Origin of the sequence: Acinetobacter sp. WC-323, from assembly GCF_000314615.1 — a bacterium.
Lineage (GTDB): Bacteria > Pseudomonadota > Gammaproteobacteria > Pseudomonadales > Moraxellaceae > Acinetobacter > Acinetobacter courvalinii.
This window is the reverse complement of sequence record NZ_AMZS01000047.1, coordinates 57,214-104,871: the sequence shown is the minus strand read 5'-3', so window position 1 is coordinate 104,871 and position 47,658 is coordinate 57,214. Positions and strand designations below refer to the sequence as shown.

The 47,658-nt window shown below is 39.2% G+C and carries 53 protein-coding genes (1 of these 53 only partly in view); 39 read left to right on the top strand and 14 right to left on the bottom strand.

Annotated features, from left to right (window positions below):
- Both ACINWC323_RS06905 and ACINWC323_RS0119205 read left to right on the top strand, forming a co-directional pair.
- On the top strand, positions 1-929 hold a 929-nt coding region (locus ACINWC323_RS06905), incomplete at its 5' end, for an IS5 family transposase (protein WP_009509646.1).
- A gap of 39 nt (positions 930-968) precedes the next feature.
- Positions 969-1,442, top strand: a complete 474-nt coding sequence (locus ACINWC323_RS0119205; protein WP_249364867.1) for a glycosyltransferase family 61 protein — start codon at positions 969-971, stop codon at positions 1,440-1,442.
- A gap of 186 nt (positions 1,443-1,628) precedes the next feature.
- Here ACINWC323_RS0119205 and ACINWC323_RS06910 read toward each other — a convergent pair whose 3' ends face one another.
- Positions 1,629-2,426 (bottom strand): glycosyltransferase family 25 protein, encoded by a 798-nt coding sequence (locus ACINWC323_RS06910; protein ID WP_009513110.1) that lies wholly within the window; start codon positions 2,424-2,426, stop codon positions 1,629-1,631.
- A gap of 1,159 nt (positions 2,427-3,585) precedes the next feature.
- Between ACINWC323_RS06910 and ACINWC323_RS06915 the strand changes: the two genes are divergently transcribed.
- Both ACINWC323_RS06915 and ACINWC323_RS06920 read left to right on the top strand, forming a co-directional pair.
- Positions 3,586-4,488 carry a hypothetical protein gene (locus ACINWC323_RS06915; RefSeq protein WP_009513068.1) on the top strand — a complete coding sequence of 301 codons (903 nt, stop codon included), beginning with the start codon at positions 3,586-3,588 and terminating at the stop codon, positions 4,486-4,488.
- A gap of 78 nt (positions 4,489-4,566) precedes the next feature.
- A complete protein-coding gene (locus tag ACINWC323_RS06920; RefSeq protein ID WP_009513182.1) occupies positions 4,567-5,463 on the top strand; it encodes a WaaZ-like lipopolysaccharide core biosynthesis protein in 897 nt (298 codons plus the stop codon).
- Between the two features lie 18 nt (positions 5,464-5,481).
- Here ACINWC323_RS06920 and ACINWC323_RS06925 read toward each other — a convergent pair whose 3' ends face one another.
- The 3 genes from ACINWC323_RS06925 to ACINWC323_RS06935 form a co-directional block, all read right to left on the bottom strand.
- A complete protein-coding gene (locus ACINWC323_RS06925; RefSeq protein ID WP_032881584.1) occupies positions 5,482-6,393 on the bottom strand; it encodes a glycosyltransferase family 32 protein in 912 nt (303 codons plus the stop codon).
- Positions 6,394-6,463: 70 nt separating this feature from the next.
- Complete coding sequence (locus ACINWC323_RS06930; RefSeq protein ID WP_005289053.1) at positions 6,464-7,222, bottom strand: glycosyltransferase family 25 protein; 759 nt, start codon at positions 7,220-7,222, stop codon at positions 6,464-6,466.
- 3 nt (positions 7,223-7,225) lie between these two features.
- On the bottom strand, positions 7,226-8,224 hold the full coding sequence (locus ACINWC323_RS06935) for a stealth family protein (RefSeq protein WP_032881583.1): 999 nt from the start codon (positions 8,222-8,224) through the stop codon (positions 7,226-7,228).
- A 376-nt stretch (positions 8,225-8,600) separates the two neighbouring features.
- Between ACINWC323_RS06935 and ACINWC323_RS06940 the strand changes: the two genes are divergently transcribed.
- From ACINWC323_RS06940 to ACINWC323_RS06950, 3 genes are read left to right on the top strand one after another with little or no spacing between them, the layout of a single operon-like run.
- On the top strand, positions 8,601-9,485 hold the full coding sequence (locus ACINWC323_RS06940) for an ATP-grasp fold amidoligase family protein (RefSeq protein WP_009513174.1): 885 nt from the start codon (positions 8,601-8,603) through the stop codon (positions 9,483-9,485).
- 35 nt (positions 9,486-9,520) lie between these two features.
- On the top strand, positions 9,521-10,690 hold the full coding sequence (locus ACINWC323_RS06945; RefSeq protein ID WP_009513145.1) for a nucleotide sugar dehydrogenase: 1,170 nt from the start codon (positions 9,521-9,523) through the stop codon (positions 10,688-10,690).
- Positions 10,687-11,712 (top strand): NAD-dependent epimerase, encoded by a 1,026-nt coding sequence (locus ACINWC323_RS06950; protein ID WP_009513089.1) that lies wholly within the window; start codon positions 10,687-10,689, stop codon positions 11,710-11,712. The genes ACINWC323_RS06945 and ACINWC323_RS06950 overlap by 4 nt, the downstream gene beginning before the upstream one ends.
- 84 nt (positions 11,713-11,796) lie before the next feature.
- On the opposite strand, the gene ACINWC323_RS06955 is transcribed toward ACINWC323_RS06950, so the two are convergent.
- From ACINWC323_RS06955 to ACINWC323_RS06970, 4 genes are all read right to left on the bottom strand, one after another.
- The gene (locus ACINWC323_RS06955; RefSeq protein WP_005226841.1) at positions 11,797-12,552 is read right to left on the bottom strand and encodes a hypothetical protein; all 756 of its coding nucleotides are present in this window, start codon (positions 12,550-12,552) and stop codon (positions 11,797-11,799) included.
- Between the two features lie 174 nt (positions 12,553-12,726).
- Positions 12,727-13,653: a branched-chain amino acid transaminase gene (locus ACINWC323_RS06960; protein ID WP_005226840.1), complete on the bottom strand. Its 927-nt coding sequence runs from the start codon at positions 13,651-13,653 to the stop codon at positions 12,727-12,729.
- A 30-nt stretch (positions 13,654-13,683) separates the two neighbouring features.
- Positions 13,684-16,455, bottom strand: coding sequence for a bifunctional [glutamate--ammonia ligase]-adenylyl-L-tyrosine phosphorylase/[glutamate--ammonia-ligase] adenylyltransferase (gene glnE / locus ACINWC323_RS06965; protein ID WP_009513094.1), 2,772 nt, complete (start codon positions 16,453-16,455; stop codon positions 13,684-13,686).
- 48 nt (positions 16,456-16,503) lie between these two features.
- Positions 16,504-17,775, bottom strand: coding sequence for a sensor histidine kinase (locus ACINWC323_RS06970; RefSeq protein ID WP_009513028.1), 1,272 nt, complete (start codon positions 17,773-17,775; stop codon positions 16,504-16,506).
- Positions 17,776-18,175: 400 nt separating this feature from the next.
- Between ACINWC323_RS06970 and ACINWC323_RS06975 the strand changes: the two genes are divergently transcribed.
- Genes ACINWC323_RS06975 through ACINWC323_RS0119195 form a run of 4 tightly spaced genes read left to right on the top strand, consistent with a single transcriptional unit; the run spans position 18,176 to position 20,328 of the window.
- Positions 18,176-18,604, top strand: a complete 429-nt coding sequence (locus ACINWC323_RS06975; RefSeq protein ID WP_009513186.1) for a PAAR domain-containing protein — start codon at positions 18,176-18,178, stop codon at positions 18,602-18,604.
- A gap of 19 nt (positions 18,605-18,623) precedes the next feature.
- Positions 18,624-19,139: a PAAR domain-containing protein gene (locus ACINWC323_RS06980; RefSeq protein WP_009513024.1), complete on the top strand. Its 516-nt coding sequence runs from the start codon at positions 18,624-18,626 to the stop codon at positions 19,137-19,139.
- Positions 19,132-19,836 carry a hypothetical protein gene (locus ACINWC323_RS06985; protein WP_009513171.1) on the top strand — a complete coding sequence of 235 codons (705 nt, stop codon included), beginning with the start codon at positions 19,132-19,134 and terminating at the stop codon, positions 19,834-19,836. The genes ACINWC323_RS06980 and ACINWC323_RS06985 overlap by 8 nt, the downstream gene beginning before the upstream one ends.
- 6 nt (positions 19,837-19,842) lie before the next feature.
- The gene (locus ACINWC323_RS0119195) at positions 19,843-20,328 is read left to right on the top strand and encodes an NF045616 family extracytoplasmic (lipo)protein (protein ID WP_032881582.1); all 486 of its coding nucleotides are present in this window, start codon (positions 19,843-19,845) and stop codon (positions 20,326-20,328) included.
- Positions 20,329-21,498: 1,170 nt separating this feature from the next.
- Here ACINWC323_RS0119195 and ACINWC323_RS06990 read toward each other — a convergent pair.
- Positions 21,499-22,500 (bottom strand): phage portal protein, encoded by a 1,002-nt coding sequence (locus ACINWC323_RS06990; protein WP_009513017.1) that lies wholly within the window; start codon positions 22,498-22,500, stop codon positions 21,499-21,501.
- On the bottom strand, positions 22,500-24,284 hold the full coding sequence (locus ACINWC323_RS06995; protein ID WP_032881580.1) for a terminase large subunit domain-containing protein: 1,785 nt from the start codon (positions 24,282-24,284) through the stop codon (positions 22,500-22,502). Before ACINWC323_RS06995 ends, ACINWC323_RS06990 begins: the two co-directional genes overlap by 1 nt.
- Before the next feature lie 155 nt (positions 24,285-24,439).
- Between ACINWC323_RS06995 and ACINWC323_RS07000 the strand changes: the two genes are divergently transcribed.
- The 24 genes from ACINWC323_RS07000 to ACINWC323_RS07095 all read left to right on the top strand — a co-directional run bounded on the left by ACINWC323_RS07000 (position 24,440) and on the right by ACINWC323_RS07095 (position 42,497).
- Entirely contained in the window at positions 24,440-25,243 is an 804-nt protein-coding gene (locus tag ACINWC323_RS07000) for a GPO family capsid scaffolding protein (protein WP_009513188.1), read from the top strand.
- Between the two features lie 5 nt (positions 25,244-25,248).
- The gene (locus ACINWC323_RS07005) at positions 25,249-26,262 is read left to right on the top strand and encodes a phage major capsid protein, P2 family (RefSeq protein ID WP_009513059.1); all 1,014 of its coding nucleotides are present in this window, start codon (positions 25,249-25,251) and stop codon (positions 26,260-26,262) included.
- 8 nt (positions 26,263-26,270) lie between these two features.
- Positions 26,271-27,035 (top strand): phage terminase small subunit, encoded by a 765-nt coding sequence (gpM, locus tag ACINWC323_RS07010; protein WP_009513053.1) that lies wholly within the window; start codon positions 26,271-26,273, stop codon positions 27,033-27,035.
- A 100-nt stretch (positions 27,036-27,135) separates the two neighbouring features.
- Positions 27,136-27,588 carry a head completion/stabilization protein gene (locus ACINWC323_RS07015; RefSeq protein ID WP_009513190.1) on the top strand — a complete coding sequence of 151 codons (453 nt, stop codon included), beginning with the start codon at positions 27,136-27,138 and terminating at the stop codon, positions 27,586-27,588.
- The gene (locus tag ACINWC323_RS07020) at positions 27,589-27,798 is read left to right on the top strand and encodes a tail protein X (RefSeq protein ID WP_009513177.1); all 210 of its coding nucleotides are present in this window, start codon (positions 27,589-27,591) and stop codon (positions 27,796-27,798) included.
- A gap of 8 nt (positions 27,799-27,806) precedes the next feature.
- The gene (locus ACINWC323_RS07025; RefSeq protein ID WP_009513172.1) at positions 27,807-28,163 is read left to right on the top strand and encodes a putative holin; all 357 of its coding nucleotides are present in this window, start codon (positions 27,807-27,809) and stop codon (positions 28,161-28,163) included.
- Positions 28,160-28,426 (top strand): phage holin family protein, encoded by a 267-nt coding sequence (locus ACINWC323_RS0119185; protein ID WP_032881579.1) that lies wholly within the window; start codon positions 28,160-28,162, stop codon positions 28,424-28,426. Before ACINWC323_RS07025 ends, ACINWC323_RS0119185 begins: the two co-directional genes overlap by 4 nt.
- On the top strand, positions 28,423-29,253 hold the full coding sequence (locus ACINWC323_RS07030) for an N-acetylmuramidase domain-containing protein (RefSeq protein ID WP_009513198.1): 831 nt from the start codon (positions 28,423-28,425) through the stop codon (positions 29,251-29,253). Before ACINWC323_RS0119185 ends, ACINWC323_RS07030 begins: the two co-directional genes overlap by 4 nt.
- Positions 29,250-29,774: a phage tail protein gene (locus ACINWC323_RS07035; protein ID WP_009513162.1), complete on the top strand. Its 525-nt coding sequence runs from the start codon at positions 29,250-29,252 to the stop codon at positions 29,772-29,774. The genes ACINWC323_RS07030 and ACINWC323_RS07035 overlap by 4 nt, the downstream gene beginning before the upstream one ends.
- Positions 29,771-30,217, top strand: a complete 447-nt coding sequence (locus ACINWC323_RS07040) for a phage virion morphogenesis protein (RefSeq protein WP_009513149.1) — start codon at positions 29,771-29,773, stop codon at positions 30,215-30,217. Before ACINWC323_RS07035 ends, ACINWC323_RS07040 begins: the two co-directional genes overlap by 4 nt.
- Before the next feature lie 76 nt (positions 30,218-30,293).
- On the top strand, positions 30,294-30,926 hold the full coding sequence (locus tag ACINWC323_RS07045; protein WP_009513099.1) for a phage baseplate assembly protein V: 633 nt from the start codon (positions 30,294-30,296) through the stop codon (positions 30,924-30,926).
- Positions 30,923-31,267, top strand: coding sequence for a GPW/gp25 family protein (locus tag ACINWC323_RS0119180; protein WP_032881578.1), 345 nt, complete (start codon positions 30,923-30,925; stop codon positions 31,265-31,267). The genes ACINWC323_RS07045 and ACINWC323_RS0119180 overlap by 4 nt, the downstream gene beginning before the upstream one ends.
- Entirely contained in the window at positions 31,267-32,172 is a 906-nt protein-coding gene (locus ACINWC323_RS07050; RefSeq protein WP_009513102.1) for a baseplate assembly protein, read from the top strand. The genes ACINWC323_RS0119180 and ACINWC323_RS07050 overlap by 1 nt, the downstream gene beginning before the upstream one ends.
- On the top strand, positions 32,169-32,780 hold the full coding sequence (locus tag ACINWC323_RS07055) for a phage tail protein I (RefSeq protein ID WP_009513043.1): 612 nt from the start codon (positions 32,169-32,171) through the stop codon (positions 32,778-32,780). The genes ACINWC323_RS07050 and ACINWC323_RS07055 overlap by 4 nt, the downstream gene beginning before the upstream one ends.
- Before the next feature lie 9 nt (positions 32,781-32,789).
- The gene (locus tag ACINWC323_RS20400) at positions 32,790-35,177 is read left to right on the top strand and encodes a phage tail protein (RefSeq protein WP_009513020.1); all 2,388 of its coding nucleotides are present in this window, start codon (positions 32,790-32,792) and stop codon (positions 35,175-35,177) included.
- A 128-nt stretch (positions 35,178-35,305) separates the two neighbouring features.
- On the top strand, positions 35,306-36,478 hold the full coding sequence (locus tag ACINWC323_RS07060) for a phage tail sheath protein (RefSeq protein ID WP_009513165.1): 1,173 nt from the start codon (positions 35,306-35,308) through the stop codon (positions 36,476-36,478).
- A 3-nt stretch (positions 36,479-36,481) separates the two neighbouring features.
- Entirely contained in the window at positions 36,482-36,997 is a 516-nt protein-coding gene (locus ACINWC323_RS07065) for a phage major tail tube protein (RefSeq protein WP_009513118.1), read from the top strand.
- A gap of 67 nt (positions 36,998-37,064) precedes the next feature.
- The gene (locus ACINWC323_RS07070; RefSeq protein ID WP_009513114.1) at positions 37,065-37,406 is read left to right on the top strand and encodes a phage tail assembly protein; all 342 of its coding nucleotides are present in this window, start codon (positions 37,065-37,067) and stop codon (positions 37,404-37,406) included.
- Between the two features lie 5 nt (positions 37,407-37,411).
- On the top strand, positions 37,412-37,549 hold the full coding sequence (locus tag ACINWC323_RS07075) for a GpE family phage tail protein (protein ID WP_009513093.1): 138 nt from the start codon (positions 37,412-37,414) through the stop codon (positions 37,547-37,549).
- Positions 37,550-37,565: 16 nt separating this feature from the next.
- Positions 37,566-40,175 carry a phage tail length tape measure protein gene (locus ACINWC323_RS07080; protein ID WP_032881577.1) on the top strand — a complete coding sequence of 870 codons (2,610 nt, stop codon included), beginning with the start codon at positions 37,566-37,568 and terminating at the stop codon, positions 40,173-40,175.
- 6 nt (positions 40,176-40,181) lie between these two features.
- Entirely contained in the window at positions 40,182-40,622 is a 441-nt protein-coding gene (locus ACINWC323_RS07085; RefSeq protein WP_009513176.1) for a phage tail protein, read from the top strand.
- Entirely contained in the window at positions 40,623-41,930 is a 1,308-nt protein-coding gene (locus ACINWC323_RS07090; RefSeq protein ID WP_009513196.1) for a contractile injection system protein, VgrG/Pvc8 family, read from the top strand. It abuts the gene before it with no gap.
- Between the two features lie 133 nt (positions 41,931-42,063).
- Positions 42,064-42,312: an ogr/Delta-like zinc finger family protein gene (locus ACINWC323_RS19800; protein ID WP_009513078.1), complete on the top strand. Its 249-nt coding sequence runs from the start codon at positions 42,064-42,066 to the stop codon at positions 42,310-42,312.
- Positions 42,297-42,497 carry a TraR/DksA C4-type zinc finger protein gene (locus ACINWC323_RS07095; RefSeq protein ID WP_009513083.1) on the top strand — a complete coding sequence of 67 codons (201 nt, stop codon included), beginning with the start codon at positions 42,297-42,299 and terminating at the stop codon, positions 42,495-42,497. Before ACINWC323_RS19800 ends, ACINWC323_RS07095 begins: the two co-directional genes overlap by 16 nt.
- Positions 42,498-42,812: 315 nt before the next feature.
- Here ACINWC323_RS07095 and ACINWC323_RS07100 read toward each other — a convergent pair whose 3' ends face one another.
- The 3 genes from ACINWC323_RS07100 to ACINWC323_RS0119165 all read right to left on the bottom strand — a co-directional run bounded on the left by ACINWC323_RS07100 (position 42,813) and on the right by ACINWC323_RS0119165 (position 45,285).
- Positions 42,813-43,538 carry a hypothetical protein gene (locus tag ACINWC323_RS07100; RefSeq protein WP_032881575.1) on the bottom strand — a complete coding sequence of 242 codons (726 nt, stop codon included), beginning with the start codon at positions 43,536-43,538 and terminating at the stop codon, positions 42,813-42,815.
- Positions 43,539-43,579: 41 nt separating this feature from the next.
- Positions 43,580-44,947 (bottom strand): hypothetical protein, encoded by a 1,368-nt coding sequence (locus tag ACINWC323_RS07105; RefSeq protein WP_009513101.1) that lies wholly within the window; start codon positions 44,945-44,947, stop codon positions 43,580-43,582.
- 167 nt (positions 44,948-45,114) lie between these two features.
- On the bottom strand, positions 45,115-45,285 hold the full coding sequence (locus ACINWC323_RS0119165; protein WP_155758136.1) for a hypothetical protein: 171 nt from the start codon (positions 45,283-45,285) through the stop codon (positions 45,115-45,117).
- Positions 45,286-45,370: 85 nt separating this feature from the next.
- Between ACINWC323_RS0119165 and ACINWC323_RS0119160 the strand changes: the two genes are divergently transcribed.
- Positions 45,371-45,565: a hypothetical protein gene (locus ACINWC323_RS0119160; protein ID WP_032881573.1), complete on the top strand. Its 195-nt coding sequence runs from the start codon at positions 45,371-45,373 to the stop codon at positions 45,563-45,565.
- A gap of 153 nt (positions 45,566-45,718) precedes the next feature.
- Positions 45,719-45,934 (top strand): hypothetical protein, encoded by a 216-nt coding sequence (locus ACINWC323_RS07110; RefSeq protein ID WP_032881572.1) that lies wholly within the window; start codon positions 45,719-45,721, stop codon positions 45,932-45,934.
- A 41-nt stretch (positions 45,935-45,975) separates the two neighbouring features.
- On the opposite strand, the gene ACINWC323_RS07115 is transcribed toward ACINWC323_RS07110, so the two are convergent.
- Positions 45,976-46,320: a helix-turn-helix domain-containing protein gene (locus ACINWC323_RS07115; protein WP_032881571.1), complete on the bottom strand. Its 345-nt coding sequence runs from the start codon at positions 46,318-46,320 to the stop codon at positions 45,976-45,978.
- A 92-nt stretch (positions 46,321-46,412) separates the two neighbouring features.
- Between ACINWC323_RS07115 and ACINWC323_RS07120 the strand changes: the two genes are divergently transcribed.
- Both ACINWC323_RS07120 and ACINWC323_RS07125 read left to right on the top strand, forming a co-directional pair.
- Positions 46,413-46,601 (top strand): hypothetical protein, encoded by a 189-nt coding sequence (locus ACINWC323_RS07120; protein ID WP_009513045.1) that lies wholly within the window; start codon positions 46,413-46,415, stop codon positions 46,599-46,601.
- A 92-nt stretch (positions 46,602-46,693) separates the two neighbouring features.
- Positions 46,694-47,658, top strand: the start of a protein-coding gene (locus ACINWC323_RS07125; protein ID WP_009513135.1) for a toprim domain-containing protein. The gene runs 1,765 nt beyond the window's last position; 965 of the gene's 2,730 nt are visible here — the first part of the coding sequence; it begins with the start codon at positions 46,694-46,696; the stop codon falls past the right edge of the window.

The window sequence follows — 47,658 nt, the reverse complement described above, 5'->3', positions numbered from 1 at the left end:
AGAAGCCTACACACAAAATCTACCGCACAACCAATTGGCCCGCATATAACCGAGCACTCATTAATCGCGGAAATATTGCCCTTTGGTTTGATCCTGCTACGCAATGGTATGCTCCATCAAAAGGCAAACAAGGGCGAAATCAAACCTACTCCGACGCAGCCATCCAATGCTGCTTAATGATTAAATCCTTATTCCGTCTATCTTTACGTATGGTCACTGGCTTTGTGCAAAGTCTGATTAAACTTTGCGGATTAAATTGGACCGCACCAGATTACAGTACGCTTTGTAGAAGACAAAAGCATATTGATATTGCAATCAGCTACCAAAAAAGTAGCGATGGGCTGCATCTACTCGTAGACTCTACAGGGATGAAGTTTCTAGGTGAGGGCGAATGGAAACGCAAGAAACATGGAGCTGAATATCGTCGCCAATGGCGTAAACTACATATTGGTATAGATGCCAAAACCCTACAAATACGCGCTATTCAGCTCACAACCAATAATGTCTGTGATTCACAGGTGCTTGGTGATTTACTTAATCAGATTCCACAAGATGAGCAGATTGACTCTGTTTATACCGATGGAGCTTATGACACCAAGCAATGCCGTCAGGTCATTGCAGATCGGCAAGCACATGCGGTGATTCCACCTAGAAAAAATGCGAAACCATGGAAAGATACAAAGAGTAGCTCGCTAGAGCGAAATGAATTACTTCGAACAATTAAACGTTTAGGTAGGACACTATGGAAAAAATGGTCAGGCTATCATCGCCGAAGTTTGGTTGAGACTAAAATGCACTGCATCAAATTATTAAGAGATAAACTCAGTGCAAGGAGCTTTGATAGCCAAGTCAATGAGGTTCATGCACGTGTAGCAGTCCTCAACAGATTTACGGAATTAGGTCGACCACTTACCCAAGTTACGCCTTAAATTTGGCTCAATTAGGGGCGCTTTGCCTTTCAAATCTTTGTGCAACAAAGCCGTACACTGATTAAAGAAATACGAGAAATAATCTTAGAATCCAATACATGCCAAACAAAGGATTTTCCTAAAAAAATCTTTTTGGCTAGAAAAGAGACTGCTGCTAGAGGCTATAACCAAGAAGAAATTTTAATATATTTCAAAAATTTAAACTTCACACCTCTTTATTTGGAGGATTATGATTTTAATGAACAGGTTGCTATCTTTAATAATGCAGAGTTTATCGTTGGTCCGAGTGGGGCGGCATGGTCGAATATCATTTTCTGTTCTTCTGGCTGTAAAGCAATTAGCTGGTTACCCAACCATCTAGCAAAATTTTCTATTTTCTCTACCTTAGCCACATTGAATGATTGTGATCTTAAATTCATTACCACTTCATCAGACAATCCGAATGATATTCATAGTTCCTATTATTTGGATCTTGAAGAAATCAAAAAACTTTATAAAAATTTTGACTGCTGAGCCTAGATCATTATCTAGGCATGCCTGACCATCCTTGAAAGGATCTTGAGAGACATATAGGCTTAGCCTATTGCTTGTTAAATATTAAAAATTTAACTTAACCAGCTGATCAGCTAAGTCGATAAGCTGGTTGTCTCATGAGTATCACATACTTAAGAACTGTTATGGCTAAGCAGTGTATTAAAGTTATTTATATGTTACCCGACGCGCCAAAAAGAACATTTTTAACTGTGCGACAATTCGCGTCAACTCAACCAATACTTTTTGTAAGCCACTGGCTTTATTTGCGTGCATTCTTTTCTTTCTTTCTGAGGTCAACTGGCTTTTGAACTGAATACTGGTCGAACGATAATGCAAGATCGTGTCTTGAATACATAACGCTGGTTGCATTTGATACATCATAAAATTATGATTTTTAACAGCATATTCAAACATAAAATTATCTAATGGTATAATATAATCCATTTTCTTAATTTCATTTAATAGAAATTCTGCCCCTTTCCGTGAAAGGATATAACCTGCTGTACCCAAGTTCTTGCCGGTTAATTTATAGATCTCGCGACCTTCCTGAGGGAAATCCTTATATTTAGGTCCAAGTATCACTTTAGGGGTAAAAGCTTCTAATTTGACTAAATGCCAATCTTTTTCAATCCAATCTGATTGATTTAAAAAGACATTTGCATTTTCACCGAGATGAATATCGTCTTCGAAGATCGCCATATAAGCAATATTATCTTCAACAATTTTTTTCCATAAGTGGACATGACTCATGAAACAGGCCAGCTCTCCCCGAGCAATATGATTTTCATGCACGTTGAGTTTCATTAATTGCGCATCTGAAGCTGCAATATCAGGTGTCACAGCATCGAAAAAGCTAAATTCGATGCCCTGTTTCTCAAATTGAGCTGAAATATGTTTACGACGCTCGATTGCGCTTGAGAGACTTACAACAAACTTTTTCATATCGGAATAGTAATAATTCATACAAATTAGGCCACATGCCTGTAGGCGCTAAGAATACTTGTTTTTGATTATGTTGTACATTATTTCAGATAAGTATAAATCGAGATCAGATAAAATCTTTTAAATATAGGATAAAAAATAATATTTAATTTAGAAATCTGATTTTTCTGCAAAGGCATACTCAACAATGCAATTAAATTCAAACACTTAAAAACATTAATTTTCACTCTCTCATACTAAGATTACTCAACCTATGTTTTTTTAAACAAAATACTGATCAAAATTAAACGCTCTATTTTAAACACTCATCCCCTGCTAAAGGGATTAGTAAAAACTCCAATGCCAAGAACTATGTTTCTTATCGTCACCTAAACTCAGTTGGCAAGAAAGCCGCTTAAACAATGAAAATGTCCACACAAAATATTGCACTTTAAGGTAGGGGAAAAAACTGATTTTAAGTTGTTTCGCTGGTTTTCTTTTTACTTTGATAGGTCGAAGTATATGTAAAATCAAGGTCTGTAAAGGTGTTCTCCAAGCGATGTTCTTTAACGCATTCAAGGTCACCTTGGGTTGTTTAAAAAAGTCCAGGCATGAAGTTTGCATCGAGAATAAAGGCATACTACGATCATGTGATGCATCGATCGACAGCCAATTTGATCTTGGTCATTTGTTTGATGTCATGACTGTTAGGATGATCACAAAAGATATTTATCCAACGGATAAGTTCCTGTCTTTCTATATAAACAGGTGTTTGACCAAAAATAGCTTTAAGATCGGCATAGAAAATTTCAGCCCCATTTGCAATTTGGGTATAATTTTCTTTAATTACATACTCATCTGTACCTGAGTCAGCTTTTCTCCTGTTTATCAGGATTTTTCTTTCAGACGCTCAACCCTGCTTCTCTTCATGCAAAAGAAACCCCTTCAGACATTGGTCAATTTCAATGTGTAAGAAATCACGAGGAGAGATATGGACGTAATAACAAAGTATCAAATATATCAAAAGAAACAATTTCAGCACTGGCAATCTTTTTTTGTTTTTTCAATAAATGTATTTGTTATCACTGCATTGCCTGAAATAAACACGTTATAAATCCATCACGACCTGAGAAATTTTTCAAAAATCGTCACTCTTTTTAGACTATAATTATGAATACAGCCTTAAAGATGGAAGCTAGGAATGTCTAACTCCACAATTAAAATTTTTGTCGGTTGCGATCCCAATAACTGTGATCTAGAACAAATGATGGTACTGGACTATAGTGTCCGCAAGCATACCAAACATCCCGTTGAAATCATATGGATGCAGCTCAGCCACGACCCAAACAGTCCATGGTATACCAATCAACAGACGGGTGAAGGCTGGCACACTGAGCATTGGGCGACCCCTTTTTCAGGGTTTAGATGGGCAATTCCAGAGTCATGTAATTTTCAGGGCCGTGCCATTTATATGGATGCGGATGTGGTGGTGTTATGTGATATTGCAGAGTTATGGGCACATCCCAAGCAAGATGATGCCCTGGTGATTGCCAAAGGTGGCAAAAACTCGGCCCGACTGTGCACCTGTGTATGGGATTGCGAAAAGGCGAAAGCCTACTTACCGCCATTAAAAGACATACAGGCAGATCCGGAAAGCCACAAAAAACTGATGCGCTTATTAAAAGATAAGCCAAAACTGGTTCAGCCTTATCAAGATTCATACAATAATATTGATGGCGAAGAATTAGCGATTGATCAGATCAAAATTCTACATTATTCAGATATGGGCACTCAGTTCAGCCATAAATATTCTTTACCGCGCTTAGAAGCTGCAGGTCAAAAACACTGGTTTGACGGTAAAATCATGCCTCATCCAAGAAGTGACCTGACGCAACTCTTTGACCAGTATTATGAAGAAGCATTAGCAGCAGGCTATCGTCCGGAAAATTACCAGATTGAACCTTTTGGTGACTTTTCTAAAGCCACTCAAATTCATTATCGTGGAAACAAAGTGACCCGCCCTGAAGATAAAAACTGGTTCGCCCGTTCTCTGCATAATTTAAAAGCCAAGTTTAAAAAGAAAAGTTTTTCTTTAGATGACTAATATACATGGAACTGGACTGTCTCCTGCGAGCATCTGGTTCCATTGTTATTGACGATATTTTATAAATGGTCCGTTTAAATGGTTCACTTCTTCTCAGGTTCAATTTCCAGAAGTATTTATAAATTAATTTATAAAATTTTCTTTCCTAAAGCAGCAAAACATAACCGTCGTTACTGGCCGCTTTATACTGTAACAAGAGACCAGCACTATCGCATTGAACGGATTTATTATAAAAAACAACTGGTTTCTAATAATCTTGCCCCACAACAGATAAACCACAAGAAATGTATGCTGGTGGCGGCTGGTCCTTCTATTCAGCAACTCGATCCCGAAATTCTGCATCGCCCAGACATAGACTATATTGGGGTCAACGGCGCTATCGCATTTGAGTCGATCACATTTTCCAGCTACATCATTATTGACCATAACTTTGTTGACTGTCGCTTTGATTTGGTTCGCAAAGTCCTGAATACAGACTGCACCTTTTTCACCACACCCCGTTGTCTAGATATGATTCTCAGACAAGTTCGGATAGAAGAGATCCGCTGTCAGATCAAGATCATTGAAACCATTACAGATAATGTCATTGAATTTTTTTTAGATCGTGCCAAACATTTTGATCAAAATGAACAGGACTTTTTTATCCAGAAGGGTTTTGGCTTTTCACAAGATATCTTCAAGGGAACTTTCGACTATTTTACGGTCGCGTATGTGGCTCTTCAGGTGATCTATACCCTAAGTTATAAAGAAATTTATATTGCGGGTCTGGATATGAACAATTTCACACAACCCCGTTTCTATGAAAATCATGAGCATCAACAACCGACGACTTTAAATCGTCATGTCAATGAAGTATTCCAAGCCTTTGATGTCGCTGCAGCACTATTTCATCAAAAAGGAATTCATGTGTTTAATCTATCTCAAAGCAGTGCAGTTCAAGCCTTTGAGAAGATTGATCCGAAAACATTGCTTTAGCCCTTAACCGCCTCTGATTTAGATATCGAGTAATGAATCTTCCAGATACATCCCTTTTTCATAATAATGGCTCAGGGTTTTTCTCTCCTTGCCTGCGAGCTTGATCAGCTTTGGCATTTCAGCAGGCGGGTGATGAATTGCCATATCAATCAGTACTTTCTCTTTGACCCATTGGTGTTTCACCTGAAAATACAGTGCATTTTTATCGCAGTTAATGAGGCACATACTAGGCAAATGCTGACGCATTACCTTCTGACAGGCCACATACGCCACCAGATACTCTAGACGACCAATATGCTGAAACAAGTCCTGATAATTGGGTTCAGTTTCTTTCAATTTTTGCAGATAAGCTTTTGGGCTTAATTCAATCGCAGTCACCAGCTCATCAAACCAGTACTTGAAAAATGGATTTTTTGCTGCACTTGCCAATAACCAGTTTTCTAAAACAGGAAAGGTTTTGATGGTGGTATTCTTGGCCCGATAATAAGCAAAGCTATGGGTCTGAGTCTTTTTGACCAATGCCTGAATCCAGTCCAGATTCTCGTACACAATAGTACTGGCATCTAACCAGATTCCGCCATATTGATAAATCAGTTCAAAACGGAGCAGATCGGCCTTTTGTTGCGGTGTTGCCTTAGGGAAGCGACCAAAATCAATATCACAGAAGTTTTCGACGGTATCTGGCGTAAGAAAATGGACTTCATAATCCGGATTGGTCTTTTTGACCTGTTCCACACATTTTTCCACAAATCCGGCCAGTGCACCTTCCCAATACATCCAGATTTTCTTGGGGATGACCGCATCAGGAGTGGTCGGATTAAGGACGATCAAGTCTGCTTCATTGTCGATGGCTGGATTCACCCCTCTCTTCTGGTTCGAATACAAGGTATAGAACTTCAAGAGATAGAATATTTTTTTAAATATTTTCATACAGGTTACTCAGCCATATCTTCAAATCACCTCAGCTTTTTACTCAGGTGATTTGACCGGACAATATTAATTAAAAATAAAGATGCTTGAATGCGTAAAAGCGATCACGCCACATACGTTTCTGTTTTTTTAAGCCATGCGAGGCATCACGCTTTTCCAGATCCTTACGCTGAATGCCCTGTGTTGCAACCGTGCCCAGAATATCACTATCCAGACCCGCAGGTTTCACGAACGGCTGCCAGACCCCAAGTCCTTTGCCATTTTTACTGAGCCAACCCTGAAAGAAGATATCGACAGGCACATGAATCTCTTTGCCAAGTTTGACAAACTCCTCAGCACCTTTTCTCGACCAGACCAGCCCCACACCCCGGATCGGGAAATAGTAGGCATGCCATAAGTTATATTGCTCGATCTGTACGATATCTTTGGCAAGCTTCTTCTTTTTCGCCGCCAGATTCACCACATACCAGTCCAACTCTTTATGTTGATCCAGATAGTTCAGCAGTGATTGCAGATTATTTTTAAAGTTCGGTAGAACCTGAATATCATCTTCCAGCACCACCAGATAATCGGCATCTGTCTGAAGGAATTTTTCCACACAACCATAATGGCTCAGATAACACCCAAGCTCGGAGTTGATCAGGCTACGTCCTAAAATGCGTTGTGCCTCGGCATCATCATATTGTTTAAACTCAGACAGCGCTTTGCCACGGCCATCGTAGGCAGAAAAACGAATAAATGGCCAATCTTGTTGCTGCAACTGTGCGGTTGCACTCGCCAGACGTTGATCACTACCATCCAGGTTAATCAGATAAGTTACAACTTTCATTCTTTATCCTTCGGCTGTTTGCGCCAATAAAACGTGGGGTAAGTAGCCCGCCAATTTCTGATTTAAAGCCGTATAAATCTGCTGTGCTGCAGCATCGCTCAACTGATCCAGACTTTGCATGCAGCCATATTTGATCTGCGCATTGTTCAGGCTGTGCAAGAAGCTATTTAAACTACTTTCATTCTTTAAATAAGCAATCTCAAGATCAGGTTTTAATACCGCTTCATTATGCTTAATCTTTAAATGATTCATCAATGAAATCGGGTTAATCTGCTCGACACTGCGAAATTTATACTGAATCTGTTTTTCCAGAAACTCCGGATGCGCAAGCAAATAGTCTTGCAGAATGTTACGATCCACTGCATGCGGATAATGGTGAATCTCAAAAAACTTTTTAAATCCAAGCATATCCGCCCCCAACATTTGCGCAATCATATGTTTGGGTTGAATCGGCTTGGCAAAATACTGATTTAACAATTGGCGGTACCAGAGCTTGGCCTTAAGCGCAAAACTACTTTGCCAATGACCATAAATCACCATTTTCTGTTCGACAATAATATCCTCTAACTGCGCCGGCGCATTAAAGAAAAAATCGTCATTCAAATAGAAAAAGTAATCTGATAACCCCTGGATATTCCACAGCATGGTTTCAATCGAACGGGTGTTGAAGGTGGGTAAATATTGTTCATAACCGGCAAAAATTTCACGGTGATCCACAATCCGGATCTTGCCGGCTTCACAAATGCCATCCTTGACAAAGTCATCAATCCATTGCGGTTGCTGCGCATCGGTCACAATGTAAATATGACGGCAAAATGGAACGTACTTTAAAATAGATGCAACGTTATAGTAAATTTCATGGTTACTGGCAAAGCGGGTGTCACTTACTGCATCAGAGGCCTGTGTTTTGCCCTGATACTGTAGGCGTTTTTGCTTTAATTTTGGATCATTACCATCTACCCAGGCAATCACCACATCAACCGGTTGCATCATTTCACTCATCAATTCACTCTGAAACAATTAGAAAGCACGAAAATACGGCTAAAGATGTTTAATTTAATGGCCTATGATAACACCACTGATCTGTTTAACGTCAGCCTCTTTTGGTAATAGCCTTTGATGCTAAAAGATGAATCATTTCATATAAATCAATATATTATATTTATTGAGTATTTTATTGTTTTACATCGTATCGTTCCATCATGTGTTTATCGTATTTTCCCTATCTATGAATCCAAGCTTAAATCTCACAATCCTTAACAAAATCAAACCTTTTGGAATAAGATAGTAAAGAAAATCTGTATATTTTTATTAGACGAATTTAAGCATATTTACTATAATTATCGATTACTTTTTCGGGATTACACCTTTTTTTAAAATGATTAACTATGACTATTTTGAATATCAAGCCAAAGTAATTAGAACTAAATTTGTTTCAGATAAAAAGTATCTCACTAAACGTTTTATGTGTAAGTTGGGCTATGCGCCTGACTTTGGCGCACCCAAAAGCTTTAATGAAAAAGTTACGGCGCGCATGATCTATGAAAGAAGTCCGTTACTGACCAAGCTGGCAGATAAATGTGCCGTCAGAGATTTAATTTCAGCAAAAGTAGGAAATGACTATTTGGTTCCTCTGCTTGGCATCTATGCCTGTGCTGATGAAATCGATTTTGAGCAACTACCGAATCAGTTTGTGTTGAAATGTACGCATGACAGTGGCAGTGCCAAGATTTGCCGTGATAAAAGCAAACTTGATGTCACCACGGCCAAGGCTAAAATCAAAGATCACATGAAAAAGAACATGTATTTCAGAAAACGTGAGTGGCACTACAAAGATATTTGCCCCAAAATTCTGATTGAACAATATGTAGAACTCTATGTTGATCCTGTCAGCAAATCCACCATTACCACATGCCGGGTACACTGCTTTGAAGGCCGTCCAGAGTATCTGGAAATTGATGTACAAGATACCCAAGGTAATGACTATTCAAACATGTATGATACTGAATGGAACTTACAGCCATTTCGTGTCGATCTGAAAGATAACTCACCCGATGCTTTAGCCAAACCTCAACAGTTGGAAAAAATTATTGAATTGTCAGAAAAACTCTGTTTTGCGTATGGTTATAGTCGAGTAGATTTCTTATTATCTCAGGATCACGTTTACTTCAGTGAAATTACCCTCACCCCAAATGCAGGACGAATGGTCATTACACCGGTAGAATGGGATTTAAAACTCGGTTCACTGTGGTTATCCTATTAACCGTCCATCATGTATGTCGAATCTGTTAGGTACTTATGAAAATAGCGATTGCTGGAACTGGGTATGTCGGGTTGTCAAATGCAATGCTATTTGCACAACACCATGAAACCGTTGCCCTTGATATCCTACAAAGTAAAGTAGATTTACTGAACAACAAGGTATCACCGATTCAAGATCATGATATTTCCCTGTTCTTAAAAGAAAAACAACTTAATTTTACAGCGACCACAGATCAGCAGCAGGCTTTTCAAGCTGCTGATTTTATTATTATTGCCACGCCCACCGATTACGACCCACAGACCAATTACTTTAATACCCAAAGTGTTGAGAGTGTGATTCAGGATGTACTGGCCATTAACCCAAACGCGACCATGATCGTCAAGTCAACGGTTCCTGTGGGTTTCACCGAGCAAGTCAAACAGAAATTCCAGACCGAAAACATTATTTTTTCGCCTGAATTTTTACGTGAAGGCAAAGCCTTGCACGACAACCTCTACCCATCCCGTATCATTGTGGGAGAGCAGTCTGAACGTGCCCAGCAATTTGCAGATTTACTTGTAGAAGGTGCACTCAAGCAGGATATCCCGGTATTGCTGACCCATTCAACTGAAGCTGAAGCGATTAAGCTGTTTGCCAATACCTATCTGGCGATGCGGGTAGCCTTCTTCAATGAACTGGACACTTATGCACAAAGCTTCGGACTGGACAGCAAGCAAGTGATTGAAGGCGTGTGTCTTGATCCGCGTATTGGCAGTCATTATAACAATCCCTCGTTTGGCTACGGCGGTTATTGCCTGCCAAAAGATACCAAACAGTTATTGGCCAACTATAACAATGTGCCAAGCAACCTGATCAAGGCGATTGTCGATGCCAACCGTACCCGTAAAGATTTTATTGCCGATTCGATTATCGCCAGAAACCCGAGTACGGTCGGTATTTATCGTCTGGTGATGAAAAGCGGATCGGACAATTACCGTGCCTCGGCGATTCAAGGGGTGATGAAACGCCTGAAAGCCAAAGGCATTGAAATCATCATTTATGAACCGACCTTTCATGAAGATAGCTTCTTTAAATCGAAAGTTACCCAGGATCTAAACGAATTCAAGCAATCATGTGATGTGATTATTGCCAATCGCCTATCGAATGACTTACTAGATGTACAAGATAAAGTTTATACCCGAGATATTTTTGGAGGCGATGAATGAAAGTTCTAGTCACAGGCGCTGCTGGATTCATCGGCTTTAGTGTTGCACAAAAACTGCTTGAACGCGGTGATGATGTAGTCGGTTTTGATAATTTTAATAATTATTATAATCCATCCCTGAAAGAGGCACGTGCCCAGCAATTACAGCAAGTGGCTGAAAAGAGTGATACAGGTAGTTTTACCCTGATCAGGGAAAACCTTGCCAATAAAGCAGCGGTGGATCAGTGTTTTAAAGAACATGCTTTTGACCGTGTGATTCATTTGGCGGCACAGGCCGGCGTGCGTTATTCGCTGGAAAATCCGCATAGTTATGTGGAAAGCAACCTGATTGCCTTTACCAATATCTTGGAAGCATGCCGCTACGCAGCAACGCCTCACCTGACCTATGCCAGTACCAGCAGTGTCTATGGCGCCAACACCACCATGCCCTTTAGCGAACAGCACGGCGTTGACCATCCGCTACAATTCTATGCAGCAACCAAGCGTGCCAATGAGCTGATGGCGCATAGCTACAGCCATTTATTTAAACTCCCGACCACAGGTCTACGTTTCTTTACCGTCTATGGACCGTGGACACGCCCGGATATGGCCTTGTTCAAGTTCACCAAGCATATTTTTGAAGGCAAACCGATTCCAGTGTTTAATCATGGCAACCATACCCGTGATTTCACCTATATCGATGATATTGTAGAAGGTATTATCCGCACCAGTGACAAGATCGCGACACCGGATGAAAACTGGGACAGCAACCATCCGAACCCTGCGACCAGCAATGCCCCGTTTAGAATCTTTAATATTGGCAACAATCGTACCGTGAAGCTGATTGAATATATTCAGGCCATTGAACAAGCTGCGGGTAAAGAAGCGATTTTAGAACTGCTTCCGCTACAGCCTGGTGATGTGCCAGATACCTTTGCCGATAGTTCAGCACTGGAAAACTATGTTAACTACAAGCCAGCAACTTCAGTTGTGGATGGCGTGAAAAACTTTGTGGACTGGTATCGCCAGTATCACAATATCTAAATCCCTAAATACAAAAAAAATCAGGCAAATCGCCTGATTTTTTTATGCTTGTCATCCCTGCTTTAGAAATGACCCGTACTAGACTTACTGCCAAGACTCTTTGATCCAGTCGGATGGCAACACATAGCGATACCATTTACCACCACCACCGCTGATCGCGTCAGGTGGATTGATCTCACCATGGAAAATAATAATTTTTGCGCCTTTCGGCTTTACTGGTGGCTGGAAGTAAGCAAAAGGAACTTTTCTTAAGCAATGGTATTTATAACTCTTGCACCAGTCTTTATCCCAATAGCTGAGCTTGCCTTCTTTATGCATAAACCAAGACAGATATTCCTGCTCGTTACGGAACTTCTCGCGGATTTCATCAAAGTGCTCGCGGAAATATGGCAGGACGTCAGGGAAAGCACCCAGTTTAAAACGATAAACCGAGCTATTGCCGGTAATCCGCCACGGACGTTTCCAGTCATGAATCACCAGAAACTCACCTTCGGCTTGAAAGAAGCAATCAATATTATCGACAATGACCACGTCCAGATCGATAAACAACGCATTGCCTTTTAAACCATACAAATCAGGTTCAAAGGTTGAAAGTTTATTCCAGCCGCGTTCAGGGCTGCCTGCCGGCAGATCCAGCGATGGAATCGGGAAACATTGGATAGCAGGGTCAATACCTTCGGTACGGTCCGTCAGGCAGACCATTTTAAATGGCAACGTCAGATGACGTTTGACCATGTTATAGAGACGGTTAACGTACTCGGCACCATATTTGGTTCCCCATTTCATACACAAAATGACATTGTCTTCAGGAGTTGCCGAATCTTGTTGAATATCTACCATCTGATAACCTTAATTGCTTGAGATATGCTGTCCCGCTTTATGATAAAACTTAAAAACGTTCAGACATATGCACTGAATATAGTGCCATCTTAGCATACAGCCTAGGCATTTTTTTACTATTAATTCGTCAATAAAAAAGCGAAGCCGAAGCTCCGCCTTTGCACTGCTTTGAACTTATTTGATATAAGTTAACCAGTGGGCATATTTGTCATTACGGCCTTGAACCGCATCAAAGAACGTCTTCTGGATTTCAGTGGTGATCGGACCACGTGAACCACAACCGATTTCACGGTCATCATACTCACGGATTGGTGTTACTTCTGCCGCCGTACCGGTAAAGAATGCTTCATCTGCAATGTAGAATTCATCACGGGTGATACGGCGCTCAACCACTTCATAGCCCAAGTCTTTAGCAATGGTAATCACGGTTTGACGGGTAATCCCTTCCAGTGCACCACCCGCCAGGTCAGGGGTATGTAACACACCATCCTTGATCAGGAAGACGTTCTCGCCTGCACCTTGGCAAACAAAGCCTTGCGGGTCAAGCAACATGGCTTCGTCATAACCCGAGCGTGCCACTTCCTGATGCGCCAGAATCGATACCGTATAGTTACCACATGCTTTTGCTTTACACATGGTCACGTTCGGATGATGGTGCGTGAATGAAGAGGTTTTTACACGAATACCACGTGCCATGGCTTCTTCACCGAGGTAGGCACCCCAGCCCCATGCTGCGACTGCGGCATGAATGGTATTTTCTGTCGCTGCAATGCCAAGCTTTTCAGAACCAATCCAGATCAATGGACGCAAGTAGCAAGACGCCAGTTTATTTTCACGCACAACATCGATTTGTGCCTGTTCTAATGTCGCTTGATCAAATGGAACATTCATTTGATAAATTTTTGCTGAATTTAATAAGCGCTTAGTGTGATCTTGCAAACGGAAGATTGCGGTACCATTCGGTGTTTCATAAGCTCTGACGCCTTCGAAGACACCCATGCTGTAGTGTAGTGTATGAGTCAGGACGTGAATTTTTGCATCACGCCAATCAACCAATTTTCCATCTTGCCAAATAAAACCATCACGATCAGCCAAACTCATCGCACATACTCCATTTTCTTTTTTACACAATTATTCACTTTCCAATGCTTGCGCAGTTGGATCAATTAATCTTTGCCATAACTTGCAAACGATCTCCCGGGTATCGCGCCAATCCGCAGCATTGACTTGCATAGATTGATTTGCAAGCGCTAGACGGTGGCTCTCAGTTCGTTCACGGAGATAAGCGTGTATTAATGCTGTGGCATCTTCACTGGATAAGCAGCCTGCTTTAGCAGCATCTTCTAGAATTCTTACATTATCGGAAAAATGGGCGAGATCTGTATTCGTCCCACTCCATGCAAGCACAACATACTGTGCCATAAATTCGATATCAACGATACCACCTGAGTCCTGTTTTAAATGAAAAATACCATGTTTTTTTTGCTCAGAAGATGATCCCAAATGATCTTTCATCTTTTGACGCATTTTTAACACTTCTTCACGCACTTCATTTTCATCACGAACTTGCGTCAGGATTTGGCAGCGGATCTGCTCAAATTGATCGCATAAACTTTGATCACCCGCAATCGAACGGGCTCGTACTAAAGCCTGATGTTCCCATAACCATGCATTTTTCTGTTGATACTGTTCATAGGCTTTTAAACTGGTCACCAGCATGCCGGCTTCACCCGAAGGTCGAAGTCGAGTATCAATTTCATAAACACGTCCATCCAGGGTTTGCGTGGTCATCAGTGACATAAACTTCTGTGCCACCCGAATCGCAAACTCGGCCCCACTAATGCCCTTACGACCATCGGTTTCACCCTGCTCTTCAAGCGCATGGATAAATACCAGATCCAGATCTGAACCATAACCCAGCTCGATGCCACCTAATTTTCCATACGCGATCACCGCAAAGCCTTTACGATCCAGACTACAACGTTGCCCGTCATTCCCCAAAGGATAACCATGCCGTGCTGCGACCGCTTCATAGGCCAAACGCAAGGTTGCCTGTACACTCACCTCAGCAATATCGGTCAGTGCATCCGATACTTTCATCAACGGACTTTCTGCCAGCACATCACTGGCAGCGACGGTCAGGACATTGCTCTTTTTAAATAAGCGCAATACCCGCATCTGGTCTTCAACCTGGTCAATCTCAATCCGCAGTAATTGCTGACGTAAAGAGTCTTCGAGGTCTTTGCGTTGTGGCAGACCAAAATCCATCGAGAGGAATTCATCGAGTAAGACTGGATACTGCGCCAGTTCTTCACAAATCCATGGGCTAACGGTCGACATTTTTACTAGTCGCTGCAAGGCACCGCGGCTTTCCATCAACATCACCAAGTACACGGTACGGCGCAGTACCGACTCGACCAATGGCATCAAGCGCAACAAAGCCACTTGCGGCTGATCCGACTGTAAAATGGCTTCAATCAAGTGCGGCCAGAATTTCTTTAACCGTTCCAAAGCACTGGCAGGAATTTTACGTAAGGCTTGCCCATGCCAGAAGTTCTGGATCAGGTTTCTGGCATTGTCATCCAGTACCGCATTGAGTTTTTGTTCAAGCTGGACAAAATCATCCACCGGCTCAGCAAACTCTTTTTCCTGAATCAATTGTTTAAACTGGACTTTGACCTTGTCGCGCTTCTGGTTTAACACTTCAAGAAATGCTACCCAATCACTAAAGCCCAAGGTATCCAGCATCCGCTGTCTCAGTTCGGGTTCGGTAGGCAAGGATTGAGTCTGCTGATCATTCAAGGCCTGAATCGCATGTTCCACCCGTCTTAAAAACAGATAGGCATCTTCCAGATCAATCACTGCCTGCTGATCCAGTAACTCCGCTTCACCTAAATGATGTAAATTGACCAGACATTGACGATCTTGCAGTTCACGCTTCGATCCACCGTAGATGAGCTGGAACACCTGCACAATAAATTCAATTTCACGAATTCCGCCAGCACCGAGCTTAATATCTTCTTCGATATTACGGCGCATGACTTCACGCTCAATCATCGCCTTCATTTCACGCATGGCAGCGAAAGCAGAATAATCAACATAACGGCGGAATACGAACGGACGTGACATGTCCAATAACTCTGAACCTGCTTTGCCACCTGTAATTACGCGTGCCTTAATCCAGGCATAGCGTTCCCATTCACGCCCATGCTGGCTCAGATATTTTTCCAGTCCACTATGACTGATGGCCAACGCCGAACCATCGCCCCACGGACGCAAGCGCATATCGACGCGGAACACAAAACCGTCAGCAGTAATGTGATCCAGCAGGTAAATCAGTTTCTGCCCCCACAAAATGCAGAACTGCTGCACATCAATACATTTACGCCCATTGCTTTCGCCCTGTTCATCGAAGGCAAAAATCAGATCAATATCACTGGACAGATTCAGTTCTTGTGCACCCAGCTTGCCCATTCCGATGACAATCAGATCCTGCAACTGGCCTGAATAACTGATCGGTTCACCATGTTTGGCCAATAAAGGCGGTAAGGCAAAAGCTTTGGCAGCACAGATACTGGCATCGGCAAAATCAGACAGTTCACGGGTTAGCGTGACCACATTGGTCAATTGATTGGCATCCTGCCAGATCCAGCGGAACATCAACTTGGCACGCAGCACACGCAAGGCTTTCATCCAGGCCTGTTCATTGCTGATCTCAGCCACAGCCTGTTGAACTTTTTGATAGATGGTTTCAGTCGATAATGACTCAAGGAATTGATCTTGGTGATAATCTTGTTCTAATTCTGCTTGGTATAAATTTAAAACCTGTTCAGCATATTGGCTTGCGACCAAGGTTTTTTGTAGCTGTTGCGCATTCATATCAAAAGGCTCGACTGATGTCATCTCATCTTGGTTAGTTATATCAGTTACAAGCTTATCTTTAAAATCACTTTAGACTAATTTTGCTTTGGTTTTCGCTTGAGTTGTACACAAATCAACCTGCTCACGCTCTATCGGGAGCAGTACCGTAAATACCGTGCCTTCCCCTTCATTGGAAGTCACATTGATTTCCCCCAGATTCATTTCCACAAAGCGTTTGCACAGGCTTAAACCCAGTCCGGCACCTTTTTCTCCTGCGGTGCCTTTATAGCTCATAGTAATGCGCGGCTGGAATAAATTCTTGATTTGTTCCGGGGTCATACCCAACCCCGTATCTTTGACATACACCTCAACATAGGTACCTTTATGTTGTGCCTGAATGTAGACTTTGCCTGAGCCATCCACATCGGTAAATTTCAAGGCATTGGACACCAGATTCTGAATCACCGAGGTGATCATGTTCATATCGGCATAGACTTTCAGGTTTTCATCGACTTCATTAATCAGTTCAATATTCTTCTTGATTGCTAGTGTTTTCAGGATATCGGTCACGATATTGGTAATCTGGCGCAACTTGAAGTTAATCGGATGGTAGACAAAGCGCCCACCTTCGGCCATCGCCCAATTCAGTAAGCTTTCCAATAGGTTATAGGTCGACTGCGAAGTATCATAAAGATAATCGGCAATATTCTGGATGCTCGACTCATCTAGGGTGTCACGTTCTTTAGCCAATATTTCCGCAAAACCGAGCAAACCATGAAATGGTGCACGCAGGTCATGGGAAATAATGGAAAAGAATTTGGTTTTACTAAAATTCAGTGCGGCTTCTTGTTCGTATAATTCTTTGAGTTCATCGTGATTAAATTTCAGTTCCAGCTGTTGCATGAAGTTGATGCAATGCTCTTGCAGCAATTGTTTTTGTAACTCACTAAAGCTTTGTGCAGCTTCATCGAACAGAATGATATAACCAAGTGAAGTCTGGTCCGGATGCCTGAGATGTAAGGCAATCGCTGACTGGATTTTCTTTTTAATCGGATGTAAAAATGCTAATAAGGTCTGATATTGTGGATGATCACAGTCGACCAGATCGCCATTGACGAAAAGTGTATTTAAGCTTTTGCTAATTTTGGAGGTATCTATTGCTTGTAATTTTTCAGGGCAACGATGCCACAGATAAGGTTCCTGATGAAAAGCCAGCAAGGCCGTACTGGCTTGCATGAGTTTTCGATTGAACTGTAAAAATTGCTCAAGCAGGTTCTGCTCTGAGTTTAGCCCCAAAGAAAGAGAGATTTTACAAGCGCTTAGCTTCTCGGCTTGCTGTAGTTCTAATAATTGAATCGCCATTCCCGCCTCTCGAATATTTTCGTTATACGGTTCTTTACGTTTTATAGAAAAAATGTGAAAACTATCACTTAGTATTAACAAACTTTAACAGAAAAGGCAATTGTTGATTTAATCAATTCGCAACAAAACGTGAAATTTCATTGAATTTCAACTTATCTAACGTTATTGCAAAGTGAGGATTGTATCTTATTTAATTAAAATAGGTCTAATTCATTTCTATTTACAACCCTTTATATATTTAAAATTATATTATCTCTTTCAAAAAGGAGGAAAAAAATATTGAATAGGTGCTGATTAACATAATATTATCACGCATCAATTTTATTAATTACATATTATCTATTTTTTAACTTTATTAGCTTTTGCTATTATTATACCGAAAATTAAAACAGGAACCATAATGACAAACCCTATTTTTCTACAAGACCTTCCTATTGAGCAATTAGAAAAGCTTTCAGAAAATGATATCCAACAGATTTCAAATGCTGAACAACTCTACTGGAACAACAAACCTCATACGATCTACTATGTAGCTGTACATGGGGCAAAATCCCAAAATGGTGGCTTAGTCAATACATCTTCTAATACAGTAAAACTTAGTGGGTTACCTATTGCTCGTGTCGGTGATGAAGTCATTTATGCAGATGGTACAATCTCCAAAATTACTTCTGGTGCTGGCACAGCATGTATTGTTGATGGATCACCAGTTGCTTTAGTTGGTAGTCACATAGAAAATGGAGATGTGATTATTGAAAGCCCAAATACTACTATTGCTATTAGAATTTACAAGGATCAACCAATACCTGAAAACTTTTTAAATCATGAATAATTTTTAAGAGCTGCTTAGAATGAAAGGTTTCGCTATTCATAATGCACCAACTAATCATGGTGGGATCATTCCAGCCACTCAAATGCCAAGTTCTCAAATGGGAAATTTATTTGTACGTGCTGGAGATGGGCATTTTTGTCCTAAATGCAAATGCTGGTCGACAGTGATTAAAAGCCATGATCATGTGATTTTTGATGGCAAGCCCGTGGCGTATGTCGGGGATAAATTGACATGTGGAGCGACTATTCAACCACAACAGTCCCATGTTGTAGGAGAAAGTGGAAGTTCTTATAGCCAATCATCAAATAATACAAATACTTCTAATTTTGCCCCCACTCTTCAATATGGTCAGAGATTCTTACTGCAAGATGAGTTAACAGGAGAACCTTTGAGTAATGTATGTTACGAAATTGAGAAAGGTGGAAATATTATTCATGGGAAAACGGATGCAAATGGCTTTACAGATTTAATTACTAGCGAGAATAAGGAAGAAATCCAGATTCATATCATATATGAGGAGCATGACCATGACTGATATTTTTAAAAATAAGTATGAAATTGATACTCGTGAAAAAATATTTTCAATGAGTGAAACCTTAGATAAAATGAAAAAGAATGGGCCAGTACCAACAAAAACAATAAATATTGTGGCAAAAAGAAGGTTAACTGACAGAGAAATTATAATGTGTAAATCAGTCTTTAAAGATTCGATTGACTATAAAAAAATTTGGATCGTTATGGGTGGTTTTGTACAGAGTTTATCTGGAAATGCTATTACTCCCTTTGGTCATATTATTACTCTTCCTCGAAAAGATTATTTAGAAAATCCTGATTTTACTATAGCACGACCTGAACTAAAACACTGGTTTATGCATGAAGTTACACATGTCTGGCAGAATGTATTAGGCTTTCAAGGTATGAGTAAAGTAAAACGTGTTTGCCGTGGTGAATATTTTAAAACTGTTAAATCTCCTGATGCAAGTAGTGGCGAAGATATATCACCATATGCAACAGATTTAAGAGGTAGAGACTTATATAAAAAATTTAATGAATTTAACTATGAACAACAGGGACGTATTATAGAGCTTTATTTTGATGCTAAGTTTCTAAGACATGCAAAACCCACTAGAAAACATCATCAACTTAGTCTTAAACTAGAACCTTATGTTTTATATACTTTAAAAGAATTTTTAGAAAATCCAAATGACAAATCACTATTGCCGTGGAGTTAAAATTCTATGAAATTGCTATATTTACTATTTTTTATTAGTAGTGCTGCCAGTGCCTCACCATATGCCACCCTATCTGTAAAAATTAAAGACAATGATGTCTGTGTATTTACAAAAGGAGGTTATGATAAAATATCTGACAATACTACATTGATTTACATGGGAAAAGTAGATGGAATTAATACCTTTCATGATTCTTATTCAAAAACTTATTTGAATCTTAAAATGCCTATTATTGAAGAGAACTGTATTAAAATTAAATCCTCCGAATTTAAAGAGCCTTTTCCATATGATGTTATCCTTGAAACAAATCAATCATATACACAAAGAATTTGTATAAATAGGACTGCTGAAGGAAAAACTGTATTATTAGAAGCTAAAGCAGACCTTGACAAAGGTATATATTGTGGCACTAACCAATATGATTACTCTAGCAATAGTCTTTGGTCTAAGTTAAAAAATCTATACTATTGGATAATCAGTTTATTAAATTAAGTGATCTTAAATTTAGTAGAGTACACATCCACCTGATGTACTCTATCCAAATTGAAGCACATATCGCTTTTTCAAAATGCCCCCTCTCCTGTAGTAATTTCAAATAAAATTTCTATACATCTATTTTTATCAAAGATTTTTTCTAAAAATATTCTAAAGCTCTTTTTTATAGCGCATTAAAAAACCCCAAGCCTTTAATACCAGCTTGGGGTCTTTGAATCTTGGTCCCGAGGGTCGGGATCGAAGAAGTATTTCAAAACAGTGTATTACAATCATTTTAAGCGGATGAAAGGCGGAAAAAGGTCGATTTATCGTGATTTATTTTTTGGTGAAGTTTTTATTAACGATCGACAAAAGTGACAAGAATTCAAAATTTCAAATGACAAAAAAAACAGGTAACAAAAGTAACAGATTCAGAAAATAACAATTAAGAAGTTGATTTATAAGTATTATTAATAGATTTTAAAAGGTAACATTTAGGTAACTTCTAAGTAACAAATTACCTAGTTTTTAGGTAACAGGTAGTTACTAATATTATTTATATTTATCAATTATTTAATTATCTTGTTACCTTTAATGTTCCCTAATGTTACCTTCCTTAGTAACAGTATTTACTCATTTATTTCAAGTAGTTATATAGTGTTTTTTACTACTGTTACCTTTTTTTCATTTTCTGATTTGGCTTCTCATATCACCATTAATCATGCTTAAAAATACAGCTTCTTTTTTCTGTAGAATTTAATGGTAAGTCTGCAGAAATTTGTTGATTGTTTTGGGCTTAGATTTTCTGTAATCATCACCAGTAGTGGCATAGCTGAGATGTCAAAATCTGTGGTTCAAAAAATTGTAGAATTATCGACACATTTACTGCCCAGGTGAGGTGGGGGGTCAACCGCCCGGCTGGATTCAAGATCATCAATTTTCTGAATTTTGGCCAAAAAAATGCCCTCATGATGAGGGCAATTGGATTTATCTGGCTATTGGGTCTCTTATGTCCCATTCTTTACCATTTTTTATGACTTTATTACCACGTACGATCTTCAACTCAGTACCATCATAATCAAAGACCTTTACTACTCTGCCTTTGTCGTCGATCTCTGCTAGTAAATCGCATTGATTGCTTTGCATATTACGGTACACACTTATAAGCTTGTGTGACATTATATGTCCCTAGTTTGCTGGCTTATCTTTACTATAATTTACTTCAAAGTAATTTTTAAATCGAACAATTGAATCACCAGCCCATTCATTGATTACATTTGCAATGCGTACCTGTTCCGGAACAATTTCGTTGTACCAGTATGCTTCGCGTGCATCACTAATAGAACCAAACCCACCAGCATTGGATGGGATGATTCCAAGTAACTGTGGTGGAGTTCTAAAAGATGCCAATATATCGTCGCGTGTAATACCTTTGATATTGTGGAATTCATCTTTAGCAGCAAGTTCACTAATTGGAATTAATTGAAGTCCATCTTTTTTTCCACCAGGTGCATGTAGAAATAAATTTCGAAAGTTACCCGGTCCACGTGAATCTTTCATTGCCTGTTTCAATGAATCGACATCATCATCATCAATACTTGAATCGGTCATGTAAAGAATGAAACCGGCATGAGAGCCATTGTTATAATATTTGCGACGGAACAGAGTAGCTGATTCATTTAACCATGCAGATTGCAAAGCAGATAAGTACTCTGGGGTGCCGTAGATCTCCTGATCTACATCCAATGTTTTAATCTGACATACAGATCCTTTGGCAAACTCATGCTCTTTATACCCACTCACTAGCATTAGATGCTGGTCGGAGTCTTTCATTCTCCGCATATACTTGCCCATCAAGCCACTGTATTTGATTGGATCATTCAACCGGTTATCAATACGCTGTAGGTATCCATTACCAAACACAAGATTATCAATAACAACTCGTTCAAAATCAGCTGATTTAAATAATGGATGTGATCTAAAAGATGACACTAATTGATTCTTTTTAAAGATGATTGCTGTCGAAAGATATGGTGTTGACCGAAAAGATTTAGCCAAACCATTCATACTGACTGGTGGTTCATAATAGCGACCATTTAACCAAGTCTCGTAATATTGAGAAAAGTCATGTTTATCGAGAACCGGTTCAGGATCTCCAAAGGAAAAAGCCTGGACTTTACTGTCAGACATTAAGAAATCTCCATTGTGGATTTTTTGGTTTTACCATCGTTATTGAGTGATAGAGGTTCATTAAAGAAGGCGTGGAAAAGAGCGAATGCCAAATCAGCGTGACCAATGTTTTCAGCACGTGATGCCTGGAACGTCATTTGTTTCTGTGAAGCCGTAAGTGTTTTTTGAATGGCCATCAATGAATGAGCTATTTCGGTATAACCGGCATCGAACTCGAACCGGCCCTTATTAATAACGTCCATACCTTTCATGACCAGCTGAGTTTTAACATCAACGGAATAAGTAAATGTTGTTAAATTCGGGAAGAACTCTTGGACTAATTGCGCCACCCCTGTCCCCATTCCAGACTTATCCAACCCGATATATGAGACTCGATATTTTTGGCAAATACGTTTGATGAATTCGGCTTGGCTTGCAAAATCCATCCCTTTGAATTGGTGATGTTCTAATAATCTAAATTTGTTGTATCCAGGTTCAGGTGGTGCCACAACTACAAGACCAGCACTGTCCCCACTTTCAGCTGGATCATATCCAACCCAAACAGGCTTATTGCCAAAAGGACGTAGGGCTAAAGGTTTAAAATCATTAGCCCATAACTCCCATGAATCCACCATACATGGTTGAATCACTCGCAATGGGAAAACACTTTGGCCATCATCAACAAACTCACACATGTATAAGTTTGCAAATTCTTCAGTACTGTTTTCTGCTATCAATTCATCAATATCGAACAGATCACAGCCTTGTCGTTCTGCATCAACAATATTGACGATATGACGCCACATTTTGTCCGGACAAAGAACGCCATTTCTTAAATTTTCATGGCTTAAATCGATCTCGACTTTTTGGTCCTTCGTCCGACCTTTGTTATAAGCTTCGCCTGTCCAGAATTGATAACCTTCATGCGATTTACTAGACGGAGTTGAAAAATAGGTCCGTTTGTACTGCTTCTGGGAAGCCATTGCTGAAGCAACTTTCTTCAGCTTAGCAAAGCCATGTACCCAGAAAAATTCATCAAAATACAGATCACCATGATAACTTTGAGCTGTATTAGAATTCGTACTTAGAAAAATAAGCTGAACTGTTTCGTTCGTTGGTAAAGTTAAAGTGATCGGATCCCCTTGCAGATCCAATCCGATTGACTTGAGCACAAAGTCTTTAATGTATGTTCTGAAACCATGGGCTTGTGCTTTAGAAGCTGATAAGAAAATCTGATTTCGGCCAGTGGTTACAGCTTTGATTAATGCTTCACGGGCAAAATAGAATGTCGCACCAATCTGACGTGATTTTAATAATGCTCTATTTCGTTGTTCACGTGCTCGATACCAAACTTTCTGATATTCGAATAATCCTTCATCAAAATCTTCTAAAAGTTTATCGACCTGTTCTTCAGTCAGGACATTTTTTTGTGAATGCTTACGTGGACCAGCATTTCTATTTTTTAAATTCGGATTTAGATCCGTTTCATTGCCACCATTGTTATATTTATTGATCTTGGCCATACGTTCCAGCTGGCGCATAAGCAGATCAATTTCTTTAAAATCATGTGGCGTTTTTTTCTCTAAGATGATCAACTTTACAAGTTGAGCTTCTAGGGCTTGGGCCACCCTCCCTTCTGGTGCCTGTTCCTCCCACTTGTCTCGAGCTTTCCAAGCATGGACATTTTTATCATTTTCTTTTAAGTATTCTGCAATCGAGCTGACTCGCCACCCCATCCAGTATAAAAACTTTGCTAAGAGGCGGTTATCGAATGTGATTGGCGTAGTTTCAGATATTGTATTCATTGGCCCATTAAGCCAATGCTGAACCGCTAATTCATGCGATTGAACTTGTAAAACGGACTTTTACAAGTTCATTTGATTGATTGTTTTTCGCTTAATTCCGATTCTGCTTAGTACATAAATTTCTAAATTTTAATACCAGGCAGGATTCATCCCTAATGAGTAAGAAGTCCAAATTCTTCCGTGTTGCTGTTGCAGGAGCAACAACAGATGGCCGAGTGATTGAACCAGAATGGATTCAACAAATGGCCAAAAATTATAATCTTTCGGTGTATACATCACAGGGTAATATTGAACATATCCGTAGCGTGTTGCCGGATAGTCCATTCGGTAATTATGCAAAAATTTTAGCATTGAAAGCCCAAGAGGACATGATAGGCGATCAAAAGAAATGGGCGCTTTACGCTCAATGTGAAGCCTATGAAAACTTGCTTGAGCTGCATAAAAAAAACCAAAAGTTATATTGCTCAATTGAAGTAAATCCAAGTTTTGCAGATACCAATGAAGCTTATTTGATGGGTCTTGCCTTCACTGATACACCAGCTTCATTGGGTACACAAGTTATGGAATTCGCTTCTAAAAATCCTGAAGCAAATCCATTCATCAATAAAAAACAGCAAAAGGACAACTTGTTTACAGCTTCACAAGAAATTGATCTTCAATTTGAGGAAGAATCTTCTGTGGCCAATCTGTTTTCATCGGTTATGGAGTGGCTAAATCCAAAACAACAAGAACAGGACAATAAAAATAATAGCCAGTTCCGTGAAGTTGCCAAGTCAGTTGAAAAAATTGCTGAAACCTTCGGAAGTACTTTGCAAGATCTTAACGATCTCAAAAACAAGCACACCAAACTTCAAAATGATTTCAATGAGTTGAAATCAAAATTAGGCGGTGAGCATCACTCCCAAACTCCACCGGCACCAGAAAGTACTGGTAATTATTCTGAAAAAATCGAGTGCTAATCACAATGAACGAAAATACACGTAAAAAATTCAATTTTACAATTAAGAAAATTGCCGAGCTGAATGGCGTTTCTAATGCTTCATCAAAATTTGCAGTGTTGCCCTCTGTAGCTCAAAAAATGGCAGATTCCATCCAATTATCTTCAGATTTCTTGAAGAAGATTAATGTCCATCCTGTTGATGAATTGGAAGGTGAAGTAATTGGTTTAACGCAAGGTTCCACAATTGCTGGTCGCACCAATACCAAATCTGGTACAGCACGAAAAGCCGTGGATCCAACAGGTCTGGATTCCAATACATACAAATGTGAAAAGACTGATTTTGATGTTGCTTTACGTTATGAAAAAATGGATGCATGGGCCAAATTCCCTAATTTCTATGAGAAGTGGAAAGCCTTTGTGGACCATGCGATTGCATTAGATATGATCATGATCGGCTGGAATGGTACATCCGTTGCAGCCAACACAGATCGTAATGCAAATCCTCTTTTACAAGACGTAAATATTGGATGGTTGCAAAAAATCCGTACTAAAGCCCCTGAACGTTATATGAAAGAAGTTGTTCCAGGTTCTGGGAAAATCGTTGTTGGCCCAGCTGGTGACTACAATAACTTGGATGCATTGGTTACAGACGTAGTAAACAACCTTATTAGTGAAGTACATCAAGATGCAACGGATCTAGTTGTTATCGCTGGACGTGAATTATTGAATGACAAAAATTTCGCTATTGTTAATGAATCAAAAGACAACACAGATGCGATTGCAGGCCAAGTGTTATTGAGTCAAAAACAAATTGGTGGTTTACCAGCTGCACGTGTTCCATTTTTCCCAGAAAATGCCTTGCTGGTTACGTCCTTCGATAACCTATCAATCTATTTCCAGGAACAAGGAAAGCGTCGCAAAATCTTTGATAATGCTGCATTAGATCAAGTTGAAGAATTCCAATCTTCAAATGATGCGTATGTCATTGAAGCCTACGAAAAAGTAGGATTCGTCGAAAACATCGAAATTAAAAAATAAGGTGATTTATGTCTAGTCCAGCACGACGACATCGCCTTCGAGTATTGGCCGCTAAATCTGCGGCCAATACACAAGATGAATTCGGCGGTGTACGTGATGATGCCAGTGTGTACATGTTGCAGTTGGCAGAATTAAAAAATGACCAAAACCTTCTACGCAATGTCAAATCTGAAATTGAACGTGGAGAACATAAGGCAACTTTAATCCCGAAATATATGCCTTATGTGAATGGTGTTTTATCTGTAGAAGATCGAGTTCCAAATCTTCAGGACCATGTTGTCACTACTATTATGCTTTGGTGTTTTGATGCCAAACAATTTGAAGATGGCCTTCGCATCGCAGAATATGCATTAAAACATGAGCTTTCAATGCCTGATACCTTTAGCCGAGATACAGCTTCAATTGTTGCTGAAGAAATCGGTAATGCTGCAAAAGCAGCACATGCTGAAGGTGACGTTTTTGAATTAACAGTTTTAAAACAAGCTATCAGTATTACAACTGGCTTCAGTATGCATGACCAAATTCGAGCAAAGCTATATGTTGCAATTGGTCGAGTTTACTTGCAAAAAGAGATCTACACAGAAGCTGTTTATTGGTTAAAGCTGGCCATTAAACACAATGAAAATTGTGGCGGTAAACAGGATCTACAACGAGCAGAACGTCTCCTTAAAAAGCAATTAGAAGAAAACCCACCACAGCCATTATTTAATACTGATGGTTCCCCTGTTGTCGATGATTATGGCAATCAGGTTTATGAGGGTATTTCTTCTTAACGAGTGCCCAGCACCCACTGAGGGGCAGATCTGAACCGAAACAAACATTAGTTTCAGTTTTCGTCCCAGATCTACACCCCTCAACTAACCGAGAAATATAATGTCAGGATTAATTGCGAACGGTAGCCCAACGAATCAAGATCAAATTATCAGTAGTGATGATTTTTTCCCTTCCGTATCGAGTAACAAGATCCGCGAAGTACTTCGATTAGATTCTAGCGTTACCAATCAACGTTTAATCCCAGCAATCGAAGCAGCGATTATTCATGTAAATGAACAATTAGACTCACTTATCAGCAAAGCCCCGTCATTAGCTGAAATCACAACAAAAACCGTAAACGGCAAGCCGACCAGCGTAGTTTTATATTATCGAGCAATTGCAGCTGCAGCTGGTGCAGAACTTAACGAGAAATACCGTTCCTACGATACAACTAGTAATGGATCTCAAAAAGCTGAGGATCTCACGATTACTGTTGACGACTTCAAACGTGACTTACGTTTTGCGATTCGGGATCTTAAAAAGATTCGGCGATTAAGTGTGGAGTTACTTTAAGTGAAGGAAATCTATGCTAATCAAAATGACACTGTAGATGCCATTTGTTGGCGTGAATATGGTCGAAGTGCTGGTGTAGTTGAGCGCGTACTTGAAGTAAATCCACATATTTCAAATTTTGGACCTGTCTTACCAATGGGTACCAAAATTTTAATACCAGACATACCAACACAACAAAATAAAGTCCAAAGCGTCCAGCTTTGGGATTGAGAGAATTTATGCCAGAACCAACAACCACAACAACATCAATGGGCGTTATTGGTCTAAGCGCAATGTCTATTTTGCCATTTATCAATGGTAATGCATTGCTGGGGGCCGTACTCGGTGCAGCGTTTATTGCAAGTACTGAAAAGGATCTTTCTGCTTTTAAGCGGATTATGACTCTAATTCTTGCCACGGGTATAGGCTATATCTGCACACCATTTATCACTGAAAAGACCTGGATTACTTCAGATGCATTGGCTGGACTCATTTCATCCGTGTTTTGTCTTTTTATTCTTACCAAAGCTGTTGATTGGATTAAACAGGCCAATCTTTCAGACATTTTCAAACTCTTTAGAGGGGGAAAAACATGATCGAATTTGTTTTTCAATTCATTGCTCTTTTAGCGTATTTGTTCTGTGGGATTCGCATTGTTTGCTTTAACCACAACGGAAATTACAACCGTAAGTACGCCATTTTAGCAACCGTGCTGATTGCGTCATTTCTTGGCCAATCAGTTCATATTATTTTCTTTAAGGATCCCGTCACTTTATGGGATGCCATTTTTGCAATTCTCCTGGCTGTGATTATTTATCGCAGCCAGGGAAATGTGGCCAAGTTATGGAGTAAGGCATGATTTTAAAATTTGGCTCTAAGGGTGATGCCGTAGCTAATTTGCAAAAACAATTAGTGAAGTTAGGTTACAAAGGCAAAAACGGAAAACCCTTATCTGTTGATGGAAATTTTGGTGGAAGTACAGAACATGCTGTTATCCAATTCCAGAAAGCACAAGGCTTGGTTGATGATGGCAAAGTCGGTGATAAAACACGAGCAGCTTTAGCAGGTGGCGATACTTCAAAATTTTTAAAAGCTGAAGACTATAAAAAAGCTGCCCTTCGTCTGAAGGTACCTGAATTGTATATTCGTGTACTTGGTGCAGTAGAAAGCCAAGGCGTCGGTTTTTTGCGTAATGGTAAAGCAAAAATTCTTTATGAACGTCATCGAATGTATTTCTACTTGTGCCAGGCTAAAGGTAAAGCCTTTGCAAATGATCAAATGAAAAAGATCCCAAGTTTGGTTAATTCAATTGCTGGTGGATACAAAGGCAATGAAGCTGAATATACCCGTTTAAGCCTAGCCATGAACATTCATAAAGATTCTGCACTTATGTCTACGAGTTGGGGACAGTTTCAAATTATGGGTGAAAACTGGAAGGATCTCGGTTATGCCTCGGTACAAGAATTTGTGGACCAGCAACAAATCAGCGAAACCCATCAAATGGAAGCTTTTCTTCGTTTTATTGAATGGAAGCCAGGCCTGTTAGATGCTTTACGTAAAGCTGATTGGCATACAGTGTTTACGCTTTATAACGGCTCTAATTATAAAAAATTAGGATACCAGGCTAAATTCCAAAAAGAATGGGATCACTTGGAACCTATTTATGGTGAGAAAAACGCAGCATGAAAAAGCCCCAAGCTTTACGTGAATATATCCTGAATGCCCTTCCTGATCTTCCACAAGATCAGGATCGTTTATTGATATTTGCAAATGAAGGTAAGCTGAGGAGTACCTTCGCACCAGGCTTCAGTTTTGAAATGTCATATATTCTGGATCTGATCATCACAGATTACTCTGGAGATCCTGAAATTTTCGGAATCGTTATTTTCTCCTGGCTTATGGACAATCAACCAGAATTATTGGCCAACATTAAAAATACTGAAGGCATCCATTTCGAAGCCGAACTGATTGATAATGGCAAATATGATCTAAATTTCAAAATCCCATTATCAGAACGTGTGATTGTTAAAAAGAATCAGGAAGGTAAATTCGAACTCTCATATCCACCTGAACCGACGTACACCGAATTTGAAAAGCCGGTTGATTTTGAACTGATTGATAAAGATGGCAGTATCCTGGCTAAATGGAAAACTGCAGCATCCGATGGCAGATCACTAGATATGCCCTTCCCTGGTAAAAACCCATGAATAATGTTCAGGATCTTGCTGAATATTTCCAACCTATGTTGGAAAGATTATCCACTGGCCAGAGGGCAAAACTGGCCAAAAATATTGGTAGAGATCTTCGCAAGAATCAACAGAAAAGGATCACGACTCAACGCAATCCTGATGGATCTGCCTATGTTCCGAGACGTACACGGATCCGAGAGCAGAAAGGCAAAATCAAAAGAAAAATGTTCTCCAAGATTAAGGCCAACGCACATTTAAAATTGCTGAGTAACAGCGAAGCCATTGCCATTGGATTTATTGGCCGTGTCAATCGAATTGCTAATGTTCACCAGTATGGCCTAAAAGATCGGGCTACCAAAGATGCCCCAGAAACAGTGTATTCAAAACGTGAATTACTTGGCTTCAGCCATGAGGATATTAAACTCACTGAAGAATCATTTATTAAACATTTAAAAGTTTAAGTCCTTCATCAAGTAAAAGTCAGTTTTACAAGTTTGTAGAACTGCAATTCTCAAATCATTACAGCAAAGTGTTGGCATGAATGCTGACATTAATCGTCGTCTTGAAAATATCGTTCGTTTTGGAAAGATCAAGACCTTAAATCCGTCTAAACCAATCCCCCGTGTCACCGTCAATTTAGGCGATATTGAGACACCGGAGATCCGTTGCCTCAATATTCGTTCAGGGGACGATATAACCTGGGACATGCCATCCGAAAATGAAGAATGTGTGGTTATTTCACCGTGTGGGGAGATTGGACCAACCAGCTTCGTGCTTTATGGTTTTTATAACGACAATAACCCATCCCCTTCTGATGATTTAAATCAAAAAATCAGAATGTTTGCTGATGGTTGTGTCATTGCTTATGACATTTCAGCCCATCATCTTTCCGCGATCCTACCTTCAAGCGGTAAAGCCACGATTACTGCAGATGGTGGCGTGACAGTTAATGGCGACACAACAATAAATGGAAATCTGCAAATAAACGGCAGCACAGCAATGACAGGAAATAATACTGTAGGTGGTAGCCAACTAGTACAAGGAAGTAGTCATTCCACAGGTAACTTCAGTACTGAAGCTGATGTCAAAGCCGGAGAGATTAGCCTTAAAACCCATAGAACAACAGGTGTACAGGCAGGCGGTGATATTTCAGGAGATCCAATCCCATGATGTCTCGTGAAAATGGTCGTGCGCTAATGAATGAACTAGAACATATTCGCCAGTCAATTCAGGATCTTTTGACTACTCCAATTGGCACAAGAATTATGCGTCGCGAATATGGTTCTCTAGTACCTATGTTAATAGATGCACCATTTGATGACATAACAATACTTCAGCTATATGCGGCAACAGCAACCGCTATTTTACGCTGGGAAGATCGGATCATTTTAAACTCAATTTCCCTGAAGACTAAAGAAGCTGGTTCATATTATTTAGATATGGATTGCAGCTTAGTTGATAGTAACCAAAAGGCTTCTTTAAGTATTCCTCTTGCAATCGGATCTGTCTAATGAGCGTCGATTTTAACTCGTTACCAAAACCAAATTTTGTTGAAGTGATTGACTATGAAGCTATTTTTGCTGAACGGGTCGAATATTTCATCTCTCTTTACCCTATAGACGAGCAAGCTACAGTACGTAAAACATTAAGTCGAGAAAGCGAACCTGTAACGAAATTATTACAGGAAAATGCGTATCGTGAAATGATTCTAAGAAATCAAATTAATGAGAAAGCCCTAGCTACACAACTTGCATTTGCTAAAGAAGATGATCTTGATATTTGGGGTGCAAATTTTGATGTCCAACGATTGTTGATTTCTCCAGCCGATGACACGATGACTCCCCCATCTCCAGCAATTTATGAAAAAGATGAAGATTTTCGTTACCGTATACAGAAAAAATTAGATGCTTTGAGTACTGCAGGCCCCGAATCAGCTTATGAATTCCACACACTTTCAGCTGATAGCCGGGTTTCAGATGTAAAGTGTAGCTCACCAGCCCCGGCACATGCCTTATTAACAATTCTTCAACGTGATACGGATGATAATGCTTCAACAGAAGAGCTCAACACTATTGTGTATAACTGGGTTTCAGCTGATAAGAAGCGTCCTACAGGTGATCGAGTTTTAGTTAAATCGGCTGAGATAATTAGCTATGAAATTGAGGCTGTTTTAGTTACTAAAAACGTACCTGAAACAGAACCTGTTCTTGAAGCCGCTAGATCTAATGCATTGGCTTACACAAAAGAAGCAAAACGAATTGGTAAAGGAGTTTACTTCTCAGATCTGTACTCAATTCTTAAAGTTTCTGGTGTTGATAGAGTAGAACTTATTAATCCAACTGAAGAGTTAAATATTAATAATTTTCAAGCTGCGTCTTGTACACAAATAAAAATTAGTGTGAGGAATGAATTATGAATTTACTTCCTCCTAACACAACAACTTTTGAAAACCGAATTATAGAGACAACTTCTAAATCAACTATTTTAAATGCTGACTTATCAACTTTAATCCGTATTGAAGAAGCACCAGAAGACTTTCTGTCAATCTTGGCTTGGCAGTTTTCAGTTGATCGATGGCAAGAGGATTGGCCAGATGAGGTTAAACGTGCGCAAATTAAAAACTCAATCAAAGTTCACACCTATAAAGGAACAAACTTCGCCCTTAGATCCATTGTTGAGAGTTTTGGTTACTCATTAACAGTTCATGAATGGTGGCAAGAATCACCAATGAGTGAACCTGGAACTTTCCAAATTACGATTGATACAAATGAAAAGGCTTTAACAGAGAAAACATATAAAACTTTGATAGAGCTAATTAATGACGCAAAACCCCTTACTAGAAGTTTAAAGAATATTGAAATCAACGTTATTGCAGTTGCTGGTGATACCAATATTGGTGCGGCAATGTATGACGGAGAAGATATAACAATCTATCCCAAAATAGATGATCCCAATTCATTAATACATTCAGCTTTTGGCTTTTATGAGCATGAGCTAACAACTGTTTTCCCTATTACAGATTAGAGAACGATTATGGCAGCACAATATCATTCACTCTTTACAGAGCAAGGTTTAAATTTACTTAGAGAAGCAATACAAAATGGAACTAAGTTAGGTATTACACATATGTCATTTGGTGATGGCGGTGGAATAGTGCCAGAGCCAAATGCCGCCTTTATCAGTCTTGTAAATGAGATCTACCGTGTACCATTAAATAGGCTTGCACCTTCACCGAATAATCCAAACTGGCTTGAAGCTGACGCTGTTATCCCTTCAGCTGTAGGAGGTTTTAATATACGTGAAGTTGGTTTATGGGCAGAAGATATTTTAGTTGCTTATGCTAATTATCCGCCAACATTTAAACCAAGTGCAGACCAAGGAACAGCTCAGATAAAAACGATACGTATTGTTCTACAAATAGATAATACAGCTAATTTTGAGCTACAGATTGATGCCTCGGTAGTTATGGCAACAATACAATCTGTAGAGGACGCAAAAAAAGAAGTTAAAAAATATGCTGATAATACAAAGATTTCTATTTGTTCAGATTATAACGAATTAAAACTTGTGGAAAAGCTGGAAGGACGGCTTGTTAGAACACTGCAATATTACTCGCACACTGAACATAACAATGGTAGTGCTACATATAAATGTACTAATAATAAATGGGTATTACAACCAGATGGTATCTTTGTTTCACCAGAGCAGTTTGGAGCAATCGGAGATGGAGTCACCGATGATTCTTCTGCCTTTCAAGAATGTGCTAATTTTGCTTATGAAAATAATTTAAAAATTATTGGAGAGTCAAGTATTGGTTATTATATTACTAAAGATATTTATAATTATGTTGATACAGATATTGCAGGTTTAATTTTCCCATCATCAGAAAATTTAACTCCAAATGTGTATATGCATACAAAAAAACCTACTCAAAGAATACTTTTAAGTTCATTAACTGGACTGAATGAAGGCTCATCTAAAGTTTTAGGTTTACCAAAATCTGCCGTAGGTAAGTATATTCGCATTAGCTCAACTACAGACATTCTTACTGAGCGATACAACCCACCTACCAACAACCCATATTATAAAAATACAACATTTTTTGTTTTAAACGAATCAGGAGATATTTGCCCAGAACTAGATATAAACTTTGATCCAATAAAGGATACAGGAACTATAGTTGAAATTATTCCTGAAGAGAAAGAGATTAATTTTAATATTGGTTATGTGGGAACTTTAGGTAATGGAACTTACTCTTCAGGACAAATTATTATAAAAAGGGATTCAACTGTTCTAAGAATTGGAGAAGTTTCATCATCTAGTCAATTTAGAACATTAATTTCAGTTTTAGGTAATAACTGTAAAATTTATGGTACAGCTAAGGAATCACAATATGAAGGTTATGGATATGGATTAAATATTTCGTATTGTTGTGACACATTTATTTATGATTTTAAAGCGACCAAATGCAGAACTGAACTTGATGGACGTCATGCTGCAAATGTATTTGTGTTTAACTCAAAATTAAATAAAGCTGGTTCTCACTGGGGGAATAACTTCAAATTCAAAAATTGTGAAGTACAAGATATTGTTTATGCTGGAAGAAACCTTTCACTAGAAGATTTTAAACTACATGGTTTCTGCTCGATTCGTGGTGATGTGGGTTATGTTTCAGGAAGATTATATGTAAGAAATCTAACTGCAAAATCAACTTCCTTTCTATCATTCAGCTCTCCCCCTGTTGCAGATTTTTTTACAAAACCTCGCCGGTTATTTGATGTAATTGATATTGATGGTGTGAATTGTGAAGGTGATATGCAAATTTTCTATGGGTACTCTGCTACTCCACTTTCAAAAATGATAGCTCCAAGAAAAATAAACATAAAAAATATTGATGCTCCAAACTCTAAAACACTTGCAATATCAAGTGTACTTCTAGATCAGGCGGATAAGTTTAGTAAATCAGCAGAATATAGCTTAGAAAATATCAATACTGGTGGATATTTACAGATATTAGGCCGCGGCTTTAAAAACGGTATCAGCCAATATGCCTATAAAGGACGAATATTAAACTGTGGTAGGACTCATATTAGAGCCGACGCATCTTACTTCGAAGAGATGGAAGTCATTGATACTAAAGTCATTGCGCATAACAAAGTCAATATTTCAACTCCGTTAGGTATAGGAGAGTATATTTATAAAAATGTAATTTTCGATCATGATAATTCATTATCTAATATTGCCTTAATTAATGTTGAAACAAAAAAAGGAATGATGAATTGTGAATATCGGAATAATTTTTCAAATGCTGGGGGGAATATTATTTTTAGTATTGGATGTAGGGCAAGATTAGGAGCTACCAACTACCCATTACCATTAAAATATTTTGTAGATCCTACAGTGTTTATTGTTGAAAATTAATCCTATAAATTTAAGCTGCTTTCTCCTGAACTTGTAAAATCCCCTTTTACAAGTTCAGGAACTTAATATTTTCCTGAACTCATGCAAGCCTGTTTGTTGAATTAAAATCTCAATTAACAGGCTTTTTTATGGCAGAAAATTATCACCATGGTGTACGGGTTTTTGAACTGAGTGATGGGATCCGACCGATCCGGACCATTGCAACTGCAGTTCAAGGACTTGTCGCCACTGCAGAAGATGCAGATCCTTTAGTATTTCCAGAAAATGTTCCGGTCCTTTTGACCAATACCCAGGCTGCGGTTGCAAATGCTGGTAAAACCGGCACATTAAGTAAAGCCCTTCAAGCAATGGCGAATCAAGCCAATTCTGTTTGTGTTGTTGTCCGTGTTGCTGCAGCTGAAGATGAAGCTGCACAAACTGCCAACGTAATTGGAACAGTCACAGCTGAAGGTAAATATACCGGTCTTAAAGCGTTGCTTATGGCCAAATCAAAACTTGGAGTTCAACCACGTATCATCGGTGCACCAGGTTTAGATCCACAAGCTGTGGCAACTGAACTTGTTGTTATCGCAAAAAAACTACGTGCATTCGCTTATGCATATTGTTGGGGATGTAAAACAAAAGAAGAAGCTGTGGCATACCGTGAAGCATTCGGTGCACGTGAACTCATGCTTATTTGGCCAAACTTTGTGGCATTCAATACAACCACTGCACAAACTGAAACGGTCCCTGCTGTAGCCGTTGCAATGGGCCTACGTGCGAAGATCGATAATGACATCGGCTGGCATAAAACATTATCAAACGTTGCAGTGAATGGTGTTACTGGTATTGATGCCGATGTGACTTGGGATCTTCAGGATCCAGCAACAGATGCCGGTTATCTCAACAGTAATGAAATTACCACGCTTATCCAGCATGACGGGTTCCGCTTCTGGGGATCACGCACGTGCTCAGATGATCCTTTATTCCCATTTGAAAACTACACCCGTACTGCTCAAGTACTCGCAGATACTGTAGCAGAAGCGCACATGTGGGCCGTAGACCTTCCCCTTCATGGTTCTTTGGCCACAGATATTATCGAAGGCTTAAAGGCCAAAATTCGTGAACTGACACGTAATAAATATTTGATTGGTGGTGATGCCTGGTTCGATCCGGAAGCCAATTCAAAAGACACATTAAAAGCAGGAAAACTGGCCACAGATTATGACTACACCCCTGTCCCACCGTTAGAAGATCTTACTTTCCGTCAACGTATCACGGATCGTTATCTTGCTGACTTCGCTTCACAAGTAGGAGTTTAATGCATGGCTTTACCAAGCAAGCTGAAAAACATGAACTATTTCAATGAAGGGAATAGTTATTTAGGAAAAATTAAAACTGTCGTTCTCCCTAAATTGAGCCGTAAGACTGAAGATTACCGTGGTGGCGGTATGAATGGCACAGTTAAAACAGATTTAGGCATGTCAGATGATGGCCTAGTTCTTGAGTCGACCTTTGGTGGTTTAGATCTTATTACATTACGTCAATTCGGGATGGAGAAGATTGACGGTGTATATATCCGTTTTGCTGGTGCATATCAACGTGACGACACCGGTGAAGTTGATGCCGTAGAAGTTGTTGTTCGTGGTCGTCATGAAGAAATTGATGGCGGAGATGCAACACCAGGTGAAGATACTGAGCACAAAGTCACAACCAACTGTGTTTACTACAAATTAACCATTAATGGCGTTGTTGAAGTCGAAATCGATCTGCTTGGCTTTAAGGAAGTCATTGGTGGCGTAGATCGTCTCGAAAAACAACGTAATGCCATCGGCTTATAAGTTTCCTTCCCTTCTGTGGTCCAGTGCTGCAGAAGGTTTTTTTATTTAATTTTTAGGATATATCCAAATGACTCAAATTGAACAAGCAATAAACCAAGAACTTATTCAAAACCCAAATGAAGAAGTGGTGACTTTAGAAGAACCAATTCGAATGGGTGAAAATCTTATCACCCAGGTGACGGTTCGAAAGCCAGGCGTTAAGGCCTTATCAGGTACTTCATTAAAAGATATTTATAACCACGATGTAGATGCACTTTGTCGCGTACTTCCCCGTGTAACATCACCGGCATTAACACCACAACAAATTGTCATGATGGATCCTGTCGACTTTGCGCAACTTGGAGGGCACTTAGTCACTTTTTTGTACCCAAAAGAAATGCAGAAGATTCTGAAAGAACAGAAGATGTAAGTCTTGTGGACGATGTGGATGAGGCAATAGCAAATATTGCCGTCATCTTCCATTGGCCACCAAGTGCCTATGATGACATGGATATTGTTGAACTAACGAAATGGCATCAACTGGCACTAAAACGTAACCAACCTCCCAAATAAATAGAATCCACCTATTATGGCCAGACTAAAATTAGAAGTCCTTTTCAACGGTATTGATAAATTATCGGGACCCATCGCAAACATCGTAGGTGGATCCAAATCAATGGCTGCAATTTTAAAAAAAACCAGTGCCGAAATTAAAGAACTCAATGCTCAACAAAGGAAAATTGAGAACTACCGGTCTTTGCAATCCGCTATAGGCAAAACCTCTGCAGCATTAAAAAAGTATCGCGACGAATACAAATTGCTGAAGGATCAAAGTAAGGCCGGAAATCTTACTGATGATCAAGTGAAGCGTATGAAATCACTTGAACAGGCAATCAGGCGCACAACAGCAACATTCAAACAGCAAGGAGCCGAACTATCAGGCGTTACACGGGATCTAAATGTAGCTGGGATTAACATAAACCGTCTGGCTGAAGATGAGACCAAACTCAAACAGAGAACACATCAAGCCACGATGGAGTTGAACCAGCAACAGCAAGCCCTAAAACGTCTGAACCGTGCACAGGACCAATATCACCGCTATGGTTCCATTGCACGTAATGGAGCAGCTGCAGGCATGACAGCTGGTTTTGGCGGTGTTGGTTTACTTTACTCCATGCGCCAACCTATTAACGAAAGTAAGCGTGTAGACGTTGAAAGCAATCGTATTGCTGCACTTGGCATGGGTGAGGACGTAACACGTAAAGCAATTAAATACGCTGAAGCAATGGACACGTTCGGGACTTCTATCCTGGATAACATGACCTTATTACGTGATGGTCTCACGATCTTCTCAGATCTGCACCATGCGGAAATGGTGGCCCCAACCCTGGCAAAAATGAAATTTTCAAACCAGGCGATGTTTGGCCATGAAAAAGGCGAAGAAAATGAACGTGCTTTCATGGATATGCTCAAAGTTATTGAACTCCGTGGCGGCTTAAAAAGTGAAAAAGCCTTTCAGGATCAGGCCAACAAGATTCAACAAGTCATCACAGCTACGGGTGGACGTGTACAGGGTAATGAATGGCTAAATGCAATCAAAACAGGTGGTATTGCGGTTAAAGGTCTTACTGATGAAGCCTTGTATTACAAAATGGAATCTATTGTCCAGGAATGGGGTGGAAACCGTTTTGGTACAGCTGCCATGTCTGCGTATCAGAACATTTACCAGGGCCGTACAACAAAGCGTGCAGCAAATAACATGCTTAAACTTGGCTTGATCGATGATCCAAGTAAATTAAAGCATGATAAAGCCGGCCAGATTTCCTATCTTGATGTTGGAGCCATTAAAGGTGCCGATATTTTCAAGAAGGACCAATTTGCCTGGATGGAGCAGATTCTATTACCTACCCTGGCAAAAAAAGGCATCACAGAGAAAAGTGATGTGCTGGATGCAATTGGCAGTATCTTCACCAACCGAACAGCATCGAATTTATTTGGTGATATGTTCCTTCAGCGTGACATCATCAATAAAAGCGCAAAAATGAATGCTGGTGCCGACAATATCGACCAGTTATACGGTAAAGCGACCAATACCACTGCTGGTAAAGAATATGAAGCTAAAGCCAAACTACATGATGCATATTTAAAATTTGGCCGGACAATTCTCCCGATCTATACCAAAGCGATTGAAATGGCCACCAGTGCAATGCAAACGTTCACTGGATGGATGGATAAAAACCCAGCTGCAGCAAAAGCCCTGGGAACAGGCCTGGTTATTGTGGCCACAAGTTTAGTGGCCATTGGTGGGGCACTTATCGTTTTATCTCCATTACTGCTTGGGATGGCCAGTTTACGTCTTGTCATGACTTCATTGACAATGGGCGGTTCAGTTCTGGTAACTGTATTTTCTAAACTTCCAGCGGTATTCGGTCTGCTCAAAATGGCATTTATGGGTGTTGGCCAAGCCTTCTTATTTATTGGCCGTTTGATGCTGGCCAATCCAATTGGTCTGGCAATAACAGCCCTGGCCATTGGTGCATACCTTATTTATAAAAATTGGGAACCAGTTAAAGGTTTCTTCTCAGGACTATGGGGACAGGTAAAAACCGCATTCAATGGCGGTATAACAGGTATATCCGCATTAATTATTAACTGGTCCCCTATCGGCCTTTTTTATGCTGCCTTTGCTAAAGTTATGTCATGGTTCGGTGTTGAACTCCCGGCGAAGTTTACTGGCTTCGGCAGCATGATTTTAACCGGACTAAAAAATGGGATCTTATCCAAAGTAGCGGAAGTTAAAGATGCTCTCTCCGGAGCCGTAGAGGGAGTAATTAATAAGGCCAGAACAATCCTGGGCATTCACTCCCCTTCTCGCGTATTTATGGGCATTGGTGACTACACCATGCAAGGTATGGCGTTAGGCATAGCCCAAAACTATAACTTGCCCGTAAAAGCTACCCAGCAAGCAACACGTAACGTCATTACTACTGGTACCACAGCCAAAGTCACACCGGTTACTCCAATTAGTGCAAATCGTGGCGGTGGTAGCTTTATCAGCAACGATACCATTCACATCACCATCAAAGCAGAACAGGGTCAGCCGGTCCGTGAAACTGCCAAAGCAATCAGAGAAGAAATGCAACGTATTCAACAGGAACAAGTTGATGCACGTCGTCGCTTCCTAACAGATTCGGAGTAAATAATCATGATGATGGTTTTAGGCCTATTCGTCTTTTCCTTACGAACAGCTGCCTATGAAGAATTACAACGTGTCACCAGCTGGCGACACCCAAGCAATAGCCGGATCGGTAATACACCGGCTTATCAATTTACAGGTAAAGGTGAAGATACCATTACCCTGAAGGGGACCACATACCACGAATTGACGCATAGCCGTGTCACATTGGATCAGATCCGTGCAATGGCAGACACAGGCAAGGCTTATACATTGATTGAAGGTACCGGCAAGATTTATGGTCTTGTCATTATCGAAAGCCTGGATGAAACCAAAACATATTTTTTCAAAGATGGTGCAGCCAGAAAAACTGATTTCACCATTACCTTAAAGGTAATTAAGGAATGGCAACCAACCTTAATGGGATCTCTTATCGGTATGGCAGCTGGTGCGCTGAATCGGGCAATTTAAATGTTTGAACAAGCAATTAAAACTTTTGAAGGCTATGCATCCGCATATCAATCTGAAACTGAATATGCTTCATGCATTTATAAAATTGAAGTAGAAGGTAATGACATTACATATCTCATTTCCGGACGCTTGATTTCTTTAACACTGAAGGATAACCGTGGCCTTGTGGTCGACTCGCTTGAAATTGAATTGGACGATACTGACGGACAACTAGAAATTCCACCTGAAGGAGCCATTATACAAGCCTGGATCGGCTGGTCGAACACAGGTCTGGTGCACAAAGGGAAATTTAAGGTTGAGTCTACCAGTCACCGTGGTGCACCTGATATTTTAACAATTTCAGCCTTCAGTAATGATATTTCTGAAGGTCTCAAACAGAAGCGTGAACGTAGCTTCAGCAAGAAAACCATTAAGGAGATTTTTGAAACGATTGGTACCGAATATGAATTAAAAACCATTGTTCATGATTCTTTGGCCAACCAGGTAATTTCTTACATTGCACAGAATGAAAGTGACGCTAATCTAATAACACGTATTGCTGACGAACAGGACGCGATTGCTACGGTAAAAAATGGCCATTTAATTTTATTGCCCCGTGGTACCAGCCAAACTGTATCGGGATTACCCCTCCCCACTGTTTATATTATTCGTTCTGAAGGTGATGGTCATAACTACACAACTGGCACCGGCACGGACCGGATCACTGGCGTGAAGGCATATTATTATGATACTTCCAAATCCAAAAAGCTTCATGTCGTTGCTGGTGATAATGAGGACAATTTAAAAGAGATCCGCTATATCCACCGTGACAAGAAAACGGCAGAGCTGGCAGCCCAGGCAGAATACAACCGGTGCAAACGATCTGCCCAAAAGCTGAGTTACACCTTGGCGTATGGTCGTCCGGAAATTATCCCGGAACAGGAATTTATCTTCTCCGGTTTAAAGCCACAGATTGAAGATATTGTCTGGTTAGGGACCAACATCACACATACGATCAATGACAATGGTTTTACAACAGCTGTTGAACTCGAAGTCCAGCTTCCAAGTGCAGATGATGTTTCTACCTTATTTGAAGCAAGAGATCCGGAACAAGATAAACCAGCCAAGAAGAAAAAAACGGGTAGAAATTATGCCGAATATACCGGTGTAATCGTCTATTACCAGGATAAAGGTAAAACCAATACCTTAACTTCAGGTGATCAAACTAATCCGCTGAAGTTGACGCATTTATATGTGAGTAAAGGGACGGCAACAGTCGCATTAAAACGAGAACAGGCCAGAATTGACCGAGCCAGAAAAGGCAAATAAAAAAAATCCTTGCTGGGGTAAGCAAGGATACAAAAGGAAATGGGTTTTCAACACAAAAAGAATAATAATCACCATTTAACGTAATTACTGTATTACAATTGTAAAACTTAGTACTATAAATGGTGATTATTATATGTCAGGAAAAAGACAACTAACGTGTCCTCACTGTGGTTCTGCTTTTTCTATCCGTTCAAGTGAAGCTGAAAGTCCGGTTTTACGTCGCTATAAAGGGCAATGTCAAAATCTGGATTGTGGTTTTACTGCTATCGGATTTATGGAATTAAAATTCCAGCTTTCCCCTCCTTCAGTTCCAAATCCAGAAATACAGTTACCAGTTTCGGCACATTTAGGCCAGGGGAGATCTGCATGTCAGACAAAATAGATCTAGCACAAGAATTACAACTTAAACAGGTTCAGATTCAACCCAAAGACTTCAGCCGTCCATCCCTCAGCGAATGTGAAGAATGTGGCAATGATATTCCAGTAGAGCGTCAACGTTACGGTTCCGTAACGCTTTGTTTGGAATGTAAAAATACTCAAGAAAAACTTGCAAAAAGGTACTTTTAAATGACAAATTTTATGATTTTTTTGATTGTTCTTTTTGTATTATCTCTCATTATTCTATGGCTGATTCTTGATTATCATTTCATTCGGTTAAGTAAACTGTTAACTCCTACTCCTCTAGTGATTACTGGTGAATTAACTGAGGATGAAAAAGAAATGTTATTAAAAGCAATCAACGAACATAACGCTAAAATTGAATTGGTGGATTCATGTGGCTTTACCCGACCCTTCTCGGAATCATGATAGGTATAATTATTTGTATTGCTTTATTCCTATATTATTTTGCATAAAAGAAGCCCCTATTTAGGGGCTTTAATTTTATTTATTTTCTACTGGCTCAATAGTGAACCAAAGACCTGTCGTTTTCCCAGCTGTAGAAAAATAACTTATATTCCCTACTGAAGCTTGATTAATATTTTTTTCTTTATCAACATTCTTGAGAGCTTTCTCAAGCAAATCAATTACTATCTCTTTAGACTTGGTAACATCTTCAGGTTTACTGACAATATTGGCAGAAAGACCAGTTAATAATAGCGTTTCGATCATAGTCCTTTCAGAGTTTTCACCAGGTACAACTATGAAGGTCAGACCATGTAACATTCCGTCTTTATTGACCCCACCAGTCAAACTAATATCATCAGAAAAATTAACCTGGAACACATCACGTACTGACCCTGTTTTAATATTAAACTCACCGAGTGGACGCACAGAAGTTACATCTAATTCATTCAGTTTATTATTAAAAGACTTTCTGAATTGTTCCGGAGTCATCCCTAAATTTTCGTCAGCTTTCACCACTTCTTCTTTTTCTACATTTGCCAAAGGTTCAGCACTGGTTTCAGTCTTTTGGGGTTCCTTTTTATCGACTTCAGGCGCGAATACACCCACCAAAGCTAAAGAAATAAGACTCATCCCTAGTCCACCAAATAAAATTTTTACCCGTGAATTTGTAGGATTATATTTTTTAAAAAGGTCCGGCTTCACCAGACCAACAAGCATAGCAATTAAACTAACAAGAAAAACTAATGCAAAAAAAGTAGCCATCAATATAAATACTCAGTTAAATATAAAAAAAACATTTATCTTCAATTACTTTCACCCTTTTTAGCATCCTTTCCCTCTGAACTACCACCACCGATCTGCTCTATTGCCTTCATTGCAACCGCACTTACATTCGCAGGTAAATCTTTAAATTTTTCATTCTGGCCATCAACTATTCCTGCATCTTTTCCAAAATAGTCTGGTACTAGATCCTTATGAATCTGGGATTGTTCATCTGGTTTAAGACTATTAATAAAAGGGCGTAATGAAGCAAGCTTCAAATGCATATTTTCACTATGGCGCCAATGTGAATATGCACGTATAGCAATACGACTTGTATAAATTACAGTTAAAAATAATAAAATTGAAAATATAAGTCTCATAATTAAATAGTAAAAGGCATAATCTTTGGATGCATTTCTAATTAATTCAAGCTTTTCAATACAATCTTTATAGTCCCTAAGTTCTGTGCATTGGCTTACACTTACATAGTTTTGATAGTAAGAGTCTAATCCACACCAAGCTAAACCAATAGATACTAGAATGATTAAAATACTAATAAAGGTTGCAACCCAATATGTTATTTTTTCCCATTTAGCTTTGGTTGAATAATGTTTAGAAATTTCATTTTCCGTCTTTTTAGAAAGCAGACTTTTATGTTTCTCAAAAGCACCAAGTAAAGTATCTAATTCATTTTTATTATTTTCATAGTTTGCTTTTAAGTTATCAACTTTTACTTTCAGATCATTTTCATACTCATTTTGAAATTCAAAAATACCATTTTTGAATTTTGCTATTATTGAACTAATACTATCATCATATGCTAATTTTCTACTTAATAAAAACTCCTCAATTTTTTTATCAAAAATTTCCATATTTTGTGTATTTTGGTTTATAAAATTATTTATTTTTTCTTCAAGTACAACCACTCTATCTTTTAAACTATTATTCTGCTCAATTCTTTTCCTTTTACTATCTAGTTGATTAAGTTTTTCCATTAAATTTAAAAAATCACCTGAATAATCAGTTCTACTTCTAGTATTAAGCACTTCCCCAGTTATTTTTTTAAAAAGATAGTTAAAACAACTTACTAAGCCTGAAAAGAAAGACTGAAACAGATTACCTTGGATTTGATCATACATCATCATTTCATAAATATTTTTATCAATAATATTTATTTCATTCACTAGTAAATCTACTTTTTCTACAGGAATAAAATTTACCAATAAATCATCAATATAAATGATACCATTTTTAATTTCATCAAAAACAACAGAGGAATTAATTATATCATCATAAAATATAAAGTTATTAATCCCTTCTTTTTCAACCCTGCGATAAACCTCATTAAGATGATTCGCAAGACCATTCATATATTTTATTTTATCAAGTTCCTCTTTTTTAAAAAGCATGGGGAATTCCTTTTAATAAAACTGTAAAAAATTTAGCTTACAGTTAAAATTAATTCTTAAATTTTCTTTGTCTAAAATAAACTGAAGTTTAACTAATTGAATATTTTTCAAAACGTATCCTCCAGCATAAAATTCTAAACGCTCTTGACGCCATAATAGTAACTAAGTTATTGTGTTTTAACCACAGCAAAATCTGTGGTCAGGCGTAGGAACCTGAATAATTTTGACAAAAGGCGCAAAAAGTCCGTCATGGGCCTTTTTTTTGCGTTAAATTCAGCTTTGCTGCTTTTTGGCAGGCTGGACAGGGCAGCCCTATGGCTGGCCGTTTCTTTTGTCACGGTATTCCTACCCCTGTTCAGTCTGTCACCATTACCGTAGGAAGTAAGGGTGTCAGGTTTTAATTTGACAAAAGGAAATAGCAAAATGAAATCATTCGCTACAAAGCACATTCAGGCTCAAAATAATATCAAAGAGCATTCCCCTATTTATGACATGGAAGCATACCGTCGTAAGGCCAAAAGTCTCCGCATCCAAAAGTTGCTAAAGAACACCTACGAAGGTGGTGTATTCTCACTGGTTGTTGTTTTAACATTCTCTATATTGTTTATTGGGTATTAATACCCAGGATAATTTTTTCATTCAGTAAATTTAACTAACTGGAAAATTTACGATTTACGTGAAATATAGAGCTTCAAAAGATGTCGTTAACCCTCTATATTTCACATTAGAAATTTAAGACAATACGCCCATGATCAACAGACAGGGGGAGAAATGCACTCTACGTTAGACATTGACAGCCATAAAAAAATGTCGGCTGATGAAATTTTGGATGAAATAGATTATCCATTGGAAAATTTAGAAAATTTTTTATATGCAATGACGAAAATGAAAGTTGATGACCACCTAACAGAAAAGGATTTTTCGGCAATCATCAATACAATTCATCACCAAGTAAGCAATATATCCAGAGCGGTCCATACCAGATAAAGAAAAACCCAGCTAAGGCTGGGTTTTAAATTTTTAACAGATCAAGATTTAAAGTTTGTTGCGTAGGTTTCTATCAATGAGATTAACCCTGGGCGCATATCCTCTTTTGTCTGTCTGTATAGCTGTATAAGCTTAGTTTCATCCTCAGTAAATTCACTGTTTTCCAGTTCATTCATTCCCCACAAGATATATGGAATATTGAAACCATGGTCTTCCAACAGATCCAGTTGATCAGTATCTAAAGCAGCATTGTGCTTTTCATATCGAACAATAGAATTTTTTTTAACCTTCAATATATCGGCAAGATCTTCTTGATTATTAAACCCCAAGCGTCTCCGCTCATCTCTTAGCCGACTTCCACGAGACGACAAATCATCATTTTTCATACTTTTTCCCGAAAAAGCACTTGATTATCACCATTAATAGTACTAAATTATAGTTACTGTATAGCCAAGTAACTATTTATGGTGATTTTCGCATGAACAAGTCAATTGATCAAACTAAACAACATACTGAAAACACGATGGTCCGTTGGACTAAAGAACAAATGGAAACCATCCGTCATGCAGCCTTCCAGGAAAGAAAGGCGCCAGCTGTTTTCATCCGTGAATTTATGTTGGAAAACTGCCCTGCATTTAAACCAACTGAAACGGATGAGCGATTGTAAACAAAGTCATATTTGTCTGCATGAAAAGCTACAAACGCAAACAAAATATTCACAATCTCAAACAGTTACACAAATTTAAGTGGTTTTATTAAATGTCAGTAATACAACAACGCATTGACGACAAACTCAATCAATTATTCAACTTCAAGAAAGTTGGGGAATGGTACCGTGAAGGGTTATGTCCTAATTGCGGTAAAAAGGAACTTTTTACACATGCTGAATCACCACGAATTGTTAAATGTGGACGTTTAAACAAATGTGGATATGAGGAACATGTAAAAGAGATCTGTGACGATCTATTCAAGGACTGGTCTAAGGATTTTCCACGTACTAAGGAAAATCCACACGCTGCAGCGGATGCCTATCTCATCAATGCACGTGGTTTTGATATTGCCAAGTTAAAAGGAAAATACACTCAGGAAACATTCGCAAATGAAAAGAAATACTCTGGTCTATATACCAGTACAGTTCGTTTCAAACTTGCAGAAGGTGTGTATTGGGAACGTTTTATCGACCGTCCTGAACGCTTTGGACGTCAGAAAGCCAACTTCATTGGTGAATATAAGGGTTTAGCCTGGACACTTCACGAGCTTGATGATCTTTGCAAAGCACAAACGATATGGTTCACCGAAGGCATATTTAATGGGATTGCACTGTCATTTGCTGGTCAGCCTTCAGCTGCCACCATGTCCACCGAAAACTATCCATTCAAGCTTCTTGAACAGATTGCTTTACGTTGTATTGAATTAAAGCAACAGAAACCACGTATCCGCTGGGCATTTGATCCAGATCCAGCTGGTAAGAAAGCAACACGTAAATTTCATATCAAAGCAAAACAAGATGGATGGGATTCGACTGCAGCCCAGCCACCAGCTGGTGGAATGGACTGGAATGATCTCTATATGCGTGATCAGCTGCAGAGTGATAACCAGAAGGTATATCAGCACTATGGCGAATTACTTATTGCCGAATCTCCGGAACAAGCTGGTTTATTAATTTACAACTTCAATGAAGGCCGTCGCAGAACCTTCTATTTTCATCACAACTTCCGTTTGTA

Bases quoted from the DNA above. Each gene is read 5' to 3' on its own strand.
- ACINWC323_RS19800 (WP_009513078.1), top strand. From the start codon at position 42,064: ATGTCAGGAAAAAGACAACTAACGTGTCCTCACTGTGGTTCTGCTTTT.
- ACINWC323_RS07090 (WP_009513196.1), top strand. From the start codon at position 40,623: ATGTTTGAACAAGCAATTAAAACTTTTGAAGGCTATGCATCCGCATAT.
- ACINWC323_RS07115 (WP_032881571.1), bottom strand. From the start codon at position 46,320: ATGAAAAATGATGATTTGTCGTCTCGTGGAAGTCGGCTAAGAGATGAG.
- ACINWC323_RS07030 (WP_009513198.1), top strand. From the start codon at position 28,423: ATGATTTTAAAATTTGGCTCTAAGGGTGATGCCGTAGCTAATTTGCAA.
- ACINWC323_RS06955 (WP_005226841.1), bottom strand. From the start codon at position 12,552: ATGGTAGATATTCAACAAGATTCGGCAACTCCTGAAGACAATGTCATT.
- ACINWC323_RS07085 (WP_009513176.1), top strand. From the start codon at position 40,182: ATGATGATGGTTTTAGGCCTATTCGTCTTTTCCTTACGAACAGCTGCC.
- ACINWC323_RS07110 (WP_032881572.1), top strand. From the start codon at position 45,719: ATGCACTCTACGTTAGACATTGACAGCCATAAAAAAATGTCGGCTGAT.
- ACINWC323_RS07035 (WP_009513162.1), top strand. From the start codon at position 29,250: ATGAAAAAGCCCCAAGCTTTACGTGAATATATCCTGAATGCCCTTCCT.
- ACINWC323_RS0119160 (WP_032881573.1), top strand. From the start codon at position 45,371: ATGAAATCATTCGCTACAAAGCACATTCAGGCTCAAAATAATATCAAA.
- ACINWC323_RS0119195 (WP_032881582.1), top strand. From the start codon at position 19,843: ATGAAATTGCTATATTTACTATTTTTTATTAGTAGTGCTGCCAGTGCC.
- ACINWC323_RS07025 (WP_009513172.1), top strand. From the start codon at position 27,807: ATGCCAGAACCAACAACCACAACAACATCAATGGGCGTTATTGGTCTA.
- ACINWC323_RS06985 (WP_009513171.1), top strand. From the start codon at position 19,132: ATGACTGATATTTTTAAAAATAAGTATGAAATTGATACTCGTGAAAAA.
- ACINWC323_RS07070 (WP_009513114.1), top strand. From the start codon at position 37,065: ATGACTCAAATTGAACAAGCAATAAACCAAGAACTTATTCAAAACCCA.
- ACINWC323_RS07105 (WP_009513101.1), bottom strand. From the start codon at position 44,947: ATGCTTTTTAAAAAAGAGGAACTTGATAAAATAAAATATATGAATGGT.
- ACINWC323_RS07065 (WP_009513118.1), top strand. From the start codon at position 36,482: ATGGCTTTACCAAGCAAGCTGAAAAACATGAACTATTTCAATGAAGGG.
- ACINWC323_RS07060 (WP_009513165.1), top strand. From the start codon at position 35,306: ATGGCAGAAAATTATCACCATGGTGTACGGGTTTTTGAACTGAGTGAT.
- ACINWC323_RS06940 (WP_009513174.1), top strand. From the start codon at position 8,601: ATGATTAACTATGACTATTTTGAATATCAAGCCAAAGTAATTAGAACT.
- ACINWC323_RS06920 (WP_009513182.1), top strand. From the start codon at position 4,567: ATGGTTCACTTCTTCTCAGGTTCAATTTCCAGAAGTATTTATAAATTA.
- ACINWC323_RS07100 (WP_032881575.1), bottom strand. From the start codon at position 43,538: ATGGCTACTTTTTTTGCATTAGTTTTTCTTGTTAGTTTAATTGCTATG.
- ACINWC323_RS0119180 (WP_032881578.1), top strand. From the start codon at position 30,923: ATGATGTCTCGTGAAAATGGTCGTGCGCTAATGAATGAACTAGAACAT.
- ACINWC323_RS20400 (WP_009513020.1), top strand. From the start codon at position 32,790: ATGGCAGCACAATATCATTCACTCTTTACAGAGCAAGGTTTAAATTTA.
- glnE (WP_009513094.1), bottom strand. From the start codon at position 16,455: ATGACATCAGTCGAGCCTTTTGATATGAATGCGCAACAGCTACAAAAA.
- ACINWC323_RS07005 (WP_009513059.1), top strand. From the start codon at position 25,249: ATGAACGAAAATACACGTAAAAAATTCAATTTTACAATTAAGAAAATT.
- ACINWC323_RS06990 (WP_009513017.1), bottom strand. From the start codon at position 22,500: ATGTCTGACAGTAAAGTCCAGGCTTTTTCCTTTGGAGATCCTGAACCG.
- ACINWC323_RS06970 (WP_009513028.1), bottom strand. From the start codon at position 17,775: ATGGCGATTCAATTATTAGAACTACAGCAAGCCGAGAAGCTAAGCGCT.
- ACINWC323_RS06915 (WP_009513068.1), top strand. From the start codon at position 3,586: ATGTCTAACTCCACAATTAAAATTTTTGTCGGTTGCGATCCCAATAAC.
- ACINWC323_RS07120 (WP_009513045.1), top strand. From the start codon at position 46,413: ATGAACAAGTCAATTGATCAAACTAAACAACATACTGAAAACACGATG.
- ACINWC323_RS06945 (WP_009513145.1), top strand. From the start codon at position 9,521: ATGAAAATAGCGATTGCTGGAACTGGGTATGTCGGGTTGTCAAATGCA.
- gpM (WP_009513053.1), top strand. From the start codon at position 26,271: ATGTCTAGTCCAGCACGACGACATCGCCTTCGAGTATTGGCCGCTAAA.
- ACINWC323_RS07055 (WP_009513043.1), top strand. From the start codon at position 32,169: ATGAATTTACTTCCTCCTAACACAACAACTTTTGAAAACCGAATTATA.
- ACINWC323_RS07045 (WP_009513099.1), top strand. From the start codon at position 30,294: ATGAATGCTGACATTAATCGTCGTCTTGAAAATATCGTTCGTTTTGGA.
- ACINWC323_RS06930 (WP_005289053.1), bottom strand. From the start codon at position 7,222: ATGAAAGTTGTAACTTATCTGATTAACCTGGATGGTAGTGATCAACGT.
- ACINWC323_RS06975 (WP_009513186.1), top strand. From the start codon at position 18,176: ATGACAAACCCTATTTTTCTACAAGACCTTCCTATTGAGCAATTAGAA.
- ACINWC323_RS07040 (WP_009513149.1), top strand. From the start codon at position 29,771: ATGAATAATGTTCAGGATCTTGCTGAATATTTCCAACCTATGTTGGAA.
- ACINWC323_RS06960 (WP_005226840.1), bottom strand. From the start codon at position 13,653: ATGAGTTTGGCTGATCGTGATGGTTTTATTTGGCAAGATGGAAAATTG.
- ACINWC323_RS06980 (WP_009513024.1), top strand. From the start codon at position 18,624: ATGAAAGGTTTCGCTATTCATAATGCACCAACTAATCATGGTGGGATC.
- ACINWC323_RS06950 (WP_009513089.1), top strand. From the start codon at position 10,687: ATGAAAGTTCTAGTCACAGGCGCTGCTGGATTCATCGGCTTTAGTGTT.
- ACINWC323_RS0119185 (WP_032881579.1), top strand. From the start codon at position 28,160: ATGATCGAATTTGTTTTTCAATTCATTGCTCTTTTAGCGTATTTGTTC.
- ACINWC323_RS06995 (WP_032881580.1), bottom strand. From the start codon at position 24,284: ATGAATACAATATCTGAAACTACGCCAATCACATTCGATAACCGCCTC.
- ACINWC323_RS06935 (WP_032881583.1), bottom strand. From the start codon at position 8,224: ATGAGTGAAATGATGCAACCGGTTGATGTGGTGATTGCCTGGGTAGAT.
- ACINWC323_RS07050 (WP_009513102.1), top strand. From the start codon at position 31,267: ATGAGCGTCGATTTTAACTCGTTACCAAAACCAAATTTTGTTGAAGTG.
- ACINWC323_RS07095 (WP_009513083.1), top strand. From the start codon at position 42,297: ATGTCAGACAAAATAGATCTAGCACAAGAATTACAACTTAAACAGGTT.
- ACINWC323_RS07015 (WP_009513190.1), top strand. From the start codon at position 27,136: ATGTCAGGATTAATTGCGAACGGTAGCCCAACGAATCAAGATCAAATT.
- ACINWC323_RS07000 (WP_009513188.1), top strand. From the start codon at position 24,440: ATGAGTAAGAAGTCCAAATTCTTCCGTGTTGCTGTTGCAGGAGCAACA.
- ACINWC323_RS07080 (WP_032881577.1), top strand. From the start codon at position 37,566: ATGGCCAGACTAAAATTAGAAGTCCTTTTCAACGGTATTGATAAATTA.
- ACINWC323_RS06925 (WP_032881584.1), bottom strand. From the start codon at position 6,393: ATGAAAATATTTAAAAAAATATTCTATCTCTTGAAGTTCTATACCTTG.
- ACINWC323_RS06910 (WP_009513110.1), bottom strand. From the start codon at position 2,426: ATGAATTATTACTATTCCGATATGAAAAAGTTTGTTGTAAGTCTCTCA.